We start from the raw sequence: 52,595 nt of genomic DNA on the forward strand, positions 1-52,595 counted from the left end.
GTCAAACCCCAGCCAATCCGGCCTCAAACCCGAGCCGCAAGGCACCCCACATTGGCCTGACCCTCCCTCCTTGCCCCTATAACTTAATAACGCAACGGGCCCCTTGCGGGGGAGATGTCCGGCAGGACAGAGGGGGGTGCCTCGCGCCTACCTCTCTTTAAAAACCCCTGTCATCTTTTGCCCACTTGGCGGTGCTACGCACATCTGCGGCGGGTTTTGTTGGAGGTCGATGTGACGACAAGCCTTGCCGCCCTGAAAAGCCAAAGCAAACGCGCCGTGAAACGGCTCATCGGTTACGATTCCCGCAACTGGCTGCGCATCCGCCAGATCGAGGCGTTCAGCCTCTTTCTCGAAGCGGGAAACCGCAAATCTTCCGACGTGATCGAGATCTCGCCCGGCTGGAACCGCTACTGGCGGACGATGTGCCCCAACTACCGCTCGGTCGATTTCCCCGCCTTCGACATCTGCAGGGACCGCACCGACGAGCAATATTCCATCGTCATCGCCGACCAGGTGCTTGAACATGTGCAGCGGCCGCAGGCGGCGGTGCAAAACATCCACGCCATGACCCGGCCCGGCGGCTGGGCGATGGTGGCGACACCCTTCCTGTTTCGCGTCCACGCCAGGCCGCACGATTACAACAGATGGACCCCCGCCGGCCTCAAGCAGCTGATGGTCGAGGGCGGCTTCGCGGAAGCCAACGTCAAGGTCCATGGCTGGGGCAACAAGGCCTGCGCCAGGGCCCATATCGGCGGCCCCGTGCGCGCCTATGGCCTATGGCGGGATCTCAGCAACGACGAGGAATACCCGCTGATGGTCTGGGCTTTCGCGAAGAAGGCGTGAGGGGCGGTCCGCGTAGCGGACGCAAAGCCAATTGCTTGGCTTTGCGAGCGACGAAGGCCCGAAGCGACAGCGAAGGGCCGGGGCTGAAGCTGCCGATCTCCCCCCGCGTGGGGGAGATGGCCGGCAGGCCAGAGGGGGGCGCTGTCCCGCCAGCGTATCCACGATATCAACTGAACTTCCGATAGGTCTGTGCCTGTTTTTGGAAGGCCAGCAATGCCGCGTTCCTTCGCGCCCCCCTCTGCCCTGCCGGGCATCTCCCCCACGAGGGGGGAGATTGGCTAATCACCGCCTTCTCATCACCCGCGCATGCCTTCGCCATACCCACCAGTCCCACACACGCTTCCTGAAACTGCGCTTCATCGCGGTCATGGTCTAAAGCCCCAGCAGCACGCGGCGCTGGCCGGTGAGGCTCGCCGGCGCGAGGTCGGTCTTGATGGTGCCGGCGGTACCGTTCCGCTGTTCAAGCTCGGCCCGCAGTGCCGCCTCGCGCGCCTGCACGTCCTTGTCCTGCGCCGTCGGTACCGGCGGCAGCGGCTTCAGTTCCGGTGGTTTTTGCAACAGACACATGGTTCCAGCCTTCTCTTGTCCAGTCGTAGAGGAAAAAGTCTTCGCCGTTGCGGCCGTAGCCCGGCAACAGGCAGCGTTGCGTGGCGCCCAGCCGGCCGAGCCAGCGCAGCGCTAGTTCATTGACGGCCAGCGCCCGGGCCTCGACCCGCCAGGCGCCGCGCGTCGCGACTTGAGGCCCCAGCACGGCGTGAAAGAAGTCTGTGATCCCAGGCACGCAGCGCTTCATGCGGCGCGTGCCCCAGCTCCAGGCGATCCACAGCCCGCCGCGCTGTTCGGCAGCGCCAAACCCGGCCTCCGGATTGCCGTCGAGTTCGGCGACATAGGCAAACCCCTGCAGCGCCGTCAGCGCCAGCAGCGCCGGCGACCAATGGTCAAGCTGGCAGTCGATCTCGGCGCGGTCTTCGGGGCGGAGATTGGCGGCGATGTAGGAGAGATCGCGGAGCGTGGCGGGAATGATGCGGAGGGTCATGAGCAACCAGCGCGATAGAGGTGCAGTTCCCGCTTTCGGACGGCGTCTCGGCGGCTTGCGCCCTTGACCGGCCCCGTCGCCAGTGACCTACTTCGGACATCGACGGTTATCCAGGAGACGGGCGCATGGACATTCGAGCGACACTGACGGAGCTATGCGAAGCCTTCAACGCGCACGATCTCGATCGCATCATGGCGTTCTTTGCCGACGACTGCGTCCTGGAGATGCCGCGGGGCGCCGAGCCCTGGGGAACGCGTTGCGAGGGCAAGCGCAACGTACGGGACGCGCTGGCGACACGCTTCGAAGGCCTGCCCGATGTCCACTACGGCAATGGTCAGCACTTTGTGGACGAAGCTGCCGACACCGGCATGTCGAAATGGACCCTCACCGGCACCACCCGCGAGGGTGTGAAAAAGGAAGTTCGAGGCTGCGACTTCTACACGTTTCGCGACGGCAAGGTGATCCGCAAGGATTCTTATTGGAAGATCGTGGAGTAGCTTGCGGCGTCAATACGAATTGCGGTGGTGTGACGGGTAAGAGTGCACTGTCATCGTATTCGCTTACAGACAGGTTCTCGTCCACGCAGCCGAATGATTTTGTGCCGTTCAGACAGGATAGGGTCTATTTGCAATCCCGCTCTCGACTCGTTGCTGACATCCCCGCATACAGCGCTTATCTTCCATGAAACTCCAGCACCAAGCAGTTCAGATAACGCCAGTGATTTCAGACACAAAGATACTAAGCGACACAGTGGCTAGCGGTATCGTCTTCATTGTCCTCGCCTCGGCCACACTCTACTGCGTTCGTGAACTTTTGTCCGCGTGGAGAACAGGCTCCATTCGATCAAAAACAGGGCTCGTTCTCCGAAGCTCAGACGTTCTGACTTTCCGACGCCTGGTTGGCGTTACCACCTTCGCAGTGCTTTACTTATACTTTGCCTTTTTGCTGTCGTGGGAGCGGCACTCGCCGTCTCGACTCTCTTTTTTCTGGTGGCTTTGGCTGCCAAGTTTAGCCGATAAGCTAGAATTACGGTGCCGGTGCTTCAGTCCGGAGGTTCGCTGCGGTCACATGGTGCAACCGATAAAAGTGCACTGTCACCGTAATTCACCGTAATTCGGTGTTGCGGACTACAGGCGCAGGGCCGGCGCGCCCTGTCTCTTCGTCATCCTATGGCGGAGCAAGGAGCGGAGCGACGCGGCGCAGACCATAGGATCCATGCCGTGACCTTGGAGCGCTGCTACGGCGCAGGATTCTGACGTGCCGCGTTCCCCGGCGACCATCACGGCATGGATTCTCGGGTCAAGCCCGAGAATGACGAAGTGTGGGGAGCCTTGCCCCTACCGAAACGCCCCCAGCGGGTCGCTCTGCCCCGCCGGCCTTCTCGCCGACCTGAACTCCGCCGGGTCCACCACCGCCTCGCGCAGCATCATCACGCCATAGCGTGTCGCCGCCATCAAATCATCCCGCAGCTTCACAACCTGGCCATCCCTGCGATGAAACAACCTAAATTCCTCAAACCAGTCGGCGAGCGTGGCAAACACCTTGAAGCGGCCGCTCTGCATGCGGTCGAGCATCTCCATCAGCCCGGCCTCGACCGAGACCGAACCGTCGGGGAATTGCGCGTGGCGGGTCAGCATGTTCAGCCCGTGTGCCGAATACTGCCGGGCGAGCGCCACGCCCGCCCCTTCCAGCGTTTCGCGGCGGCCGTCGCGCGGCCAGGCGAAGGGCAGCCATTCGCCCCATGGTTTGAGCGTCAGCGTCTGCATCGCCGGCGTCTGCTGCGAGGCCCGCGCAGACTTGGTGACATAGACGACATCGGCCTCCGTATCCCAGGCCAACTCGACCGCGGCCGAAGGATGGTCCCAGCCGAAATCGAGCGCGCCGAGCCTTGGCCAGTAGCGCGGCAGCCGGAACGGCGCGCAGGCGATCAGCGCCTCGGCCACCGGAAAGATGCGGCCCGAACCCAGCACCGGAATGCCCCGAGCCCGCGCCTCGCGCTCATGCGCCGGATAGGCCGCGACGATCGCCGCGCGCTCCTGCGGCGTGTAGTGCGCGGCATCGTCGATGGTCATGAAGGTGACGTGTCGAGACATATCAGTCTGCCTAAATTATTTGCCGGGACGAGTAACCGCCATTGATAATACTGTTTATCAATGCAAAGCTGCTGGCCAATTGGGGGAGATACATGATCCGCATAGCAATCGTTGTGGCCATTGCCGCGACCGCGTCGGCATGCCAATCGAACGTTCCGTATGATACGAGTAAGAAAACCTGCAAGATGTACGCCAATTCTTCAGGGTTCCAACGCGAAGTTTGTATCCCGGACACACCAAATAAAGTATGCAATGTCTGGTACAACCAGATTACGGGTGATGAAAGGATATGGTGCCAACCGCTAACCCGGAAAGCAACCGATCCCAAGGCCCGCGCCAGACAGCTTGCGGGCAGCAAATACCCTTGAACGTCTTCATCCGCTGCCTTTGGCCATCCCCTCCACTTGCGACGCCGACAGAAACAACAGCACCACATCCGACATCCCAAGCAGCGGCGTGAACGTCACGATGGTGATGCCGCCCGTCGCATTGGTGCGGGTCAGGCCTTCGGAATAGATGTCGAGCGGCGGTTCCTCGTCGAACCAGACGCCGTGCAAAGTCTCGCCCTGCCATTTCTCGCGGCCCTTCTCGAAACTCTTGAACGACAGCACCGATTCATCGGCCTGCACGTCGCCGCCGCCACCCCAGCGCACCACGACGCTGTCCAGCGCGCCCGGTGCGCCGCGGCCCATGAAGGTCTGCACAATGGCGTCGGCCGGGATCATGCCCGTGCCCCAGGCCGCCTGCTGCTGCGGCGGACCGACCAGCACACGCTGCGGATTGTCACGCGTGCCTTCGCCGGTGACGCCGGCCGCCCACAGCCGAACGGCCGTGTCGAAAACCTTGCCTTGCCACCACTGGGGATAACGGCCGGTCAGGTGCATGGCCCATTCGGCGCCCCCTGCCCTGGTCTTGCCGAGCTGGTTGCCGGCCATGAACAGGCGCTCGCGGTTCTGCGCGCCTGCAGCGTGAAACTCGGCCTGGCGTTCATACGGTCTATAGGCCGCCAATTGATTGGTCCGGCGCCGTCTGTCCAGTTCGGCCAGCAGCGCCAGATATTCCATCTTCACGGACATCACCGGGTTCTTCGAGGAACGGTTTGACGATCGTCTCGAGGGCGCGGATGCGGCTGCGGATTTCGTCATCGCTCAGGCTGTCCATTTGGTTGATCTTGGCATCGAAATCCTTGGGCAGCACCGACAGCACGATCTTCAGATACTCGTCCGGCTTGTCGGCTCGCACCTGGGCGATCACGCCGGCGCCATAGGCGCGGAAATCAGCCCGCACGGCAGCCAGGAAATCGTCGCCCAGTGTCTTCTTGGCGCGCTTGCGGCGCGGCTTTTGCGCGGCCGGTTTGGCGGCGGGTTTGCGCTTTGCCGGCTTGCGGCGCGTTGGCCCGGCGGCGGTCTTGTCAGTCACGGACGTCACCACCCACGGCGTTGGCAGCGGGAATGCCGGCCTTCGGCATCGATCCGGCCCGGCTGGCCGGTTTCTTTGAACGAGCGGATTTCTTCCTGGTGCGCTTCTTGGCTCCCTGGACGCGCTTTGGCTTTGCCGCGTCGGCAGGCTTCGCCGCCGGGGCAGGCCTTGCCAGACCGGCCCGCGCCCTGAGACGCGCCATGACCAGACCGACAAGGTGCCCGGCGATGCCGGCCTGCGAGAACCCGAACTCGCCAGCGTCGTCCCGCACCATGCCGATCTTTATGCCGGGCGCGACCTCCTCGAGACGCCCCAGGCGTGGCTGCGGCGCAATGCCTTCGAATTCGCCGATCGCGCTGACGATTTCCTGGCCGTCAGCATCGGTGATGATGGTGGCGTAGCGGGTCATGGGTGTCTCTCGGATTGCGAAATGAGTCATCGGGCGAAGGATGGCATTCCTTGGCGCCCCCTCTGTCCTGCCGACATGTCTAGCCCAGCAACAAAAAACCCGCCTCAGGGGCGGGTCGTTGGCGCAACTCAGCACCATGGACAAAAATGTAGCATAGCTGCACTCACCCCGTCAACCGTTTTCTGAGAAAAAATTCCTAATTCGGTCAAACCCGCCGGCCGCATCCCGCACCATGCCGATCTTTACGCTGGGCGCGACCTGCTCGACACGCCCCAGGCCTGGCTGCGGCGCAGCACCTTCGAATTCGCCGATGGCGCTGACGATTTCCTGGCCGTCAGCATCGGTGATGATGGTGGCGTAGCGGGTCATGAGTGTCTCTCGGATTGCGAAATGAGTCATCGGGCGAAGGATGGCATTCCTTGGGGCCCCTCTCTGTCCTGCCGACATGTCTAGCCCAGAAACAAAAAACCCGCCTCGGCGGCGGGTCGTCGGCGCAACTCAGCACCATGGACAAAAATGTAGCATAGCTGCACTCACCCCGTCAACCGTTTTCTGAGAAAAAATTCCTAGATCGATCGCAATTCCGGCCTGACCGACGCTGGCAAAGCGCGTAAAACCCTCCTTTTTCCGGCGGCTGGTCACAAGCCGGCAGGTGTGAAATCATTCGTCGAAGCTCATGGAATGATTCCCGTCGCACGGCCTTGTGGGAGAGGACGATGGACAGACCAGCCATGGCATCCGTGTTCAGGATGCGGCATGCACCAGCCATGGTTTCCGGCGTGCGCAGCACCGGCCAGGGTCAGGCGGATCCGGTCATCCGCGTGCGTTCGCTGGGCGAAGCCATCCGTTTCGTCGCCAACGCCTACCCCCAATACGACATCGGCGCCGTCGCCATCAGCTGTGGGGATGTTTCGATCGGCAGCCTCGGCAGCCTGGAGGTCAAGGCGCTGTGGCGCGAATATGGCGAACGGCTGACGCAGGAATAGGCGTTCGCCCGCAGCCTTTCTGGAGCGGAAATGCCGCTCGCGCGTTTCAACCCCAGTCACGGGAGCAATCGCCATGAATGTCGCCAACCTGCAACTCGAAGGCCTGTTGATGGCCGTCGCCTCGATCAACCGCCTCTTGGTTCAAAAGGGGGTGCTGACGGCGGAGGAAATCGACCTGGCCTTGCGCAAGACCGAGGCAGGCGAAACCAACCAGGAGCGGTCCGAAGGCATGTCCGCGTCCAGCCGCGACGCCGTCAACTTTCCGATCCGGCTGCTGGAACTCGCCAACCAGTGCCAGCCGGAGGCGGAGATGCCGTCTTTTTCGAAGCTGGCCCGCATGGTCGGCAAGATAAAGGAACCCTACAACGACCAGCTGTGAGGGGGTGCCAAGGCAGGCCCGGCGCGCGTCCTTCGCGCGGTGCCGGTCGGTCTCGCCTCAAGCCCTGCCCGGCCATCCCAAATTGAGCGAAAGCACCTTGCCCGGTCCATGCACGGCCGCAAACAGCAGTCCGGCCAGGAACGAAAAATGGTCGACGAAGAAGCCGAACTCGGCCTGGTTGCCGGCCCAGTGGCTGGGTCCGTGGAAGGCCAGGGCGAGGAACAGCACATAGGCGGCGGCGACAAGGGCCGCCTGCGAGAAGAAGGCGCCGGTCAGGAAGCACAGCACCAGCGCGACTTCCAGGATCGCCGCGCACCAGGCCAGGAACAGCGGAAACGGAAAGCCGGCGGCGGCGATATAGCCGGCGGTGGCGTCCATGCCCATGAACTTGAAGGTCACGGCCATCAGGAAGACGCCGGCGAAGATCAGCCGGGCGATGAGAAGGGCCGTGGTCTGCCACGGCGATTGAGTGATTTGCGACGACATGCTCGTTCTCCAGCTTTGCAGATTGCTCGCTCCTAGGACGCGCGACGGGCGCCAGGTCCGACACGCCAGGCCAATTTTTCTCGACAGGGCGCTTGCCGCGGTCGAAGGAGGCTTCGAAGCCTCGCACCGCGCCAGCAAAGAGCGATTTTCGGTTTGCCGCCCTGCTCCGCAAGGTCCAGGCCGCCGGCTGGGACCGCGGGCAGGCCGCCTCGGCGCTCATGTATCTCGCCGCGATGCGGCTGAAGCCGGCCTGACGACACGCCGGCCCGAACGGCTTTCCGGCGCATCGCGCGATTGAAACTTGTTGGTAATCACGGAAGTGCTATCGTTAGTCGGGGCTAATGCACCGGCGTGCCGGCGCAGCGATTTTGGGTGGGCTGAAATTTGCGTACAAGCGTCAGGTTTGGGGCAATATCTCATGGCGTGCGGTCGGCGCCGCTGGAGTGCAGCGGCTGCGGTGGCGCTGGCCAGGTCTTCGAATGCCCGCGCTGGACGAGTTCCAACGGCCATTGCTGCCCCGCCGGCACGCACCGGCGCGGCTGCCCCGGCCTCAGCGCTGCATGCTCCGAATGTGACGGCGACCACGCTTCCGGCGCCGACCTCATGCGGCCATCGGCCTGATACAGGCCGGTTGCAGCCTGGCCATGTCGTCTGGTGGAACCGGCGGCGCCAATCTGTGTTATGTCGTGTTGATCGCGGGCGCCGAAGGCTGCGCGTCCCGACAACAGAAAGCGAGGCCTGAGATGGCTGACGACAAGTCGAAGACGAAGCAGGACCGCAAGCAGGTCTCGAGTGAAGAGCCCTACGAGGTTGCCGCCTTTGCCCGCAAATACGGCATTCCGCCAAGCGAGGCACAGACCATCATCAAGCGCTACGGACCCTCGCGCAAGAAGCTCGACGCCCATATGGCGGCCCGCGGCTAGCGCATGTCGCCCACAAGTGGATCTCGGTTTTGGGAGAACGACATGCATGAAGCGGGTCGTCTGAACTCGTTCGGGCGCGGCGCGCTTTAGGCCCGAAACCATTTCGCCTGGACGGCGTTGAAGATGCTGCGGGCCGTGTCAACCGGGCCTGGTGGTACGGTGAACAGGATGTCTTTTTCCCGGTTTCTCATCCTGGCCAACGAAACGGCAGACGAGCATCTGTCCCACCCGGCCCGCAGCGCCACGCATTGAGGGAGGTCGTCATGTCCGACACCATACGCAGGACCGGCAGCTGCCTGTGCGGCGGCGTGCAGTTCGAGGTTCACGGCCCGCCGTTGCGCGTTGGCCTGTGCCACTGCAAGGATTGCCGCAAGGCCGGCGGTTCGGTCTACTCGGCCTTTGCCATCTGGCCGCGCGAGGCCTTCGAGACGACCGGCCTCGTCAGCTCCTATGGCACGCGCAGCTTTTGCCCGACCTGCGGCGGCCGCGTCGCCTGGGTCGACGACAACGAGGCCGAGGTGGCGATCGGCAGCCTCGACATCGCGCCGACCGATCTCGTGCCCGAATATGAACTGTGGACCTCCAGGCGCGAGACCTGGCTGCACGCTCTGTCCGGCACCGAACAGTTCGAGCACGACCGCCCAGCGCAGCACAACGCCGAAGCGCCGACGCCGAGATCGCTGTCGGACATCGACGCTGAGATTTGATCTCCGGGGAAGGGAACCCTGCCCTGCCGCCGACGTTACCGGATGCCTCTCACGCATGTCGCCCCGGCGACTTGCGGCAATCATGGAGACAACCGTTGAACGACAAGATGTTTCCCCGCCCGATCAGGCTGAAATTCGCGCCTGAGCGCGAGCGCATCATCCGCAGCGCCTGGGAAGGCCTGGAATGCCTCGGCGACTGGCCGGCTGGCCAGGGACGGCGCTACCGGGCGGCGTTGCGCAGTTGCCGCGATGCGCTGGATGGCTGGACGCCGGCGGAAAAAGCGATGCGGGCGATGATCGACGCCGCGCGCGAAGCAAAACTCCTCCAGTAGTTGGAACAGGGGCCATGCCTGATCTCATTTTGCCCACACCGATGCGGATCAAGCCGCATGGGTCGGATACGATCCGCGACGTCGCCACGCTCAAGGATGCCAGCGAAATCCTGATCGACTGGCCGCAGGCCAAGCGCGGGCCGTTCTACCAGGCGGCGCGCGAGAAGGTCGAAGCCGCCCTGGAAACCAAGATAGGTGCTGCCGAAGCACAGGAAGCGTTCGCAGCGCTCTGCAGCCACTCCGGCGTTTTGGTGCGATAGCGGTTTCAATAGAAGCAGGGGGGGCATTATTGCCTCGCCTGCTTCGTGCAAATCGGTCCTGATCACTCCGTATCCGAATAATCGATCCGATTATTCCGCCGGAAGCTCGCCCTGTACGATCGGGTGAGAGGTTTCGAAGCCAAAACTCTTTGGCGCCAGCAGAATCAAGGCAATCACGATCGCTATCGAGGCAAGCAACGTGGCAGTGGCTGCAATATCTCTCACGATAATCTCTCCAAATTCCAAGTCGTGAGAAAAACGCTCCCAACATAACGAGGTTCCATTAGCTTGCGCGATAATACCAACGAGCCGGCGTTTATTGTTTCGGCGGCTGGGGCGGCACTTCACCAGGCTTGATTACCGGCGTCTTGCCTTCGTCGGGAGCGGGCGCCGCCATGCCCTGGTCGCCCGTCGGGGGTGGTTTCAGCACGCCGCCGCAGTCGTTGAGCTTGGCGGTCAAATTGCCGTCATCGGCCTGCTGTTCAGGCTGCTGTTTTGCCCCTTGCTCGGTCTGAGCCCTGCATTTGTCGGCCTGCAGCGCCTGGCTGTCGTTCTGCTGCTGGGCCGCGGCCGGCACTGCCAGCGCCAGCATGAGGCCTAGTGGCATGATGGCGAGAGTTCTCATCACTGCCTCCTTCTTTTCTTTCACGGCCGCCCGCGGCGACCTTCCCTTCACAGGGACAACGCCTGTCGAAGAAAAAGGTTGGCCGCCTCGCCGGCGGCATTGCAACCAAACCCGTTTGCCGGCCGTTGCGCGTGCCGGAGGCGGTCATGTTCGAAGGTTTTCAAAGCACGGAAATCGACATTGGCGATGCCGGCATATACTGCCTGCGTGCCGGCGGCGGCCCACCGCTGCTGTTGCTGCACGGCTTTCCGCAAACGCATCTGATGTGGCGCGACATCGCCCCCGCTCTGGCCAGCCGGTTCAGCGTCGTCTGCGCCGACCTGCGCGGCTATGGCCGCAGTTCCTGTCCGACGTCCACTCCGGACCACGCACCCTATGCCAAGCGTGCCATGGCCGCCGATATGAGGAGGCTGATGGAGAAGCTGGGTTTCAGCAGCTTCATGGTCGCCGGTCATGATCGCGGCGGGCGTGTCGCCTACCGCATGGCGCTCGATCATCGGGACAGCATCGACAGGCTCGCCGTTCTCGACATCGTGCCGACCGCCGATGCCTGGGACCGGGCCGACGCCAGGCTGGCGCTGGGCTATTGGCCATGGTCGCTGCTGGCGCAGCCTGAGCCGTTGCCGGAAAAGATCCTGTCCGGCGCCGCCGAGGCGATCGTCGACAATGCGCTCAACGGCTGGGGCTCGCCGCCATCGGCGTTTCCAGCCGAAGTGCGTCAGGCCTATATCGAGGCCTTGCGCGCGCCTGCCCACGCCCATGCCATCTGCGAGGAATATCGGGCGGCAGCCACGCTCGACCGCGAGCACGACCATGCCGACAAGGCAGCCGGCCGGCGCATCCGCTGCCCGCTGCTGGCGCTATGGAGCGGTCAGGGCGCCTTGGCGGATTGGTATGCCGGCGAAGGCGGGCCGCTGGCGCTGTGGCGCGGCTGGGCCGACGATGTGCGTGGCCAGGCGATGCCGGGCGGGCACTTCTTTCCCGAAGAGAATCCGGCGCGCACGGCCGATCTGCTGGCCGGCTTCTTCGGTGAAACCAGTCACGGCATTTCCCGGCGATCGGAATTACCTTCGCTCTTCCTTTGATCGGGCCGAAGCCCCCTCCTTCTCCGCCTTTGCTTGACTGCCTTCATCACCGGCGGCAAGGCCGGGTCCGCGTTCGAACCGGCGCAGAAAGCCGGCAACGACCAGCACGATCAGCGTGCCGAACCCGGCCACTTGCCAAAGACCCAGTCCGCAGGCGACGCCGATCGCGCCCGCCAGCCACATGCCGGCGCCGGTCGTCAGCCCATGCACCTCGCCGCGCGAAAACATGATCGAGCCGGCGGCGAGGAAAGCGACGCCGGCGGTCACCGCCTCGACCACCCGGATCGGATCGACCTTGACCGATTCCCCCGCGAACATCGGCGCGTGCACGATCTCGACCGTCAGGATGCCGAAGGTGGCGGCGGCGACGCAGACGAGAATATGCGTGCGAAGTCCGGCCGGGCGATTGCGCCATTCGCGTTCGAAACCGATGATCGCGCCATAGAGCGTCGCCAGCAACAGCCGCGCCGCGATGACCGGAAACGAGGTGTAGGTGGAATGGCCGAATTCCTCGACGAGTTGTTCCATGATGTCCCCTCCGAAAGCGTGACGCCACAACGCGGCCGCCGGGTCACGGTTCCTGAATCCACCGCCAGGTGCGGCAAGGATGCGGCCGCTTTTGAAAACGCATCTGCCAAAGGGAGGTTGATGGAACCAGACCTCAAGGCTCAGGAAGTCTCGGTTTCGGGCAGGTCGGCGCCGAGCTCCGGAACGATGATCGAGTCCAGGGGCGCCGTCAGGGACCATTTGAGATGGCCCGGGCTGCGATCCAGCACCGCCAAGCCGCCCAGCGATTGCGGCGCGACCCGTTGCAGGACGACGGTGCCGAAACCCTTGCGCGTGCTTTCGTCTTGCCGCCCCCCGGGCCGCTCTCCTTCACGCACCGGCATCGTCTCGTCCCAAACCAGATGGATTTCCCGCTTGTCCGAAACGCCTTCAACGATCCGCCAGGTGATCTCGAGCCGCCCGGCCTCGCTCGCCAGCGCGCCATATTTTGAAGAGTTGGTGCCGAGCTCATGAAATGCCATGCCGAGATTTTGCACGGCATTCGGCTGCAAGGTCAAAAGCGGTCCGGACAGCGATACCCGCGCCTCGTGGCCGAACGGCTTGAGCTGCTCCTGGGCGAGGTCGAAGAGGCTGGCGCCGGCCCATTCCGAGTTCACCAGCAGATCGTGCGACCGCGACAGCGCCATGATGCGGGAGCGGATCAACTCCTCGAACTCGCGCGGATCGGTCGAGCGTTTGCTGGTCTCCCGGATCATCGAGAGGATCACCGCGAACTGGTTCTTGACGCGATGGTTCACCTCGCGGAGCAAAAGCCTGATCCGGCGCTCGCTCTCCTTGCTGGCGGTGATGTCGCGGGCGATCTTCGAGGCGCCGATGATCTCGCCGGACGCGTTCCTGATCGGCGAAATGGTCAGCGACACGGCGATGAGGCCGCCGTCCTTGCGTCGGCGGATCGTCTCATAGCTTGCCAGCAGTTCGCCTTTGCGGACCCGGCTGATGATGTCGGTCTCTTCATCCTTGAGATGATCGGGGATGAGCATGAGCACGGACCGGCCGACGGCCTCTTCGACGGTGTAGCCGAACATGCGTTGCGCCGCCGCGTTCCAACTGGTGATGATGCTGTTCAAATCCTTGCTGACGATGGCGTCGAAGGACGAATCGACAATCGCCGCCAGCCGCGCATCGGCGGTAATGGCGATCAAGGCATCAAAGCCCGCCAAATCTGTCACTGTCGACCCCTTCTCCCTCATGCGCGGATTGCGCGCATGGCCACCAATGCGCCGCGGTGGGTTTTGGTTGCAATCGCCTCCCAACATTCCTCCCAGGAACAGTCCGGGCAGTTCATGACTGGACCTTGCACTGGAACCTTGCGCGCTTGCGCGAGTTGCACCCGACACCCCCATGGATGGCTCAATAAGGAGGCACACGATGAGCGACGGCGATCTCGACCGGGTCTGGAAGCTGATGGACAGGATCGGTTTCTGTATGCTGGCCACCCGCGAAGGCGATGACATCCGCTCGCGACCCATGGCGGCGCATGTGGTGCGCGACGAAAACGCAATCTACTTCCTCACCGATGTCGACAGCCATAAGGACGACGAGATCGAAGCCGAGCCCAATGTCGGTCTCGCCTTCGCCGATTCAGGCGGCCAGAAATATGTTTCCGTCAGCGGTCTGGCGGCGGTTTCGAACGACCGCGCCAAGATCAGGGAGTTGTGGTCGACCCCGGCCAAGGCCTGGTGGGACAGTGCCGATGACCCTTCGATCCGCGTGCTTAAAGTGACGCCGAAAGATGCCCAGTATTGGGACAGTCCCGGCACCGTGGTCAGCTATGTGAAGATGCTGGCGGCAACGGTCAGCGACAGCCGCCCGGAAATCGGTAACACCGGCAAGGTCAGGATGTAGCCGGACGGCGTCGAGGACCTCAGGCAGATGTGCGAATGCCGGTGGGGCGCAGCGAATATCGCCGGTGCGGCACACCGGTGCCGATCAGTCCGGCTTGGGAGGGTCAGGGGCATTCGGTGCTGGATCGGCGTCGGCATCCCTTTGCGGACAGTCCTCGTAGCTGTGGTCGCGGCCGCCGCAAAAAGAACAGCACATGGCCTCGCGATCCCCGTTTCCGGGACGCCATTGCGGGGTTTCGTAGGGCTTCCTGCCATTCATCCCCAGCAATGCACGACGGACCATTTGGTTGCGCCGCCACCGACGGCCGGCCGGCGGTTGCGGAACCACCCGCCGGGATGCGAGTTTCGGCCAATACATCCATTCGAGGGAACAGCCATGCCGATGCGCCGAATTGCCTTGATGACGGCAGCGATCCTGCTGGCCGCGACCGGCCTCGCCGAAGCCAGGCCCGATACCCGCACGATGAGTTGCGACCAACTCCGGCAACTGCTCCAAAGCCATCATGCCGTGGTGCTGACCACCGGCCCCAACACCTATGACCGCTATGTCAGGCAGTTCGGCAACGAATGCGACTGGCCGGAGGTGCCGATGTCGGCCTATGTCCCGACCCGTGACGGCAACTGCCCCGTCTACCGCTGCGAGGAACCTGTCACCAACTTTCCGGACTGAGACCGCGCCTCAAGTCGCTTTGCCGCCGCATTGCGTTGATCCCGGCGCGGGAACCGGCTAGGGGTGGGGGCAACTTGCATTTTCCCGCTTCGTCTAATGGTAGGACAGCGCCCTTTGAAGGCGTGAATCGTGGTTCGAGCCCATGAGCGGGAACCAGCAAGCAACCAAGCGTTCGGCTGGTTCGAAGCTGCGCGCAGACTGGCCAGCCGGCTTCAGCGTATTAGCGCGCGCTTGTATTTCACTCGAAGCAGGATCATCATCCTGGCCGACAGTGGATCGAAGGGGTGCAGCGACATGGAACTGAGTTGCTTTGACGGGGGCGTCCTTGCATCGGCGATGTCCCTGAACATCACGGCGGTTTTCATGATATTGGCCGCATTTGCCGCATTTCGGCTGGTTGCAATATCGCGCGAAGGTTCTGCCGACCAACTCCAGACGGCGTAGCCCGCAGAGAACCTCCTGTGCAGGAGAAGGCATATGGCCGCCAGAAAGGTGATAGCCGTCAAGGACTGGTCTTGCGGCATGAGCGACGAGCTTGGCCGCGTCGTCCTGACCATCAACCCGACCGAGGGTGAGCCCATCCTGGTTTTGATGACAATTTTCCAGGCGGCAAGGATGGCCGGGGAATTGCGGGCGCCGAAACTCGTCTCCATACCTCGGTGAGGCAGCGCCCCCGGGCAAAGCGATCAAGCTCGCCGAGGCAGCCCCAACGCCCTCCCCGGCGAGCCCTGTTGCTCCGTTACGATGAACAATGGAGCAATTACTGCGTTACGGATCCGGGCGCCATTAAGTTGCATCCGGCCTCCTGAAACCATTTCGCGGACCCCGCGTTGACCACCGGGCCGACACAGGAGACATCTCATGACCGTCAACTGCCGCATATCGATCGACAACCGGCCGGAGGCCACGGACGCCGTTTTCCAGGCGGTTCCCCGGATTGGCGAAAGCGTTGCGCTGTCGATCGACGGAACCACGCAGGATCTGCGGGTATCGCGCGTCGTGCACGTCACCAATGGCAGCCTGGAAGGTGCCGCGATCGTCGTCGAAGTGACGACAAACATCCTCTGAATCGAGAGTTATCGTCCGCTACGCCGGCCGGCACCGCGCGGCGACCGCCGACCGTTGCGGGGACCAGGGCGGCCCACGCGCGGTGAACCGCTCTACTCCTTGCCGCCGTCGGAAATGCCATTGCCGTCGGCGGTTGGCAGGATGCCGAAGTCTTGCGACTTCGCCCCTTGCTCCGCCGTCAGGAAGCCATCCGCGGCAAGACCGCGCCGCAGCAATTCCCTGACGGCGGCCGAACGGCTCGGCATGCGCTTGTCGAAGCGCCAGTTTTCCAGCGCCGCCAGTTCGTCTGACGTCAGCATGATCTGCAACCGTTCCGGGCGTTCCAGTTCAGTCATCGCGCTTCCCTCGCTCTGGACCACGTTTACGTCGAATGAGCATTCAACTCATTTACCTCATAATTAGGAAACCGCTCCTAGCGCGTCAAGACCTCGCGATGTGTGAACCGCTTCTCGTGCTCATGATGAGCCTGACGGGTATTCGGCGTAAGGCGCACACTTGCATAACTATGCTAACTGGTTGATTTATTTGGGTATTATTTAATTCGTGACTTGCCAAGGCGAAGTCTTTGCCGCATTGTGCGATCTGAACAGAAAACCGTTCCCTTCGGGAGGTTTCGATGCGGTATAATTACTCGGCGCGACTGCGCGATGACGTCCGTTCAGCGGTCCAGATCGCCTTCAGGAAGACCGGCATCGTCAGCATCACGGCGGTGGCGGAGCATGTAAGGGTCAGGAATCTGGCCGAAAACGTCGCCCTCGAGGACGTCGAATACCTTGTCTTCCAGGCAGCCCAGTTGATTGGCGCCGCAATTGAATTCGACGGGCTCACCAATTTCGACGGCGTAGCTGGTCTGTTCGTGGATGGGCTCGGTGGCGACGGTGGCGAGCACGTGATCGCCCAACTCGACAGGCCTGGTCCGGCAACCCTGCAGTAGGGCAGTTCCGGCTGAACGCGCATTTGTCCCGTGCCAGTCAGGGGGCCTCCTCAAAAGGCCGCCCTGCTGTTTCTGTACCCTGGTGATGATGAGAGCTGTTCCGTCAGGCGGAGCCGGCGATTTGTGAGGCGAAGTCCCGATAGGGACGCAGCGGGCGGCCCAGAAGCGCGGTCAGGCGCTCGACGTCGCCGGCGTCGGGCAGCATGCCGTCGGTCAGGAACCGCTCGCCCATCAAGCGCATGTCGTACGCCATCCAGGCAGGCAGGAACTGCTTGAGATTCTGCTCGAAACCTTCGGTATCGTCGCCGCCGTAGCTGATCGGGCGTGCGAGCACGTCGGACCAGATGGCCGCGATATCCGTCCCGGTCAGTGTCTGCGGACCGACGAGATTGATCCGCTCCAGCGCAAGCGGCTCTGCGGATCGTTCCCGACGCAGCAGCTCGAGAGCGGCGATTTCGGCGATATCACGCACGTCGATCATGGCGAGCCCCTTGGTGCCGATCGGCATTGTGTAGGTGCCGTAGCCGGTGATGACGTCTTCGATCATCAGGTCGTTCTGGATGAAGTAGGCCGGGCGCAGGATCGTAGCCTGGAAGCCCATCTGCTCGATCATTCGCTCGACGCCGAATTTGCCGGCGAAATGCGGCACGTTCACATAGACGTCCGCATGGATCACCGAGAGATAGACGATCCGCTCGATGCCCGCCGATCGGGCGACGTTCAGCGCGACCAAAGCCTGGGTGAATTCGTCCGGCACCACGGCGTTCAAGAGGAACAGGGTGGAAACGCCGGACATGGCTTTGCGCAGCGAATCGACATCGAGAAAGTCGCCGTGCGCGACCGATACGCCCGCCGGGAAGCTGGCTTTCGACGGATCGCGGACGAGAGCACGGACATCGGCGCCGCGCTTGACGAGGTGCTCGACGACTTGGCGGCCAACATTGCCTGTGGCGCCGGTAACGAGGATGGTCATGGAATTTCTCCTGTTGGGTTGCTTGACAGGCCCAATATGTGTGGCTCACAAACAGTCAAACAGGCCGAAATTTTAGACGTACCGTCTCACTGGTGGAACACTCATGGATCTTCTGGCCCTGACCGATTTCAACCTCGTTGCCCGCCATGGGGGTTTCGGCAAAGCGGCAAGGGCCACCTGCCGGCCCAAGGCAACGCTGTCCCGGCGGGTTGGAGACTTGGAGAGCAGCCTTGACCTGCGCCTGTTTGAACGGGGTGCGCGCAACCTGAAGCTCACCGAGGAAGGGCGAGCACTCTTCGAGCGGACGGGGACCTTGCTCGCCGAGCTGGACGAGACGGCCGCCGAGATCGCCTCGGGCGGCCAAAGACCCAAGGGCAGGCTGCGGATCAGCGCACCTCTGCATTTTTCTCAGACCGCGATGGGAAGGATCGCCGCGGGATTTACCCTCAAGCATCCCGAGGTGAGGCTTGAGGTCACGACGGAGGACAGGGCTGTCGACATGATCGAGGAAGGTTACGACCTGGTGATCCGGGTCAACCCGAAACCCGACGAAAGCCTGGTCGGACGGGCGTTTCTCCGCGACCGCCTGGTCGTTGTGGCGAGCCCGGACCTTCCTCGTACGACCGGTGGGCAGGCCGCTCCTGGCGTTGCACGCGGCACAGGCGAACGCCAGACATGGCACGTAAAGGACCATGGTGGCCGCTCGACGATTGCGGTCGAGCCTGTCCTTGCTCTGTCGACGCTGATCATGGTGCGGGATGCGGTGCGGGCCGGCGTCGGTGTTGGACGTCTCCCAATTTCCCTGGTGAGCCACGATTTGGCTGACGGCACCCTGGTGAATTGGGGGGACATCGATGGCCCGGAGATCGCTCTTTGGACGCTCTACCCCTCCCGGCGGCTGCTCAGCGCGCGCGTGTCGGCGTTCCTGGATTTTCTGAAACAGGCCTTCCCGAATGGGACGCCGGACGAACTGGCCGCCTATATCGGCAGGTGATGCCCGGCCGCTTTCGCCGGCAAGAACCTTTATTTTCCGCGGAAAGATTTCCGGCGGAACAAGTTGGGGCGACGAAAATTACCTGTCACCCTTACAAGAGGAGGACGTCGTGAAAGGCTTGCGCAGTCTCCTTGCCGAACTGTCAGCCAGCTGGCTCAAGCGCCGCAAGGCGCAGGCGCCCACTGTCGTGAACACAGTCAAACCCCGCCCCGCCCATCAGGCGCCGCGGCAACGTGCCGCCCACAAACCCAAAACACCGTCCACCCGCGACGTCTCCTCGAACATGTGAGCCGCGCGGACAAGATGGGTCGCCCAATGCCATTGGGAGGTATCGGCAACTCTCACACCGGATTGATTGGCATCGACGAAACCTTTGAGCGGCCATAGGCGTTTATCGCTTCAGCCCTATCGAGGTGGTTCCAATGCAAACGGCATGGTTCTCGAAGCCTGTGGCGGTTTCGGTCGGCGTCACCGGTTCCATCCACCATCTGTCCAACACACAGCAGGCCATTGATTTGCTCACCACACATTGGCGTGACGCAGGCAGCCCGAAGCATCAGTCCGCGCTGCGCGCCTGCCGGCGGGCAACGAGCGGCGATGTCGCCCCCGACGTCGCCAGGGCGGCGCTCGTCGAGGCCGCGCGTGAAGCCCACATCCTGATCGAATAGAGTGTCGATTGATCGGCCAATGTCGATGCGGCTGCTATAGTCGCGGCATCCCCTCCTTGGAGACCCCACCATGACCCTGAACACACGCAAGCTCGGCAGCCAAGGGCTGCAGGTCTCGGCCATCGGCCTCGGCTGCATGGGCATGAGCCAGTCCTACGGCCCGGCCGACGAGGCCGAATCCATCGCCACGCTGCACCGTGCCATCGAACTCGGCTGCACCTTCCTCGACACCGCCGAGGTCTATGGCCCTTACGACAACGAAGCCCTGCTTGGCCGGGCGCTGACGGGCAAGCGCGACCAGGTGACGATCGCCACCAAATTCGGCTTTCGCATCGAAAACGGCAAGCAGGTCGGAACCGACAGCCGGCCCGAGCACATTCGAGAGGTCGTGGAAGCCTCGCTCGGCCGCCTCGGAACCGACCATATCGACCTCCTCTACCAGCACCGCGTCGACCCGGCGGTGCCGATGGAGGATGTCGCGGGCGCCGTCGGCGAGATGATCGCGCAAGGCAAGGTGCGCTTCTTCGGCCTGTCGGAGGCGGGTGCGGCCAACATCCGCCGGGCGCATGCCGTGCATCCGGTGTCGGCCGTGCAGAGCGAGTATTCGCTGTGGGAGCGCAATCTGGAGCCGGAGATCATCCCGCTGCTTGGCGAACTCGGCATCGGCCTGGTGCCGTTCTCGCCGCTCGGCCGAGGTTTTCTCACCGGCCAGGTCAAGCGCGCGGAAGACTATCCCGACGGCGATTATCGCCGCAACGACCCGCGCTACCAGGGCGAAAACTACGACGCCAATGTCGAGGCGGCCGCCAAGGTGAGCGACATTGCCGCTGCCCGCGGCGTCAAGCCCGGCCAGGTCGCGCTGGCCTGGCTGCTGGCGAAGGGCGACGGCTTTGGCATCGACATCGTGCCGATCCCCGGCACCAAGCGCACAAAATACCTGGAAGAGAACGTCGCCGCCGCCGCCATCAAACTCGATGCCGCCGAGATGGCCGCGCTCGACGCAGCGCTTGCGCCGGGAAAAGTCTCCGGCCCGCGCTACACCGAGCGGGGCATGGCGATGGTCGATCGGTAGGGGTGCCTGCTCCAGCGTCCGCGACGGTCTCGCCAAGGTCGTTCCGAATAGACAAGGCTACCGAAAGCCCAGATGCTTCCGATAGCAGTGGGTTTCCACGGTGAACCTGCCGGCGACATCGTCCGGCAGCCAAAGTGCGTCTTCGAAGGTGCGGCTCAAGCGCCACCCTTCGCGGGCATAAAATCTCTGCGCGCGGAGATTTCCCGCCGTGCAGAAAAGCTCGGCCTCCGCCACGCCTTGTTTGGACAAGAGATGCTCGGCGCGTGACAGCAGATCGCGGGCGGTCCCGCTTCCCCGTGCTTGCGGGCTTACGTGGAGTTTCACCAGCTCCGCTCCGTTGATGGAGACGAAGCCAAGCAGTTCATCGGCTGCCGCCACATGGAATGCATCGGCGGATTGCTCCAGCCACAGCGAAAAATGCGCGGGCGTTCGGTACGCCAGGATTTCGGCCGGAACCAGATGCGCATGGGCATCATGCCAGCCCTGGTGCCACAGTTGCACGATCGCTGGCCGGTCGGCTTTTTGGGCTGGGCGAATTTCAAGCATTCCTCACCGCCTGCAAAAGTCTGGGATCTGCGCGCCAGGGTCATTTGCCGCTTCCGGCATTTCCAAGAATTACAATCCGCTGCATCATCCCTGGCTTTGCGAACATCTCAGAGCGTTCGCGCCCCATGCCTGTCCAGCGTGCTCGGGGCGTTGACCGCAAATTGCGCAGCGAAAGCCCTGATGTAAGCGGGCCGAGCTTCACCGCGCGCCACATAGGCAGCAAGGTTTTGATATTCGTCCAAAATGCCCGACATTCTTAGTCGCAGCAGCACCGATACCATCAACAGATCGCCCGCGCTGAATGCATCGTCGAGCCACTCGGCGGCGCTCAGGCGAGCCGAGAGCCTGTCGAGACAGGCGCGAACACGATCCTTCACCAATGGCAAACGCTCCTCGCTCCAGGGCTTGTCAGCTTCGAATATCTTTGCCGTCGTTAATTCGAGGATCGGCGGCTCGACTGTGTTAAGTGCGGCAAACATCCAGGTGATCGCACGCGCGCGGGCATCGCGATCGCCGGGCAGCAGGCCCGCGTGCTGCTCGGCAAGATGAAGGATGATCGAGCCGGTCTCGAACAGTGAGAGAGAACCCTCCTCATAGGTGGGGATCTGGCCAAAGGGCTGGAGTGCCAGATGGCCAGGCGCCTTCATCTCCGCGAAGGAAACAAACCGAACCTCATAAGGCTGCCCTGCTTCTTCGAGCGCCCAGCGAACGCGCGTATCGCGCGCCAGTCCCTTGCCGCGATCGGGCGATCGTTCAAATGCCGTGATGGTGATTGTCATCGCATCGTTCCTGATTGGGTGAATTCTTCGGCTCCTTATCGTCAAGACGAATGGGCCTCCCGGAAATCGACATCGGTCTGAACTATTTTCCGCAATTCGTGCCTGGCTTGTCCCCGACATTGCCGAAGAAGGCGAAGGCAGGGCCTAACCCGCCGCTGCCGCCGTGACCTTCTTGGACGCGGCCCGCTGTCGCCGCATGCGCCGTTTGGCGACAAGCTTGAGCGCGACCGGCGGCTCGTTTGACAGCGCGCCCAGCACGGCGTCGACCATGCCATGCGCCACGAAATCCGCGTTCATGTCACGGGCCAGTTTGTCGGCCGTCTCCTTGTCCTCAGCAGCGGCCTCCGACCAGAACACGATTCCCACCCGAAGTGCGGCCTTCGCGCGCTTCAGCCGGCGAACCAGGAAACGGGCGTGCTTGACGGAATCCCGGTTCAGGAATCCGACCACGACGGTGTCGACGGTTTCGAGCTCAAGGCGGCGAATGCTGGCGGGCTCCATATCCGCAAAGCCGGCTTTCGATACCGTCGCGCCCTGGACCTCCAGCACCTGCGCCAGCATCGCGGCGGCGGCGTCGTCGAGCTCGCCACGCCCACCGGCGCAAAGCACGGACATATCGGTGCCATCGGGCAGGTCGGTCTCGTCCTCCCCGTTGGGATCGCCATCGTCGCTCGCCTCTGCGGCCACGGGCGGCTCCTCCTCCTCGCCTGCCTCCTCCTGCGCGCTGTCGTCGAGATTGGCGACCAGCATCAGGGCACTGGCCGCCACCTGCCGCCTTTGCAAATCGCCCATGACGCCGCGCACACGGTCTTGTTCGCCCAGCAGAAGCGCCGGAATGGCAACCTTGTCGTAGAATTCGACCAGATATTTCTCCTCCAGCATCTCCTCGGCGTGGTCGGTGGCTTCTTCCGGATCACCGGCCAGCAACCGCTGGTACAGGCGCGCATGGGGTTCGAGCACGGGCTCGTTGCCGAACAGAACGTCGAGGAATTCAAACTGCGGCACGTGCCGGCCCAGCACCACCAGGCAGACGGTGAGCGGTGTCGACAGGATCAGCCCGAGCGGCCCCCAAAGCCACGTCCAGAAAATCGCCGCGACGATGATCGCCAGCGGCGACAGTCCTGTCCGCGAACCGTAGAGCCAGGGTTCGATGACATTGCCGGTGATCAGCTCCATCACCACGAACAGGGCGGCCGTCCACAGCACGAGCGACCAGCCCGGCGCAACGGCCAGCGCCAGGAACAGCGGCAAAAGCATGCCTATGATCGGGCCGATATAGGGCACGAAACGCAGCGCCAGCGCCAGCAGCCCCCACAGCAGCGCATTGGGAATACCGAGGACCCAGAGCCCGATCGCGATCGGTACGGCGTAGACGATGTTGACGACCAATTGCATCAAGAGATAGCGGCCCACCCGCTTGGCGGCATCCTGAAGCGCCTCGGTGGTCCGGTGGAGGTCGCCATAGCCGACAAGCCGGATGAAGCGGTCGCGCAGATCCTCCCGCTCGAGCAGCATGAAGATGACGACGACAATGATCAGCCCGGCCGAGCCAAGCGGGCTGATCAGCGGCCCGACGATGTTCTGCAGAACCTGGAGCGGCCTTTCGCGCGCGACGATCTCGACCGGCACCGGCTCGCGCGGCGGCTTTTCCGGGGTGGCAGCCGGCAGCGAGGGGTCCTGCCTGTCGATCTCCTGGCCGACCCGCTCGACCACCTTGCTCAGTCTGGCAAGGATCCCGCCCCCCACCCCGGTTTCCTTGAGCGAGCGGATCTTGGTCAGGATGTTGGTCTGGTAGACCGGGATGTTCTGCGCCAGTTCGCTGACCTGCGTGGCGACGACGAAGGAGAACAGGCCAAGGGCCGCGAAAGCGCCGAGCACGCTGGCAATGACGGCGGCAATCCGGGGGATACCGACCTTTTTAAGAGCTGAGACAAGCGGCGCCAGGGCGAAGGTCAGCAGCAGCGCGATCGCGATCGGCAGGAAAACCTCGCGCCCGAAATACAGTGCCGCCACTGTCGTGACGATGGCCGCCACATTGGGCAATGAGGTTCGCGGATGAAGCGCGGCCGCTGAAAGGGCGTCGCCCGGCCCATCAGCCGGAGACGCCGTGCCGTTTCGACGATTGGCCACGTGATGCCTCCCTGCCAAATGCCATGATCGGGCATATAGAGCCGACGTGCAACTTTAGCCAACGGTGAAATACACCTCACTCAACAGGCAATGATCCGGCCCGCGTCGGCCGCTCTCAACGCGCGGAATGGAAGTCAGGCTCGCTCGTTCGGATCAGCGCGCCGCATGCCTGGCCAGCGCGTGCTCGATCAGCACGTCGATGGTTTGGCTGTAGCCGATGCCTGATGCCGCCAGCGCCTTGGCGTACATCGAGATGTCGGTGAATCCGGGAATGGTGTTGACCTCGTTGACGAGCAGGCTGCCATCGGCGCGCAGGAAGAAATCGACGCGCGCCATGGCTTCGCAGCCAAGCGCCTGGAATGCCCGCCGCGCCATATCCCTGGCCTTCTCGGCCACATCGGCCGGGATATCGGCGGGCACCTTGACCAGCGCGCCGTCGGCATCGAGATATTTGGCCTCATAGGTGTAGAAGCCGTGCTTGCCGGCCGGAATGATCTCGCCGGGCAGCGACACCGTCAGCGACCCGTCGGCGCGCTCCAGCACCGAGAACTCGATCTCGCGGCCCTCGACGAATTCCTCGATCAACACTTTGCCGTCGTAGCGGAAAGCCGTGTCGATGGCCTGCTCGAAGCCGTCCCTGTCATTCACCTTGCTGACCCCGAAGGACGAGCCCTGGCGCGCCGGCTTGGCGAAGAACGGCAGGCCGAGCATCCCGGCAATCTCCTGGAAGGAATGCTTGCCGTTTCGATGCACGGTGACGGAGCGGGCAACCGCCAATCCCGCCTCGCGCATCAGCCGCTTGGCGACATCCTTGTCCATGGCGGCGGCCGAGGCGAGGATGCCGCAGCCGACATAGGCGACATCGGCGACCTCGGCATAGCCCTGCACCGAGCCGTCCTCGCCGAACGGCCCGTGCAGCACCGGGAACACGACGTCGATGGGGGGCAGGTCAGGCCGCGTACCATCCGGCGACACGGCAACCAGCCGGCCCTTGCCACCGGGCAGCAGGGCGACCTCTGCAACATACTCGGATACCGGCGCCCCTGCCCCGCCATCGCCGATCGCGGCGGCGCCATCGAGTTGTTGCAGCAGCCACCCGCCGTCTCGCGAAATGGCGATCGGCACGATGTCGTAGCGCGTCCGGTCGATCGCCTTCAGCACATTGGCGGCCGACAGGCGCGACACGTCATGCTCGGCCGAACGCCCGCCATAGAGGATGGCCACTCTTGTCTTACCGGTCATCGAAATCCCTCGACTGTCAAAAAAATCAAATGGCGACGGCAATGCCGCGATTGGCGAAGAAGCGATCGAAATCGGCCGGCGCCAACACTGCGTCTGCCTGTGTGGCGGGGTCATGGCCGGACGGGTTGTGGAAGCGGAAACCCTGGTTGGACGCCGCCGTGACCAGCACCAGATGACCGCCCTTCGAGGGCGGCTCGCGCTCGGGCCAGCGGATCGAACTGCTGACCGACGCGATGAAGAAGCGCGTCCGCCGCATGATCGCCGGAATCTCCGCTGTCGCGATATTGGTCATCACCTCGGCGCGCAGGCCGAAGGCTTCCTTCACGAAGCTGACGAAGGGCGCGTAGATCAGCCCCTTGATCGATCCCCCGTTGACGACATAGCCGCCATATAAGGTGCAGCGCCTGGCAAGCTCGATCGTCGGCACGATCTCGCCGCGGCTGGCCAGGATCATCTTCAGGCACGCCATGCCGCAGATGTTGGCCGCCCAGACCGCATACTCATCGAGGGTTTCCGCGCCCGACCTCCGCCACAGCGGATCGCGCCTGAGCGCAACATCCGCGCCGTCGGCGAGGACGTCCAGCGTCAGGTCGGGCGTCTCCCACTGGCTGAAAAACGGCACGGTTTCAGGCAGCGGGTTCATGCGGTCTCCTCGGGCGGCTGGCTCCCTCTTGTATACGAGGATACGAGATGGATGAAAAGCCGCTTAGGCCCGTTTGGCGAGCCGTGCGCCGCCGCCTACTCGGCCTTCGCCCAACCGAATACCAGCCATGCATATTTCGATTTTTCGTCGGGTTCGACAGTGTAGGTCATCTGCATGTCGCCGTCCTTGGCGTAGATATCCAGCCTGGGCGCCGTCTCCAGCTTGAGCCACGCCGAACTCTTGCTGAAGGACCAGGTTCCGCACCAGACGCAAGGCCCCGACGTCGGATCACCCGGCTGATGAAAATTGTAGCGGCCGTCCGCCGTGATCTCCAGATAGTCGAACGCCCCGTAAAACGCGGTCACCGTCTGCTGGAATTCATTGGCGGCCGCTTCCTGTTCCGGTGTCGGCGCATCCTTCATATCGCGCGGCGGCCGGATGGCCCCACCGTTCAGTTTCCATTTACCGACAAAATCCTTCTGGGTCGGAAGATATTCCTCCTGCGCCTGCGCCGATGAAACATAAGCAAAAGGTGATATACTTGTGAGGCCACCGGCCCCGATCGCAAATAAAAGCGTGGCGGCACAGATCGCCCTTGTTGGGTTTTGCATAAAAAATATATCTCCACGGGGGTAAGGGGAGTTTTATTGAGGATTTTGCAGCGCGCGTTGCTTCGATACCGATTCCCGCTCGCCATTTGCACGGTTAGCATCGTGGCCACCAATCTGGCAACGCAAAGCAGCCTCTCTCTCCAGCATCGCCCCATGCGCCCGCGATCCCGGCCGGCTGAATATCGGCAGCTTAGAAGGTGATCTTCACCGAAGCGGCGCTGCGACTATGGGGGCCGTGATGGACGGCCTCGATGTTGTTGCCATCGGGATCGAGCAGGAAGGCGGCGTAATAGCCGGGGTGATAGGGCCGTTCGCCCGGTGCGCCATTGTCCGTGCCGCCAGCCGCAAGCCCGGCCTTGTAGAAGACATCGACCATGGCGTGATCCCTTGCCTGGAAAGCCAGGTGATGGCGGCCGGTGAGTTTTCCCTGTGCGGCCGGGCTGTCGGCAGTGGAGACAAACAGCTCGTCGGCCCAGAAAAAGTCGGCGCCGCTGCCGCCAATCGGGACATCGAGCGCCTGCAGGACCGCCTCGTAGAAACGCCGGCTGGCCGCAAGGTCCCCGACCACCAGTTGGATGTGGTCGATGAGCCGGCCGCGATGCAATTCCTGGGTTTCCATGAAAACGCCTCCTCGTGTGGGTTCGAATTTAGGTTCGGACAGGGCGTCGTCAATGCGGATACTCCTTCCGTCCAGCAAACAAAAGGCCCGCTGGGAGGGGATCCAGCGGGCCTTTGGAAAGCATGTCTAGCCTTCAGAGGTCTGAGGGGGGATCAGACCTAGTAAGAACCTTTGTTGGCCGCGGAGGTTCCACCCGAACAAAAAAATTGCCGATGGCCGGTCGAAACCGCGGAATTCGAGCGGTGGAGGCGATTTCTTTCGCGAGACCACTCTCAGTTTGGAACTTTCCGCTCGCAACCGGGTTTGGTGGCGCGGTGGGAGGAATTGCGATTGGATTGTTTTCAGAGGCTCGAAGCGCTTGTCGACAGCGCCGGTGTCGACGATATCGAGGAAGCAACCGCTCTGCTGCGCCGGTTCAAGGGCAGGTCGCGCGAGGTCGCGGCAGCCATAGATGAGTTCATGCTCGATTTCATGACGTTGGTCTTCGTCGTCGAAAACGGCGAAGAAGGTTTCGAAAAGCCGGTCCGCAAGCTCGCTCGCACCAGGCTTTCAAAGCTTGAGCGGCTGGTGACTGTAATGGCGGAGGCAAAGCCGGCTTCCGGCGCCGGCCTATCCCTTCAGGATGGCGGCTAGCCTGGGAATGCCTTCGCTCACCGCGCGCCGGTCGGCGAGCGTGAAGGACAGCCGCAGCGTGTTGCGCCCGGTGCCGTCGGCATAAAACGCGCTGCCCGGCACGAAGGCCACCCGCGCCTCCTTGACCGCCCGCGCCAGAAGCTCGGTGGCGTCGGCCCCTTCCGGCAGCGTCACCCAGACGAACATGCCGCCTTCCGGATGGCTCCAGGTCACGCCTTCCGGCATGTGGGCTTCCAGTGCAGAGAGCAGCCCGTCGCGGCGCTCGCGATAGGCGCCGATGAGTTTTTCTACCTGGCCGTCGAACACGGCTTCGGCGACGCGATGCATCACCACCTGGTTGATCGACGGGCTGTGCAGGTCGGAGGCCTGCTTCATCAGCACCAGCTTCTCGACGATTTGGCGCGGCGCGCACACCCAACCGACCCGCATGCCCGGCGACAGGATCTTCGAGAACGAGCCGCAATAGAGCGTGCGCGCCTTGTCGATACCGCCGGACCTGATGCAGTCGAGCGCCAGGATCGGCGGCTCGCCTTCGCCGTCATAGCGCAGCGCGCGATAGGCGGCATCCTCGATGACGGCGATGTCGAGTTCGCCGGCGAGGTCGAGCACCGCCTCGCGCTGCTCACGGTTCAGCGTGTTGCCGGTCGGGTTGGCGAAATCCGGCACCAGATAGGCGAATTTGGCCTTGCCGCCATTTGCAGCCGCCGCCGCGCGATAAGCATCGGGCGTCATGTTGCCGCCGGCCGGGGTCAGGCGGTCGTAGCGAGGCTCATAGGCGTTGAAAGCCTGCAGCGCGCCCAGATAGGTCGGCCACGTCACCAGCGCGGTATCGCCCGGCGACAGGAACAGTTTGCCGAGATAATCCAGCGCCTGCTGCGAGCCGGAGGTGATGAAGATATTGGCCTCGTCACAGGCGACGCCAAGCTTGCCCATCTGCCCGGCGAGCCAGCGCCGCAACGGCAGATAGCCTTCCGAGACCTGGTACTGCAGCGCCGCACCCGCCTCGGCGCCGCCCAGCACCGAAGCATAGGCGTCGCGGATCGCCTCGGCCGGGAACAGCGCCGGGTCGGGAATGCCGCCAGCAAACGAGATGATGTCGGGCTGGTCGAGCAGCTTCAAGAGTTCGCGGATTTCCGACGCTTTCATGCGCGACGAGCGCGAAGCCAACAGATTCATAAGGGTCACGACACGCCTCCCCAGACGCTGCAATATAGGTCAACTTGGCTGACCTATATCAGTCTTTGCCGGCGCTTTGAATAGGGCTGAAAGCCGTCCGCTATGCGCCAGCCGCTGTCCGGGCGGGACGGGGCGGGAAACTACAAGGTTCTCTTATAGCCGAGATGGCTGCCGGTGAAGCCGAGGCTCTCATAGAAGCGGTGCGCGTCCGCCCGCCCCTTGTCGGTGGTTAACTGGACAAGGCTGCAGCCCCGCGCCCGGCACGCGTCGATCGCCCATTCGATCATCAGCCTGCCGACGCCCCCCGAGCGTCGGTGGCCGGCAACCCGAACCGCCTCGATCTGCCCGCGCCACGCGCCCTTGGGCGACAGGCCCGCAAGGAAAGATATCTGCAAGGTGCCGATCACCTCGCCGCCATCCACGGCCACCACCAGCAACTGATTGGGATCGGCGTTGAAAGCGTCGATATAGCCTTGTGCCAGCGGCAAGGAGGCGTCCTCGCGGCCGGCGCCAAGCGGATCGTCGGCCAGCATCGCGACGATATCAGGCAGGTCGGAGGCCTGCGCACGGCGGAAGGTGATCATTGTGTCGAGATATCGCGAGGCGGCGGCAGCGGCAAGATTTTAATACACTCCCGGCGCTGGCTAAACTTTGCCCTCATACGCTCGCTGCGCCCGCGTCACCGCCTCATCGAGCCTCGCACCCTCGGCATATCTAGCCAGGTTTTGCGGCCGCACCGTCCCAGGCAGCAGCCTCGGACACGGCTCGGCGGCGCCGACCACCATCCGCACCGGGATGACGCCGGCCCACACCGGATGCCCGTAATCCTCCTCGTCGTCGGCGACGCCCTTGGCGCGCACCTTCGACGACGCTTCTTCGATGCGCATGCCGATCACCGTCGTCGCCTTGGCCTCCTGCACCGAGATCGGCCGCAGGGTCTCGCTCCGGCCGGGGTAGAAGCGGTCGACGACGCCGGCCAGCGCCTTCAGTTTCTCTTCAGGCTCATCGATGATCCGCGCCGTGCCGAAACACATCGCCGAGCGGTAATTGGCGGAATGGTTGAAGCCCGAGCGCGCCAGCACCAGCCCGTCGAGATGCGACACCGTCAGACACGCCGGCGTGCCGCCGCGCAGATTGCGCAGCATGCGGCTGGCCGACGAGCCGTGCCAGTAGAGCATGTCGTCCTCGCGCCAGTGGATAGTCGGCGTGCAATAGGGCTGGCTGTCGAACGTATAGGCGACATGGCACAGCAGCCCGGCATCCAGCACCGCGAAGACTGCCGCATGGTCGTAGCTGCCGCGCTCGTGCAGGCGCTTGACGCGGTTGCGGCTGGTGGTCGGAAAGCTGGCTGGCGTGTCGTTCACGGCTTGCATCCTTGGTTGTTGTCTGCCAACCATGCGCCATGACATTGGTTGATAAAAGAACCAATCTGATGAAGAAAAACCAGACCAATTTTCCGGATTGGTCGGCGCTGATCCCGGTCCTGCCGGGCGACGGCCCGCGCAGCCGTGAACTATATGCGGCGCTGCGGCGGCTGATCGAGACCGGCGCGCTGGCCGCCGGGGCGAAACTGCCGACCACCCGGGATCTCGCACAGCGCTTCGGCCTGTCGCGTTCGGCGGCGGTTGCCTGTTTCGAAATCCTGATCTCGGAGGGGTTTGCGGTTGCCAAGGTCGGCGCCGGCACCTTCGTCGCGCCTGACGTGCCGCATCTGCCGACAGCACTGGTCAAGCCGCGTCCGCCGGAGATCGACGCGGCGACCTCGCTGCCTTGCGGCCTTGGCGTGGCGGTGTCGGATCCGCGCACGCTCGATATGTTTCGCATCCTGTTGTCGCGTCACCTCACCCGCCCCGGACCGGAGCATTTTCGCTATGGCGACCCGCGCGGCGGCCTGCCGCTGCGCACGGCAATTGCAACTTATCTCAGGACCGCACGCGGCGTGCGCTGCGACGCCGGCCAGATCGTGCTGACTTCGGGCACGCAGCAGGGGCTGGATCTTCTGGTGCGTGCCGCGCTCAGCCCCAGCGATGCCGTCTGGATCGAAAACCCCTGCTACCCGATGGCGCAGGCCGTGCTGGCCGGCAGCGGCGCCAGGGTTTTTGGGGTACCGGTCGACGCGGAAGGGCTCGATCCCGAGATCGGCGAAAGCCTGTGCTCCAAGGCGCGCGCGGCCTATGTCACGCCCTCGCATCAATATCCGCTCGGCGTGACGATGACGATGCGCCGCCGTCTCGCTTTGCTCGACTGGGCGCGGCGCAACGATGCCTGGATCATCGAGGACGACTACGACAGCGAGTTCCGCTATGCCGGCCCACCGCTGACCTCGCTGCAGGGCATGGACGGTTCAGGCCGTGTCGCCTATCTCGGCACCTTCTCGAAAATCCTCTTCCCCGGCCTGCGCATCGGCTATGTCGTGGTGCCCGAAGCGCTGCTCGATGCCGTGATGGCGGTCAGGGCGCGCTCCGACCGCTTCCCCTCGACGCTGGCCGAAGGCGCGCTGACCGACCTGTTGAACGAAGGCCATTTCGCCGCCCATCTCAGGCGCGTGCGCCGCCGGGTGCAAGCCGCGCGCGACGTGCTGGTCGCCGGCCTCGAGGCGCATTGCGGCGATGCCCTTGAAGTAACCGTGCCCGAACAGGGGTTGCATTTGATGGCGACGCTGAAGCGCGCCGGGCCTGACACCGCGATCGTCGAGGCAGCGAAGGCGGCGGGTGTCGGCGCCAGGGCCTTGTCCTCGATGTTCATCGGCGGGGCGCCCCGGCAAGGTCTGGTGCTGGGTTTTTCGGGATTCTTGGATGAGGAATTGATTGCCGCGACGGCGCGACTGGGTGGGGTGGTTCGGCAGCAAGCCCGGTGAGCCAACGAGAACCGCCTCATTCCTGCGCCGGCATCGAACTGTAGAACCCCTCAATCCCCATCCGCTGGCCCGGCCTTGCCGCACTGCGCCAGCACCTTGCCGATGGCCGCGCTCGACCCCTTCAGTGGAAAGCTGATCTCCCCATATTTGGCCGCACTGACGCTGACATCGCCCTTCCCGCGCAACAGGTCGAGCAGCGGATCGGCTTTCGCCAGGTTGACCACGAAGTAATTGTACATGGCCTCCAGCTGCAGCGTCCTGGTCACCGTCTTGCCGTCGGCCTTGAACGCGAACGAACCGCTGATGCCAGGTTCCAGCTGCTGGCCGGTGGCACCGAGATCGTAGCTCAGCACCGGCGTGTCGAAACAGGTGAGCATCAGATGCGCATCGCCTTTCGGCCCGCCGCAGACCGAAGCCGTCAGCACGCTGCCGCCCTCGTCTTCCTCCATCTTGGCGCTCCAGCCACCGCACGACGCGGCAAACGCCGGCTGCGCGGCCTGCAGGATCGCCAAGGCACCAGCGACGATGAGATGTGCAACTCTCATGACTCCCCCAATTGACTGCCTCCAGGGCATTTGCAGCGCCCGTCGGCAGCATATAGGAAAAGCGATCCGATGGCATTGCCCCTTGCGGCAACCAGTCCTGTTTCGCGGAGAGTTGGATTGAAAGCCTGCGTTCGCCTGTGTCTGTCCTTTGTTGCCCTGCTGGCCTTGCCGCTCATCGCTCATGCCGAGTGGAAGCCGGTCGAGAAGATCGAGCCCTACGCGATCTCGGGCCGGTCCGGCGCCGAACTCTACCGCTCGATCGGCGAGAAAGGGCCAAAGCTCGGCATTGCCCGCGCCATCGCCTACACCAATTTCAAGCTGACCTGGGGGCTAAGGGACTACAAGCCCAGGGGCAAGGACTGCGTGCTGACGGCCGGGCGGCCGAAGCTGATCGTCACCTACACCTTGCCAAAACCCTCCGGCTCCCTGCCGCCCGCCGTCCAGAAGAACTGGGAAACCTTCATCGCCGGCGTCGCCGCCCATGAGAAGGTGCATGGCGCCAGCATGGTCCAGATGGTCCACGATATCCAAGCCGCTACGGACGCCCTGACCGTCGCCGACGATCCCAAATGCAGCAAGACAAGGGCCGAGGTGGTCAAGCGGCTCGACGCGATTTCGAAGGCGCGTGTGCAGGCAAGCCGCGATTTCGACCGCGTCGAATTCGGCGATGGCGGCAATTTGCAGAAACTGGTTTTTTCGCTCGTAACCGGCCCCTGACTGGCGCAGCCTCCAATCCGAAGTTGGCGGCAGTGCTATCTCGACCGCTGGCGCTCGCGCTCTCCGCCGCTTCGCCCCAGCTCACCGCGTTTCCGCACTCGCCCGCAGCTCCGCGCGCTTCTCGTCCGATACCACTGCCAGATCCAGCACCTGCTGCAATTCGGCGGCATGGCGGAAGGACGGTTCGGCTTGCACGCCGGATCGCACTGCGTCAGTGAAACGCTGGTAGTTGGTCGGCACCGTGCCGGCGTCGAGCTCTTCCCATATAGCGTTCTCGACGTTTTCGCCGATGCAGGCCTTGAGCGTCGAACCATCGAGATTGTGCACCACTTCGATGCCCCCCTTCTCGCCATAGATGCGCAGACGCAGCTCGTTGAGATGGCCTGTTGCCCAGCGGCTGGCATGCACCACGCCGAAGGCGCCGTTGGAAAAGTCCAGCGTCATGGCGAAGCTGTCATTGGCGTCGAGCCCGTAGTCGCCGATGCGGTTGCCGGGCGCCTTGTCGAAGGCGCGCAGCCGGCAGAAGACATGGTCGATGTCGACCGCGGCGCCATAGCCGGCGAAATCGAGGATGTGGATGCCGACATCGCCAAGCACGCCATTCGAGCCGTGGCCGCGCGACAGGCGCCACAGCCATTTCGGATCGGTGCGCCAGTCGCCCCAGAATTTCGACACCAGCCAACTTTGCAGATAGGACGCCTCGACATGCCTGACCATGCCGATTTCGCCCGCCAGCACCATCTGGCGAGCCTTCTGCAGCGCGGCGACATTGCGATAGGTCAGGTTCACCATGTTGACGATGCCGGCAGCCTCGGCGGCATCGGCCATCTCGGTCGCCTTGGCGAAGTCTTCGGCCAGCGGCTTCTCGCACAGCACCGGCTTGCCGGCGGCGATCAGCGCCATGGTGGTCGGGTGATGGATGCGGTCTGGCGTGACATTGGCCACGGCGTCGAACTCGCCCCATGCCAGCGCCTCATCCAGCGCGGTAAAGCGGTTGGGAATGTCAAAGCTGTCGGCGAACTCGCCGACCCGTGCCGGATCGACATCGACCGCGCCGACAATGTCGACGCCGTCGATGGCGATGAAGCGCCGCGCATGTTCCTGCGCCATCCAGCCGGTGCCGAGTATCAAAAGCCGCATTCTTTGCTCCTTGGGGTGAGATGCCGGAATCCCCCTCCCGGTCGACGCCCTCAAATAGCGCGGATAATGCCGCCGTCGACCCGGATGTTCTGGCCGGTGATATAGCCGGCGCCTTCCGAAGCCAGGAAGGCGATGGTCGCGGCGATCTCTTCCGAGGTGCCGTAGCGCTGCATCGGCACGCTGTCGCGGCGCTCCTCGGTGGCCGGCAGGCTGTCGATCCAGCCGGGCAGCACATTGTTCATGCGCACATTGTCGGCTGCATAAGTGTTGGCGAAGATCTTGGTGTAGGCGGCAAGCCCGGCGCGGAACACGGCGGACGTCGGGAACATCGGGCTCGGCTCGACCACCCAGGCGGTCGAGATGTTGATGATGGCGCCGCCCTTCTGCTTGACCATCTGCGGCGCCACGATGCGCACCGGACGGATGACGTTCAGCAGATAGACATCCATGCCGGTGTGCCATTGCTCGTCGGTGATTTCGAGGATCGGCGCGCGCGGCCCGTGGCCGCCGCTGTTGACCAGCACGTCTATGCGGCCAAAGCGCTCCAGCGTCAGGTCGACGAGGCGCTGTAAATCTTCATTGGATTGGTTGGAGCCGGTGACGCCGAGCCCGCCCAATTCCCGGGCCAGCGCCTCGCCCTTTCCGGACGACGAAAGAATGGCGACCTTGAAGCCGTCCGCCGCCAGCCGCTTGGCCGCCGCCGCACCCATGCCGCTGCCGCCGGCCACCACCACAGCTACTTTTTCTACACTCATCGGATTTTCCTCTCAGGGTTTGCGGGCACCGCAAGCGGTGTTTTCGGGAGCTGAGCGTCGATATAGCTGGTTTTCCACACCGGTTCGAACCAGAATGCTTGAAATCAACCTGTAGAAAGACTCCTGCATGCCCGAAGCCTTCCTCAGCCTGCCGCCATTGAATGCGCTGCGCGCCTTCGAAGCCTCGGCGCGTCATCTCAACTTCCGCATCGCGGCCGAGGAGCTGAACGTCACTCAAGGGGCGGTCGCCCAGCACATTCGCGGGTTGGAAGCCGATCTCGGCACAAAGCTGTTCGAGCGGCTGCCGCGCGGCCTGGCGCTGACCGATGAGGGCCGCGCCTATGTGCCCAACATCCGCCGCGCCTTCGACCTGATCTCCGAGGCGACGCTGCTGTTGCGTCCCGAGCCGGCGCGGCTGACGGTCAGCGTGACGCCAAGCTTCGCCACCAAATGGCTGATCCCGAGGCTGCACGACTTCGTCGCGCACAACCCGCTTGTCGACCTGCGCGTTCTGGCCAGCGAGAGCCTGTCGAGCTTCCAGGCCGATGGCGTCGACATCGCGGTGCGCCAGGGCCGCCCACCCTTCGGCGCCGGTCTGGTCGTCGACCTGCTGTTTCCCCAGCAGATCATCGCCGTCTGCAGCCCGGCCTTGCTGCCGGAAGATGCTGCTGAAATCGCAGCCTCCGAAATCCAGCACCATGTGCTGCTGCACGATGCCCACAATCTGTGGCCGGAATTCATGGAGAAAGCGGTCGGCTTGAAGATGACAACCGAATTGAAACGGATGCGCTTCAACCAGACGAGCCTCGCCATCGACGCCGCCGTCGCCGGCCAGGGCATTGCGCTGGCCAGCCGCTTCCTCGTCGCCGCTGATCTCGCCACGGGCCGCCTGGTTCAGCCCGTCAGCGGCGAAATGCGCGGCACGCAGGATTTTTATGTCGTGATGCCGAGAAAGCAGCGGCACCCGGAGCCGACGCAAGCGGTGCGGCAATGGCTGCTGGATGCGGGGGAACGGCCGCCGGTCTAGATCGGCAGCAGGGCGTCGGGCTTCACATTGGCGATCGAGGCGTAGGTGTGCGTTTCCCGCACCCCGGGCAGCGGCAGGATGACCCGCTGCAAAAAATCCTGGAACATCGCCATGTCGGCGATGCGCGCCTTGACCAGATAGTCGAAGCCGCCGACCACCATGTGGCATTCGATGATCTCGGGCGCCCGCAGAACCGCCTCGGCGAAGCGGTCGAAGACATGCGGCGCCGTGTGGTCGAGCCGCACCTCGATGAAGACGAGCTGCGCCTGCCCGATCCGAGCAGGATCGAGCACCGCGCGCACGGCGCGGATGAAGCCTTCGGCGAACAGCCGCTTGACGCGCTGCGTCGCCCCGGTCGGCGACAGGCCGACCCGCCGCGCCAGATCGAGCGTCGTGCGGCGGCCGTCCTCCTGCAACAAACGCAGCAGCGAGCGGTCGATACGGTCGAGATCGTCCATTTCAGGATTCACGCTTTGTGAGCCGGGCACGCGTGATAGTCACGCCAAAATAACGAAAACAGCATATTTCATCACGCTGATAGATCGCAATACCGTTGTCGTGCAACCCATAACGAAAGCGGATTCCATGACATCAGCGATATCGACCTCCCGCAGCGCCCAGGCGAAGGGTGACACGCCCGTACTCATCCTGAGCGAGGCCGAGGTGAAAACCTGCATCGACCTGCGCCAGCTTCTCGACGTGCTCGCCGGCGGCTTCAAGGCCTTGTCCGGCGGCAAGGTGGTCAATCCGGCACGGCCGCAGCTCGACATTCCGCAGGTCGGCTATTCGCTGGCGATGTCGGCATGGATGGCAGGCATGCATCTGACGGTGAAGATCGTCAACGTCTTCGAGGGCAACGTCGCCAGAGGCATCCCCAGCCACCTCGCCACCATCCATCTGTTCGATCCGCAGACCGGCATGCCGGTCTGCGTCATGGACGGCACCTACATCACCGCCGTGCGAACCTCCGGCTCCGCCGTGCTCTCGGTGCGTGAACTCGCCCGCCGCGACGCCAAGGTCGCGACGGTGGTCGGCGCCGGTGTGCAGGCCGGCCAGCATCTCAATCTTCTGCCGCTGGTGCGCGACTTCACCGAGATCCGCGTCGTCTCGAAGGAATTCGCCGATGCGCAGGCGCTTGCCGCGCAGCATCCCGGCGTCGTCGCCGTCGCCGATATCGAGGCCGCGGTGCGTTCGTCCGACGTCGTCTGCCTGGCAACGCATTCCTATGCGCCGGTGATCTCGGCCGACTGGGTGCGGCCCGGCACTCACATCTCATCGGTCGGCGTCGCCCCGCCCGGCGGCGAACTGCCGGTCGAGCTTATCGGCAGGGCCAGCCTGTTCGTCGAGACCAGGGAGGCCTTTGCCCCGACGCCGGTCGGCTCCTGCGAACTCGCTGACCTCGATCCGCAAACCGGAACCGAGCTCGGCGACATGCTGCTCGGGCGGCGGCCGGGACGGGTTAGCGCCGATCAGGTCACCGTCTACAAGGCCATGGGCGTTGCTATGGAGGACATGGTGGCGGCCGATCTCGCCTATCGCGAGGCGGTTCGGCGGGGAATGGGGCGTGTGGTTGCGATGTAGTGGGGGCTCAATTGTCGAAGCCAGCGCCGCCCGTCAATAGGATCGTCCTTCTCCCCGTTTACAGCAGGGCTATCGCATATGGATTCTTGCGAGGAAGAACCCCCACCCTAACCCTCCCCACAAGGGGGAGGGAATGCTGCCGCGTGCCTTTAATTCTTGTTGGCGCCGAAAAGACAGGCGATTCTCTTGGGTCAGCGCCAACGGAAGTCTCCCTCCCCCTTGTGGGGAGGGTTAGGGGTGGGGGTCCGTGCCGGGCAGACATCTCAGGAATTCCATATGCGATAGCCCTGCCCTTGCGGGGAGAAGATGGCGGCAGCCAGATGAGGGGCGGCGCAGCCATCGAGAATGTTAGTCCCTACCCCTCCACCGTCTCCAGCACGCTCAGCAGCGTGCCTTCCATATCAGGCTCGTCGCCGGAGCAGACGCACAGCATCTCGGCGTCGCCCTCGCCGACCGAGAGGTAGGCATGACCCATGGTGGAATCGATGTAGACGCTGTCGCCCTGTTTCAGCCGCACCGGCGCGTACTGGTCGGTGTGCAGTTCGATCTCGCCCTTGAGCACGATCAAAAATTCCTCGCCGGCATGCCTGGTCAGCGGGCCGAATTCCTGCGGCGTGCGGGCGCGTGCATAGGCGTGGATCGGCACCATGCGCTTGCGCATCAGATCGGTGGCCAGATAGCGGTAATCGTAGTTGCGGGTCAGCTGGCGCAGCGTGTTGGACTGCGAGGTCACCGAACGCCGGGTGCGCGCGGCCGGCTGCTTGCGGTCGCCGCTGAGCAGCTCGGTGACATGGATGCCCAGCCCCTCGCATATCTGCAGCAGCTTGTCGTAGCTCAGCGACATCTGGTCGTTCTCGACCTTGGACAGCGTCGACACCGCGACGCCGGTCAGCGTGCTGACCTCCTGCAAGGTCCAGCCATGCGTTTTCCTCAAGCCGCGCAGACAATCACCGAGGTTCGGTTGCTCCGACATCGTCAGCTCCGTTGCGCGGCCCATCGAGCCGCCAGTCCACCCTAGGTAGTCCAACTCTCTGCCGCCATCAACAACACCAATAATTTTCTTATACGCTAAATATTGACTGGATACGAAATTATTTCTACCCCTAGGACATGCAGTCCAAGTCTCTCCAAAAAATCGTCGTCATCGGCGGCGGGATTGCCGGCCTTTCACTGGCGGCTGCCGTGCAGCCCTGGGCCGAGGTCACAGTGCTCGAGCGCGAGCCGCATCTCGGCTATCACGCCAGCGGCCGCTCGGCGGCGCTGTTTTCAGAAACCTATGGCAATGCACTGGTGCGGGCGCTGTCGCTGGCCAGCCGGCAGGCGATCATCGATGGCGGCTTCGCCGCCCACCGGCGCGGCGCCTTGCATGTCGGCGGTGTCGAAGACAGTGCAGCCGTCGACCGCATGGCGGCCGAGATGCAGGCGCTGGTGCCAAGCGTGCGCCGCCTGTCAGCAACAGAAGTCACCGCGCTGGTGCCGGTCATCGCCACGGCAACCACCTGCGGCGGCGTGCATGAACCCGGCGCGCTCGATGTCGACACGGGAAAGATGCTTGCTGCTTCAGCCTCCGCGCTCAAGGCCGGCGGCGGCGTGATCCGCACCGGCGAGGAAGTGCTGGAGATTTCCCGCGTCGCAAACGGCTTCAGCGTCACCACCAGTGTCGGCGCCTACCAGGCCGACATCGTCGTCGACGCCGCTGGCGCCTGGGTCGATGTCGTCGCCGGGCTGGCCGGTCTCTCCGGTCTTGGCTTCCGGCCCAAGCGCCGCACCGCCTTCCTGTTCGATCCGCCCGCCGGCACGGACATCAGCGCCTGGCCGCTGGTGGTCGATTTGCATGAACAATTCTACTTCAAGCCCGATGCCGGCAGGCTGATCGGCTCGCTGGCCGACGAGACCGATTCCGAACCCTGCGACGCCTATCCGGAAGACATCGACGTCGCCATCGCCGTCGACCGCATCGAACAGGCGACGTCGCTGCGCATCGGCCGTCCGTCGACGCCCTGGGCGGGCCTGCGCACCTTTTCGCCTGACCGCACGCCGGTCATCGGCTTCGACCCTCGCCTGCCCGGCTTCTTCTGGCTTGGCGGCCAGGGCGGCTACGGTTTCCAGGTGTCGCTGACGCTGGCGCGGCTGGGCTCAGTGCTGCTGCGCGGCCAGCCGCTGCCGGACGATCACACGGCACGCGGTATCACGTCCGCCGCGCTTGCGCCCAACCGTTTCATCACCCCGGCGGCGACGCCATGAACTTCACCGGCCTGCCCTTCCCCCAACCCGTAAAGTGTCATCAGGAGCGTTTGCGATGAAATCCGTTCTGCGCGCAGTCCTTACCTCGTCCTTGCTGACCTCGTCCGTCCTTCTTGGCGGACAGGCCTACGCCAAAACCTTGGTCTATTGCTCGGAAGCCAATCCCGAGACCTTCAACCCGGCGATCGGCACGGCGGACTCCACCATGGATGCCGCCGCCAAGACGATCTTCAACCGGCTGGTCGAGTTCAAGCCTGGCACGACCGAGGTCGGGCCGGCGCTGGCCGAAAGCTGGGAGGTCTCAGCCGAAGGCAAGATCTACACCTTCCACCTACGCCACGGCGTGAAATTCCAGTCGAACGACCACTTTACACCGTCGCGCGAGTTCAATGCCGACGACGTGCTGTACACCTTCAACCGCCAGCGCGACGCCAGCAATCCCTACCACAAGCTCGGCGGCGGCGCTTACGAGTATTTCAACGCACTGGGCATGGGCACGCTGATCGACAAGATCGACAAGGTCGACGACCACACCGTGCGCTTCACGCTGACGGCTGCCAATGTCACCTTCCTGCCCGGCATTGCGCTCGACTATCTCTCCATCCTGTCCCTGGAGCAGACCGAAAAGATGGTCGCCGCCGGCACGCCGGAACTGATCGATAGCGAGCCCGTGGGCACCGGCCCGTTCGTGCTGCAGGCCTATGTCCCCGACAGCCAGATCCGCTACGCCGCCAACAAGGATTATTGGCGCGGCGCGCCGAAGATCGACACTCTGGTCTTCGCCGTTACGCCCGAACCGACCACGCGCGTCGAGCGTCTCAAGGCCAATGAGTGCCAGGTCGCCGCCCCGCCCCCGCCAAGCGCCGTCGCCGATTTGCGCACCGATCCCGACATCACCGTGCTCGACCTCAAGGGCCAGAACATCGGCATTCTCGGCTTCAATGTCGAACATCAGCCGCTCGGCGATGTCCGCGTGCGCATGGCGCTGGCCAAGGCCGTCGACCGCAAGGCGATCGTCGACGCCGTCTATGCCGGCGCCGGCACGGTCGCCGGCAGCGTCGTGCCGCCGGCGCAGATCGGCGCCGTCACCGATGCCGGCATCGACTATGACCCGGATGGCGCGAAGGCGCTGCTGAAGGAAGCCGGCCACGAGAGCGACCTGAAAATCAGCCTGTGGGCGATGCCGGTATCGCGGCCGTACAATCCCAATGCCAAGCGCATGGCCGAGATGATCCAGGCCGACTGGGCGAAAGTCGGCGTCAAGGCCGAGATCGTCAGCTTCGAATGGGGCGAATATCTCAAGCGCACCGCGGCGGGCGAACAGGACGCCTACCTGCTCGGCGGCAGCAGCGACAATGGCGACCCCGACAACATGCTGAGCTACCTGCTTTCCTGCGACGGCGTGAAGGGCGGCTCCAACCGCTCGCGCTGGTGCGATCCGGCCTTCGAGAAGCTGCTGCAGGACGGCCGCGTCGCCGCCGATCCGAAACAGCGCGCCGACATCTATGCCAGGGCGCAAGCGATCCTGAAGGTTGAGGTGCCGGTGGCGCCGATCGCCCATTCGGTGGTGGCGATCCCGATCCGCAAGAGCGTGCTCAACTACGTGCTCGACCTCTTCGGCCGGCAGAACTTTGCCGCCGTCGATATGGCGGAGTGAAGCTTGGCGACCCTGCCCTCGGGCTCGGCCCGAGGACGCACCGACATCTATGAAACCAGCAATTTAGCGGCGAAAGCAGAATCCATGTGTGAAGACCTGAACGCCCTCCTCAAGACCTATCTCACCGATGGCGCAGTAGGCGCATCACTCGCATACTCCATTGGCGCCGCACCAACCGCCCTGACCGCCGGCCTCGCCGACCGGGAGCATGGCATTGCCGTCTCGCCTGAACGCCTGTTCAAGATCGGCAGCTGCACCAAGACCTTCGTTGCCGCGGCCCCGGCCAAGCTCGCCCAGGACGGCAAGCTCGATCTCGGAGCGCCGATCTCCGGCTGGTTTCCCTACCTGCCGGAAGCAAAAGACATTTCGGTGCGCCAGTTGATCAACCACCGCAGCGGCCTGCCGGAGTTCGAATATTACATTCCGATGGATCCGAACCGGCAATGGACGCCGCAACAGCTGGTAGACATCGCCTTCGCTTCCGACAAGCAGAAGGCGCCGGGCGGACCCGCCGTCTACAACAACACCGGCTATGTGCTGGCCGGCATGGTGATCGAGGCGGTGACAGGCCAGTCGCTGGGCGGCTATGTCAGAAATGCAGTGCTGCAGCCGCTCGGCCTCAAGAATACCTGGTCGCCGGCCACCGAGGCCTTTCCGGAAAAGTCAATGGTGCGCGGCTATTACCACCGGCCGCCGCCGGCGGCGAATGCGCCCACCGATATCGCCTCGGGCGGCGAGATGTGGCGCATGGATGGCGTGATGCCTTACTCCGATGCGCTGCAGGATTCCTCCGATTCCTTCCCGTTCGGCGCCGCTTATGGCTGCGGCGACATGGTGTCGACGCCGTCCGACATGGTGAGCTTCATGCGCGGTCTCTTTTCCGGCAGAGTGCTGTCGCCGCCGTTCTTCGCCGAGATGTTCGAACACCGCGTGCCAGCGAGTTTTCCGGGCACCCGCATGCGCGAAACCGGCGCCGGCATGTTCCAGAGCACCTACGCCAACCGCGCCTTTTACGGCCACCAGGGCAGTATCCCCGGCTACGTCGCCGTCATGCTGCATGACCCGATCTCAGAGCTGACCATCGCCATGACCAGCAATGTCGGCTCCGGCAACCGACTGTCCTTCCAGGCTAGCGGCTTGCATCCGGTGGTGGATAAGGCGATCCAGATCATTCTGGAAAACTAGCCGCGAAAGATCGCCACGGCGGCAGCGACGATCGCCGCGTTGTCCTTCGCCACAGTTCCATCGGCGAGCGTCTTGCCGTCTTCCAGCCCGACCCGCGTCGACCACCGCTTGCGATACGCAAGCCTGACGAAGGGCCAGACGGTGGCGCGACGCCGTGCAGCAGGATCGGTCGCCGCACCCCTGCGCGATCGAGCACCGTGGCGATGCCATGCGCTTCGTCGAGTGCAGCGGACAGGTCCTGGATGTCGATCTCGATCAAAATGCGCAGCACCTGGTCGTGGCCGGCAAGCGCTACGAAGCGCTCGGCATCGGCGACGACGGCAAGCCCCGTCTCGATGCCGACTCCACGCTGGCGCAGCAGTTCCATCACGGCGGGCGCATCCGGTTCGGACACGTTGACCGAGGCATAGTCGGGCAGGCCTCGCCAGCCTGCGATCGCCGTGCGGGTCCGCTCGACGTCGTCCTCGATCCAGGCGCCGGTCGACACGCCAACCAGTGTTCCCGGGCAGGTCCGGCGCACCGCCAGCACGGTGGCATCGACGGCTGCCAGGCTTTCGCGCCCGTCAGTGCCGCGCGGATGGATGTGCAGTTCGGCCGCTCCAGCGGCGACGCAGGCTGCCGCATCGCTGGCCATTGCCTCGGCAGTCAGCGGCAGCTTCGGGTGGAAATCGCGCGGACGCGCGCCGTTGATGCAGGCCTGGACGATCATCGGTCTCACCTTGCACAGGAAGTGACAGTCTAATCATGCGGCGGTGAAACCGCCAATCTCCCCCCTCGTGGGGGAGATGCCCGGCAGGGCAGAGGGAGGCGTGACAGATCGCAAGCCTCTCTGATCGTCAATCTCATCAATGCAGGCTGCGAAACAGGTCGAAAATCTGATTGTTCAGGTCGGCGGGACAGCGCCCCCTCTGTCCTGCTGGACATCTCCCCCACACGGGGGATCGGCAGCGCGCCTCCCCGCAACATTCGGCGGCATTTGAATAAAAGCCGCTTGTGGATATTTACCCGGCGTTCCCTCGTCTCCGGCAAGGTCTTCTAGGGCGGGATCATGGAGGGACCATTGACCAGCGATTTTTCAGCCGCCCGCATCCACCTCGAACGCGCCTATCATTATCTGCAAGGCAACGACGAGACGAGTCGCACGGCCTGTGAAGCGCTCGATCTGTTGATCGAAGCGGTGACGGAGGCGCAGCACAGGCGACCCGAGGCTGGAGTGCTGGAGTTTCCGCAATCAACGGCGCGGCGAACCGGATAGACTGTGGCGAGTTTCAGGTCAGTCCGGCCTGGCCTGAAACTCGCCGCACCCGGATCACGATGCCTTGCGGGCCGCCGCTCCCTTGGTCGCACGCACGACAATCCGCTCCAGCGGCTCCGGCCGGTGCAGCAAAAATCCCTGGCCGAAGGCGACGCCCATGTCGCTCAACATGGCCAGCGTTTCCTGCCGTTCGATCTTCTCACCGACCACGTCACAGCCGAGGCTGCGGGCGATGCTGGTGATGGCCAGCACGATCTCGCGGTCGAAACGGCTTTGCGTGATGTGCTCGATGAAGGAACCGTCGATCTTGATCGTGTCGACGGGGAACCGCCGGAGATATTCGAACGAGCTCATACCAGCGCCGAAATCATCGAGGCTGACCCGGCAGCGCCGCTCGCGCGCCTTGCGCACAAACTGTTCGGCGGCGTCGAAATTGGTGACGGCGGCGGTTTCGGTGATCTCGAAGCCGATGCCCGAAAACGGCGCCCCGGTTTCTTCTATGACGTTGTCCACGAAGTCCCAAAGCTGCGGGTCGCTCAGCGTCTGCGCCGACAGATTGAAGCCAAGCGTCAACGCCCCCGAACGCAAGGCGGCACCATGCCGCGACAGCGCGGTGCGGATGATCCAGCGGTCGAGCCGCGACGCGATGCCGAACCGCTCGGCCACCGGAATGAACTCGCCGGGTGGCACCAGCCGGCCGTTGCGGGCGGCGAGCCTGGCCAACACTTCGACATGGCGGCTTTCCAGCCAGGGACGGCCCAGCCGATGGATTTCCTGGCCAAACAGCTTCAGCCTCCCGTCTTCCATGGCATCGACCGTATCGGCGACGACGCGCGCCGCGTTGAGGCCACCCGAACCCGATGCCGTATCGGTGGAGAAGACGGCAAATCGGTTTCGCCCGGCGGCCTTGGCCGCGTAGCAGGCGTCGTCGGCGCAGGCCAGCGCGTCGGCCACCGTCGTGTTGGCGTCATCGACGAAAGCGATGCCGATCGAGGCCGCCAGCTTGCGCGACGTGGCCGTCGATCCTAGTTCGGCATCGCGAACGGCTGCAAGTACCGCGTCGGCCAGCCGCCCGGCCTGCGCCGTATCGCAATTGGGCATCAGCAGCGCGAACTCGTCACCGCCCAGGCGCGCGGCATGCGCCGTCGGGGGAAGGCAGCCCAGAATGCCTTGGGCAACGCTTTTCAGTGCCAGGTCGCCGGCCGCATGGCCGGCAAAATCATTGAGCGCCTTGAAGTAGTCGAGATCGACATAGAACACGGAAAGCGGCAGCAACTGCGCGGCCGCGATGTGATCGGCCAGCAGCCGGTCGAACGCGGCACGGTTCAACAGACCGGTGAGCGCATCGTGGCGGGCCGCATAGGCAAGCTCCTGCTCACGCTGCTTGTCTTCGGTGATGTCGCGCACCGTGCCCAGGATCTGCCCCGCCAGCCGGCGGTCCGGGATTTGCGGGTCGGCGATGAAACGCAGCAGGGATTCTATGTGCCGGACCTCTCCGTCGCGCCGGACGATGCGGTATTGCACCGCGGTGACCTTGTCCGTTTCGAGCGGCACCAGATGTGCGCGCGACGCGGCCTCCTTGTCGTCCGGATGCAGATAGCCGAACCAGTGGTCGCGCTCGACTTCGGCGGTGTCGGAGACAAGTCCGAAAATCTCCCTGGTGCGTTCGTCCCAATAGCTTTTGCCGGTGGCGAGGTCGTGGTGCCAGATGCCGGTACCGCTGGCGGCGAGCGCCAGGCGGAAGCGCACATTGACCTGCTCGAGTTCGGCTTCTGCGGCTTTCTGCTTGGAGATGTCGGTCTGCACACCCATCAGCCTGAGCGGCTTTCCCATCGCGTCGCGCTCGACGACGCCGCCGCGATCGAGCACCCACACCCAGTGTCCCTGCTTGTGCTTCAGCCGCAATTCGGTCTCGATGGCGTCGGTCAGGCCGGCAATGTGGCGGTCGCCGCTGGCCAGCGCCCGCTCGCGGTCGTCAGGATGGGTCAGTTGCAGCCACAGGTCGCTGGTGTCGGCAAGTTCGCTCTCATCGTAGCCCAGCATCCGCGCCCAGGTCGCGGAATAGAAGCAGTCGCCGGTTACAAGATCCCAGTCCCAAACGCCGAGATGGGCGCGCTCCAGGGCCTTGGCCCAGAACGTTCCATTGCGACTTTTCTTGCCCTGACGCGCCATCGTCTGCTTCGCCTGCTCCACCGCGGGGCAATCTGCGGCAAAACCAGAGAAGAAACAGTTACCGCGGCGATGGCGGGCTGCTTTGTTGGCTCCCCGCCTGCCGCCTCTGCTCTTCGATTGGCCGGCAAGAACCGGAGTTTCGCGTCGGCCGGATGTTCCTAGTCATGGCTCCAGGTCATCGGCCAATCCGATGATCCCGGGATCATCGGGGGCGCCGATGATCGCGTTGCAGAGACAAAGAGGACGGCGCAACGCTTTCGTAAACAGACTCTTTGCCAACAAGCATCTATCGGTCTAATATTTAGCGATCTATTTGCCCACAAGTGTAACCTGATGGTAATATATCGCCTGCGAAATAACCCAGTTATTTTTTTTGGACAACTGGCGGGATGTCCTTCGATGAGTGAGCACACAGGTCAGCACGGCAACAATCGCCGCCCAGCTGCCATCCTTGACCTCGACATCGCGACAACCAGGAGCGGCTGGCTGCTGGTTGCCTTGTGTCTGACCTATGCCGTGACCGCTGTTTGCCTGCAGCCGGACCGCTACCTGCATCTGGCGCAATCCTATGCCAAGCCGTTCGCCTTTTTCCTGCCCGCGCTTCTGGCGGCGGGCCTTGGTGTGGCGGGGCTGGCATTTGCCCGGCATGCGCCGACGAGGTTCATCCTCGGCGTACTCAGGCACCGCTGGCTTGCAGCCGCACCCGTCATCTTCTTGTTCTTTCTCGGCGTCACCGCATTCACCACCTTGAAGGTCGCCATCCCGGACATGGTGCCGTTCTACGCCGACCGCTGCCTGGCGGACCTCGATCTTCGGCTGCATGGCGCCGATCCCTGGACATGGGCGCACAGCATCGTTTCCGAACCGGTGTCGGTCGCCATTTTTGCCGGCTATGGATATGGCTGGCTTCTGCAATGGTTCGGCGCCGTGCTCTTCGTCGCCTTCTGGAACAATCCGGTCGGGCGTTTGCGCTACCTATGGGCATTCGCGCTGACCACGATGCTGTGCGGCACCGTTCTTGCGACCCTGCTGTCGTCCGCCGGCCCGATATTCCACGACCAAATCTACGGCGGCGACCGGTTTGTCGCGCTGCAGGCCGCCCTGGCGCAGAAGGGCTACGGCGCGTCGGTCCATCTGTACGCCGATTATCTGTTTACAGCCTACCAGAGTGGCCGCCCGGAACTCGGCGGCGGCATCTCGGCCATGCCCAGCATGCATGTTGCGATCGCCACGCTCAACGCATTCTTCCTGGCCCAATTCGGCCGCGGGTGGGCAATCGCCGGCTGGTCCTTCGCGGCCTTCATCCTGTTCGGTTCGGTTTACACCGGCTGGCACTATGCCGTGGATGGCTATCTCTCGATTCTCGTGGTGTCCCTGCTCTGGTACGTGACGGGACGCTTCGTCTTGCCGCAAGCGAGCCGGGATACCGCCGAGGTGGGATTGGCGATCCCGGATCAAGCGGCATAAAGACCGTACCTGCCTGACGCCGCGAGGAGCGCCAGCGGCACGCACCTCCCCGGCTTTTCCTCGCCGAAAGCGGCCGCTGGGCCGGAGCTGCCAACTGTCACGGAGGGCGACCAGGCGGCATTGACGCCGCCTGGCTTCATTGCTTACTGGCTCGGCGCCATCGTGTGTTCGCATGACACTTTCGGGTTCATGTCGGCGAAAGTGCCGGTCGGGTTGCCCTTCCAGGCCCAGACATGCAGTTCGTAGAATTCGCCCAGGCCATAGCGGTTGGGCGCGCTGTTGAAATTGAACAGCTGTCCGTCCAGCGACGCCGGCCCCTTCGAGGTGATGTATTCGACCGCCACCAGTTGCAGCGTGCCGTCGGCCATCGGCTCGTACATCACGGCCTCAGGCCGGGCGATATCGATCTTGTCGTCCTTCAGATATCCGCCGTTGACATAGTGGATGCCCATGGCGCCGCCGGTGATGCCGCTGGCGCAGGGAATGGGCGCATAGCCCTCTGATGTAGCGGCCTTGACGTCGAGAAACCGGCTGTTGGCAGCCCGCACCTTGTCAGCCAGCGGATTGGGGACGGACGCAAGCGCGGCCGCTTCCTGATGCGCCTGTGCGAAGCTGGTGCAGACGGCCAGCATGGCCCCGGCCATGACAAGTCTGCAGCGAAAATTTGGCCTGTTGAGAAAGTTCGATATCATCTTCATTCCATTCTTCTTGAAAAAGCACAGCTGGCCGCCGAAAATACGGAGGCCCGGCAGGCAAGCGCTGTGACTGTTGTTGCTTGGAGATCCCGAAAACGATGCCAGGAATGGTCATCCCTTCGGCAGGTACGGGATCGTTCCGGCCAGATCGGTGTTGTCGATCATCTGGAAACGGCTGTCGCTGCCGCCCTGACGGGCCGAAACGAAGGGCGCATAGGCCGGATCGTTGGTGAAGGCGCGGGCCGCCGCTTCCGAGGGGAACGCCATCAGGGCGATCAGCGTGGTGTCGAGCGGCTTGCCTTCGAGCGTTTTCACATTGCCGCTGCGCGACAGATATCTGCCGCCATGCTTGTGGACGAGGTCATGCACCGATGCTGCGTAGGCCGGCACCCATTGCGGGTCGTTTATCTTGATGTCTGCGATAACGTATGCGGTCATGGATAGTCTCCTGGTTGCGGCGCAAGGGGTGTCCCGTGCACCGGCCAAAGGGCTCGCATGGCAGGGCCTCGCCAACCAGTCCGCGATCTGTACTGGGGTAGTACAGTTTCCGTACTGGCCGGCTCATTCATGAAGGCCTAATATTCGGCCCTGGTTTCGAGGGAGAGGCGCCAATCATGACCCAGCACGGATACAAGCAATTCTGCCCGCTATCGATGGCAGCCGAGGTGCTCTGCACCCGCTGGACGATGGTGCTGCTGCGCGAGCTGGTGGCGGGCTCGACCCGCTTCAACGACCTGCGCCGCGGCGTGCCGAAAATGTCGCCGACCCTTCTGTCGCAACGGCTGAAGGAGCTCGAACTGGCGGGGATCATCGAGCGCAAGGAAGTGCCGGGCGAGAGAGGCATCTTCGAATATCGGCTGACGGAAGCCGGCCGGGATTTGCGTCCCGTCGTCGAGGCGATGGGCTTCTGGGGACAGAAATGGGTCGAGTCCCGGCTGTCGCTGAAAAACCTCGATCCGTCGTTGCTGATGTGGGACATGCGGCGCAATTTGAATCCCTCGCCGCTGCCCGAGGGCCGCACGGTGATACAATTTCTGTATCAGGACCTACCGGCGTCCAAACGGTCGTGGTGGCTGATCGTCGAGAAGCACGGCGAGGTCGATCTGTGCTGGTACGATCCGGGCTTCGACGTCGACCTTTACGTCTCGACCGATCTGCACACCATGACGGCGATCTGGATGGGACTGCTGACCGTCGAGAAGGCCGGCGCCAAGGTTGCCCTGACCGGCGACCAGGCCATTGGCAGGAAGATGCAGACCTGGCTCGGGCTCAGCCCGTTCGCGGTGGAGCCCAAACGCGCGGCTTAGGAGAGTGGGGCTCTTGGCAGGAAACGGGTGGCGAGGCCGGCTTTTGGCGGCTTCAATGCGGCCATGTTCGTCACCCTGGCCAAGATTCTCAAATCCACGCCGCTGCCGGTTGCCGACGATCCGCGCTGGGCGCGCATCGTCGCGCGCGACAAATCGGCCGACGGCGAGTTCTGGTATTCGGTGGCGACAACCGGTGTCTATTGCCGGCCTTCCTGCCCGTCGCGGCGCGCCAACCCCAGGAATGTGCAGTTGCACGGCACGCTGGATCAGGCCAGGGCGACCGGCTTTCGCCCGTGCCGGCGCTGCAATCCGGATGGCCCATCGCTCGAGGCCGGCAACGCCGCGATGGTCGCCGACGCCTGCCGCAGGATCGAGCAGAGCGAGGAAGAACCGTCGCTCGCTGAATTGGCGGACGCCGCCGGCCTCAGCGCCGGCTATTTCCACCGCATCTTCAAGGCCGTCACCGGGCTGACGCCGAAGGAGTATGCCGCCGCGCACCGCGCCGCCAGGGTCCGCCGTGGCCTGGAAGACGGCGCCAGCGTGACGACAGCGATCTACGATGCCGGCTTCAATTCGAGCGGGCGTTTCTATGAGAAATCGACCGGCATGCTCGGCATGACGCCGACGCGCTATCGGGCCGGCGGCGCCCATGAAGAAATCCGCTTTGCCGTTGGCGAATCCTCGCTCGGTACCATCCTGGTCGCCTCGAGCCAAAAAGGCGTCGCCTCGATCCTGCTCGGCGACGATCCCGACGCGCTGGTGCGTGACCTGCAGGACCGTTTCCCCAACGCGCGGCTGATCGGCGGCGACCGTGACTATGAGGCGCTGGTCGCCCGCGTCGTCGGTTTCGTCGAGGTTCCGGCGCTCGGTCTCGATTTGCCGCTCGACGTGCGCGGCACCGCCTTCCAGCAGCGTGTCTGGCAGGCTTTACAAGACATCCCGGTCGGCCGCACGGTTTCCTATGCCGAGATCGCGCAGCGCATCGGCGCGCCGACGGCAACCCGCGCCATCGCCGCCGCTTGCGCCGCCAACAATCATGCCGTCGCCATCCCCTGCCATCGCGTGATCCGCAAGGATGGCGCCCTGTCCGGCTACGCCTGGGGCGTTGAGCGCAAGCGCGCACTGCTGGAGCGTGAGGCGGCGTCCGACAATGCCAACCGGTCGGTGCGGGCCTGACGAGGACCGGCAATGCGCGCGATGGCAAGGTCTCCCACCACCGATGCGACCGGCCGGACCCAAGCTGCCGACAGCCGGCGCGCCGAAGGCTCGAAGTTACTGGTGATGGCGGCCATTGGCGAGATGGTCGATCACGGCAGAGCCGAATGGAGCCGCACCGCGGCCGGCGAGATCGAGCTGCGGTTGTTGACGGGTGAGGTGTTTTTGCTCGGCGAGGTCGCTGTTACTCGTGTCGCGTAGAACGGTTCACCTACCTTCGAAATTCGAATTTGAAAGCAAGCACCGGAGTGAGCGCGAGAAGCCGTCTCTGTAGGGTTCACGCACAGACAAAGGAGTAAACGCAATGAACCTCACGCAAACCCAAATGGCGCCGCCGGCGAGCGTCCCCAATGCCTTCGACACCATAAGCTATGCCATCGGCGAATCCCCGATCGGCAACATCCTCGCCGCGCGCAGCGATATCGGCGTCTGCGCCATCCTGATCGGCTCGGATGCAGAGGCGCTGGAGCAGGACCTTGGCCATCGCTTCCCGGGCAAGGTACTGGTCGAAGACGAGGCCACCTTGCGCGACGATCTCGCGGCAATCGCGCGCTTCATCGAGACGCCCAGCGTCGGGCTCGACCTGCGCCACGGCACGCCATTCCAGCAACAGGTTTGGGATGTGCTGCGCAGCATCCCGTGCGGCGCCACCATCAGCTACACCGCACTGGCTCGCCGCCTCGGCCAGCCGAATGGCGCCCGCGCCGTGGCGACCGCCTGTGCGGCCAACGCGATCGCGCTGGGCATTCCCTGCCACCGTGTCGTCCGCGCCGACGGCTCACTGGCCGGTTACCGCTGGGGTGTCGAACGCAAACGCGCCCTGCTCGACAAGGAGGCTACGATATGAATGCCCATGCCAAAATTGCCAGATCGGTGATCGAAGCCGCCGGGACGCGCATCGCCGATTACGACTGGCCCGCCCTTGCTGCCGAACTCGACGGCTTCGGCTGCGCGGTGATCGAGAAATTGCTCTCGCCCGAAGAATGCCGGCAGATCGCGGGCCTCTATCCCAACGAAGAGCATTTCCGCAGCCACATTCATATGGCCAGGCATGGCTTCGGCAAGGGCGAGTACCGCTATTTCCGCTATCCCTTGCCCGACCTCCTGGGTGGCCTGCGCAGCGCGCTCTATCCCAGGCTGGCCGAGGTCGCCAATCGGTGGAACGAGCGCATGGGGCAGGCCATGCGTTATCCCGCGACGCATGCCGCGTTTCTCGATCAGTGCCATGCCGCCGGCCAGACACGGCCGACGCCGCTGCTGCTGCAATATGTGCCTGGCGACTTCAACTGCCTGCACCAGGATCTCTATGGCGACCTCGCCTTTCCGCTGCAGGTGGCGATCCTGCTCTCCGAACCGGGCCGGGATTTCAATGGCGGCGAGTTCGCGCTGACCGAGCAGCGCCCGCGCATGCAGAGCCGGGTCGAAGTGGTGCCGCTGCGCCAGGGCGACGCCGTTGTCTTCGCCGTCCACAACCGGCCGGTGCAGGGCACCAAAGGCAACTACCGGGTCAACCTGCGCCATGGCGTCAGCCGGCTGCGCTCAGGCATGCGCCACACGGTCGGGATCATTTTTCACGATGCGAAGTGAGCAGGGAGAAGATGGAGGTCCCCCTCACCCCACCGGGGCATAGCGGTTGACTACCATGCCGCAGTCATAGGCCTTCGAGCCGAGCAGGCGCAGCTTTCTAAAACCGCCCTGGTCGAAAATCCGGCGTCCTGCACCCAGCACCGCTGGATTGATGAACAGTTGGAACTCGTCGACCAGCCCGGCCGCGATCAGCGCCGACGCGAAACCGGCGCCGCCGAACACGGCCATGTCGCCACCCTCGCCCGCCTTCAGCGCATTGACTTCGCGCGGCAGGTCGCCGCTGGCCACCCTCGTGCGCTCCCAAGCCGGCTCCCAGGCCGATTGCTTGAGCTTGTCGCTCAGCACCACCTTGCGGGAGTCGACGATGCGCTGCGCAAAGGCGTAGAACGGATCGCGCGGAAACTTCTTCGCCGCATTGCCCCAATGGGTGAGATAGC

The 52,595-nt window shown here is 63.9% G+C and carries 66 protein-coding genes, 1 tRNA gene and 1 pseudogene (1 of these 68 running past the window's edge); 34 read left to right on the plus strand and 34 right to left on the minus strand.

The features are described from left to right. Positions 1 to 231: 231 nt before the first annotated feature. A complete protein-coding gene (locus NKK51_RS21540; protein WP_352554518.1) occupies positions 232 to 843 on the plus strand; it encodes a class I SAM-dependent methyltransferase in 612 nt (203 codons plus the stop codon). A 460-nt stretch (positions 844 to 1,303) separates the two neighbouring features. On the opposite strand, the gene NKK51_RS21545 is transcribed toward NKK51_RS21540, so the two are convergent. After that, complete coding sequence (locus tag NKK51_RS21545) at positions 1,304 to 1,879, minus strand: hypothetical protein (RefSeq protein WP_023813804.1); 576 nt, start codon at positions 1,877 to 1,879, stop codon at positions 1,304 to 1,306. A gap of 125 nt (positions 1,880 to 2,004) precedes the next feature. On the opposite strand from NKK51_RS21545, the gene NKK51_RS21550 reads away from it, so the two are divergent. Continuing rightward, on the plus strand, positions 2,005 to 2,376 hold the full coding sequence (locus NKK51_RS21550; RefSeq protein ID WP_023813805.1) for a nuclear transport factor 2 family protein: 372 nt from the start codon (positions 2,005 to 2,007) through the stop codon (positions 2,374 to 2,376). Between the two features lie 840 nt (positions 2,377 to 3,216). On the opposite strand, the gene NKK51_RS21555 is transcribed toward NKK51_RS21550, so the two are convergent. The 5 genes from NKK51_RS21555 to NKK51_RS21575 form a co-directional block, all read right to left on the minus strand. Then, positions 3,217 to 3,972, minus strand: a complete 756-nt coding sequence (locus NKK51_RS21555; protein ID WP_023813806.1) for a phage terminase large subunit family protein — start codon at positions 3,970 to 3,972, stop codon at positions 3,217 to 3,219. 374 nt (positions 3,973 to 4,346) lie between these two features. Next, positions 4,347 to 5,048: a terminase large subunit domain-containing protein gene (locus NKK51_RS21560; protein WP_245273300.1), complete on the minus strand. Its 702-nt coding sequence runs from the start codon at positions 5,046 to 5,048 to the stop codon at positions 4,347 to 4,349. Further along, the gene (locus NKK51_RS21565; protein WP_352554519.1) at positions 4,969 to 5,391 is read right to left on the minus strand and encodes a hypothetical protein; all 423 of its coding nucleotides are present in this window, start codon (positions 5,389 to 5,391) and stop codon (positions 4,969 to 4,971) included. The genes NKK51_RS21560 and NKK51_RS21565 overlap by 80 nt, the downstream gene beginning before the upstream one ends. Beyond that, the gene (locus tag NKK51_RS21570) at positions 5,384 to 5,800 is read right to left on the minus strand and encodes a hypothetical protein (RefSeq protein ID WP_023813810.1); all 417 of its coding nucleotides are present in this window, start codon (positions 5,798 to 5,800) and stop codon (positions 5,384 to 5,386) included. The genes NKK51_RS21565 and NKK51_RS21570 overlap by 8 nt, the downstream gene beginning before the upstream one ends. A gap of 171 nt (positions 5,801 to 5,971) precedes the next feature. Then, positions 5,972 to 6,169 carry a hypothetical protein gene (locus NKK51_RS21575; protein ID WP_023813811.1) on the minus strand — a complete coding sequence of 66 codons (198 nt, stop codon included), beginning with the start codon at positions 6,167 to 6,169 and terminating at the stop codon, positions 5,972 to 5,974. Between the two features lie 347 nt (positions 6,170 to 6,516). Here NKK51_RS21575 and NKK51_RS21580 point away from each other — a divergent pair, with 347 nt between their 5' ends. Next, on the plus strand, positions 6,517 to 6,786 hold the full coding sequence (locus NKK51_RS21580; protein WP_023813812.1) for a hypothetical protein: 270 nt from the start codon (positions 6,517 to 6,519) through the stop codon (positions 6,784 to 6,786). 73 nt (positions 6,787 to 6,859) lie between these two features. Continuing rightward, positions 6,860 to 7,165: a hypothetical protein gene (locus NKK51_RS21585; RefSeq protein WP_023813813.1), complete on the plus strand. Its 306-nt coding sequence runs from the start codon at positions 6,860 to 6,862 to the stop codon at positions 7,163 to 7,165. A gap of 57 nt (positions 7,166 to 7,222) precedes the next feature. Here NKK51_RS21585 and NKK51_RS21590 read toward each other — a convergent pair whose 3' ends face one another. Further along, complete coding sequence (locus NKK51_RS21590; RefSeq protein ID WP_023813814.1) at positions 7,223 to 7,651, minus strand: DoxX family protein; 429 nt, start codon at positions 7,649 to 7,651, stop codon at positions 7,223 to 7,225. A gap of 92 nt (positions 7,652 to 7,743) precedes the next feature. On the opposite strand from NKK51_RS21590, the gene NKK51_RS21595 reads away from it, so the two are divergent. The 5 genes from NKK51_RS21595 to NKK51_RS21615 all read left to right on the plus strand — a co-directional run bounded on the left by NKK51_RS21595 (position 7,744) and on the right by NKK51_RS21615 (position 9,873). Then, entirely contained in the window at positions 7,744 to 7,905 is a 162-nt protein-coding gene (locus NKK51_RS21595) for a hypothetical protein (protein WP_023813815.1), read from the plus strand. A gap of 489 nt (positions 7,906 to 8,394) precedes the next feature. Continuing rightward, on the plus strand, positions 8,395 to 8,574 hold the full coding sequence (locus NKK51_RS21600; protein ID WP_023813816.1) for a DUF3606 domain-containing protein: 180 nt from the start codon (positions 8,395 to 8,397) through the stop codon (positions 8,572 to 8,574). A gap of 263 nt (positions 8,575 to 8,837) precedes the next feature. Further along, a complete protein-coding gene (locus tag NKK51_RS21605) occupies positions 8,838 to 9,281 on the plus strand; it encodes a GFA family protein (RefSeq protein WP_023813817.1) in 444 nt (147 codons plus the stop codon). A 95-nt stretch (positions 9,282 to 9,376) separates the two neighbouring features. Continuing rightward, a complete protein-coding gene (locus NKK51_RS21610; protein WP_023813818.1) occupies positions 9,377 to 9,613 on the plus strand; it encodes a DUF982 domain-containing protein in 237 nt (78 codons plus the stop codon). Positions 9,614 to 9,627: 14 nt separating this feature from the next. Further along, entirely contained in the window at positions 9,628 to 9,873 is a 246-nt protein-coding gene (locus NKK51_RS21615; protein ID WP_023813819.1) for a DUF982 domain-containing protein, read from the plus strand. Between the two features lie 90 nt (positions 9,874 to 9,963). Here the strand turns inward: NKK51_RS21615 and NKK51_RS21620 are convergent, their stop codons facing one another. Further along, positions 9,964 to 10,098, minus strand: a complete 135-nt coding sequence (locus NKK51_RS21620; protein ID WP_023813820.1) for a hypothetical protein — start codon at positions 10,096 to 10,098, stop codon at positions 9,964 to 9,966. A gap of 91 nt (positions 10,099 to 10,189) precedes the next feature. Beyond that, complete coding sequence (locus NKK51_RS21625) at positions 10,190 to 10,498, minus strand: hypothetical protein (RefSeq protein WP_023813821.1); 309 nt, start codon at positions 10,496 to 10,498, stop codon at positions 10,190 to 10,192. Positions 10,499 to 10,644: 146 nt separating this feature from the next. On the opposite strand from NKK51_RS21625, the gene NKK51_RS21630 reads away from it, so the two are divergent. Continuing rightward, positions 10,645 to 11,583: an alpha/beta fold hydrolase gene (locus NKK51_RS21630; RefSeq protein WP_023813822.1), complete on the plus strand. Its 939-nt coding sequence runs from the start codon at positions 10,645 to 10,647 to the stop codon at positions 11,581 to 11,583. On the opposite strand, the gene NKK51_RS21635 is transcribed toward NKK51_RS21630, so the two are convergent. Beyond that, a complete protein-coding gene (locus tag NKK51_RS21635) occupies positions 11,563 to 12,111 on the minus strand; it encodes an MgtC/SapB family protein (protein ID WP_352554520.1) in 549 nt (182 codons plus the stop codon). The two genes, NKK51_RS21630 and NKK51_RS21635, sit on opposite strands and share 21 nt — an antisense overlap. Before the next feature lie 140 nt (positions 12,112 to 12,251). After that, positions 12,252 to 13,319 carry a sensor histidine kinase gene (locus tag NKK51_RS21640; RefSeq protein WP_352554521.1) on the minus strand — a complete coding sequence of 356 codons (1,068 nt, stop codon included), beginning with the start codon at positions 13,317 to 13,319 and terminating at the stop codon, positions 12,252 to 12,254. Between the two features lie 199 nt (positions 13,320 to 13,518). Here NKK51_RS21640 and NKK51_RS21645 point away from each other — a divergent pair, with 199 nt between their 5' ends. From NKK51_RS21645 to NKK51_RS21655, 3 genes are all read left to right on the plus strand, one after another. Next, a complete protein-coding gene (locus tag NKK51_RS21645; protein ID WP_023813825.1) occupies positions 13,519 to 13,995 on the plus strand; it encodes a pyridoxamine 5'-phosphate oxidase family protein in 477 nt (158 codons plus the stop codon). A gap of 375 nt (positions 13,996 to 14,370) precedes the next feature. Beyond that, positions 14,371 to 14,664 carry a hypothetical protein gene (locus tag NKK51_RS21650; protein WP_023813826.1) on the plus strand — a complete coding sequence of 98 codons (294 nt, stop codon included), beginning with the start codon at positions 14,371 to 14,373 and terminating at the stop codon, positions 14,662 to 14,664. A gap of 82 nt (positions 14,665 to 14,746) precedes the next feature. Next, positions 14,747 to 14,820, plus strand: a tRNA-Gln gene (locus NKK51_RS21655). Positions 14,821 to 14,876: 56 nt separating this feature from the next. Here the strand turns inward: NKK51_RS21655 and NKK51_RS21660 are convergent. Continuing rightward, positions 14,877 to 15,029: a hypothetical protein gene (locus tag NKK51_RS21660; protein ID WP_155930617.1), complete on the minus strand. Its 153-nt coding sequence runs from the start codon at positions 15,027 to 15,029 to the stop codon at positions 14,877 to 14,879. 112 nt (positions 15,030 to 15,141) lie between these two features. On the opposite strand from NKK51_RS21660, the gene NKK51_RS21665 reads away from it, so the two are divergent. After that, the gene (locus NKK51_RS21665; protein WP_013530769.1) at positions 15,142 to 15,327 is read left to right on the plus strand and encodes a hypothetical protein; all 186 of its coding nucleotides are present in this window, start codon (positions 15,142 to 15,144) and stop codon (positions 15,325 to 15,327) included. Between the two features lie 198 nt (positions 15,328 to 15,525). Further along, positions 15,526 to 15,732, plus strand: a complete 207-nt coding sequence (locus NKK51_RS21670) for a hypothetical protein (RefSeq protein WP_013530768.1) — start codon at positions 15,526 to 15,528, stop codon at positions 15,730 to 15,732. A 92-nt stretch (positions 15,733 to 15,824) separates the two neighbouring features. Here the strand turns inward: NKK51_RS21670 and NKK51_RS21675 are convergent, their stop codons facing one another. Then, positions 15,825 to 16,067 carry a hypothetical protein gene (locus NKK51_RS21675; RefSeq protein WP_023813828.1) on the minus strand — a complete coding sequence of 81 codons (243 nt, stop codon included), beginning with the start codon at positions 16,065 to 16,067 and terminating at the stop codon, positions 15,825 to 15,827. Positions 16,068 to 16,348: 281 nt separating this feature from the next. Here NKK51_RS21675 and NKK51_RS21680 point away from each other — a divergent pair, with 281 nt between their 5' ends. Then, the gene (locus NKK51_RS21680) at positions 16,349 to 16,666 is read left to right on the plus strand and encodes a hypothetical protein (RefSeq protein ID WP_023813830.1); all 318 of its coding nucleotides are present in this window, start codon (positions 16,349 to 16,351) and stop codon (positions 16,664 to 16,666) included. 103 nt (positions 16,667 to 16,769) lie between these two features. Here the strand turns inward: NKK51_RS21680 and NKK51_RS21685 are convergent, their stop codons facing one another. Further along, positions 16,770 to 17,639 (minus strand): SDR family oxidoreductase, encoded by an 870-nt coding sequence (locus NKK51_RS21685; protein ID WP_352554522.1) that lies wholly within the window; start codon positions 17,637 to 17,639, stop codon positions 16,770 to 16,772. Positions 17,640 to 17,742: 103 nt separating this feature from the next. On the opposite strand from NKK51_RS21685, the gene NKK51_RS21690 reads away from it, so the two are divergent. From NKK51_RS21690 to NKK51_RS21700, 3 genes are all read left to right on the plus strand, one after another. Continuing rightward, positions 17,743 to 18,633, plus strand: coding sequence for a LysR family transcriptional regulator (locus NKK51_RS21690; RefSeq protein ID WP_352554523.1), 891 nt, complete (start codon positions 17,743 to 17,745; stop codon positions 18,631 to 18,633). A 422-nt stretch (positions 18,634 to 19,055) separates the two neighbouring features. Beyond that, the gene (locus NKK51_RS21695) at positions 19,056 to 19,301 is read left to right on the plus strand and encodes a DUF982 domain-containing protein (protein ID WP_023813833.1); all 246 of its coding nucleotides are present in this window, start codon (positions 19,056 to 19,058) and stop codon (positions 19,299 to 19,301) included. Positions 19,302 to 19,371: 70 nt separating this feature from the next. Then, on the plus strand, positions 19,372 to 20,373 hold the full coding sequence (locus NKK51_RS21700; RefSeq protein WP_128304600.1) for an aldo/keto reductase: 1,002 nt from the start codon (positions 19,372 to 19,374) through the stop codon (positions 20,371 to 20,373). 57 nt (positions 20,374 to 20,430) lie between these two features. On the opposite strand, the gene NKK51_RS21705 is transcribed toward NKK51_RS21700, so the two are convergent. The 7 genes from NKK51_RS21705 to NKK51_RS21735 form a co-directional block, all read right to left on the minus strand. After that, positions 20,431 to 20,919 (minus strand): GNAT family N-acetyltransferase, encoded by a 489-nt coding sequence (locus tag NKK51_RS21705; RefSeq protein WP_352554524.1) that lies wholly within the window; start codon positions 20,917 to 20,919, stop codon positions 20,431 to 20,433. Between the two features lie 107 nt (positions 20,920 to 21,026). Next, positions 21,027 to 21,698, minus strand: a complete 672-nt coding sequence (locus tag NKK51_RS21710) for a glutathione S-transferase family protein (protein WP_352554525.1) — start codon at positions 21,696 to 21,698, stop codon at positions 21,027 to 21,029. Positions 21,699 to 21,842: 144 nt separating this feature from the next. Next, complete coding sequence (locus tag NKK51_RS21715) at positions 21,843 to 23,828, minus strand: AI-2E family transporter (RefSeq protein ID WP_352554526.1); 1,986 nt, start codon at positions 23,826 to 23,828, stop codon at positions 21,843 to 21,845. Between the two features lie 153 nt (positions 23,829 to 23,981). After that, positions 23,982 to 25,070 (minus strand): D-alanine--D-alanine ligase family protein, encoded by a 1,089-nt coding sequence (locus NKK51_RS21720; RefSeq protein WP_023813839.1) that lies wholly within the window; start codon positions 25,068 to 25,070, stop codon positions 23,982 to 23,984. 25 nt (positions 25,071 to 25,095) lie between these two features. Further along, positions 25,096 to 25,713, minus strand: a complete 618-nt coding sequence (locus tag NKK51_RS21725; protein WP_031213761.1) for a cysteine peptidase family C39 domain-containing protein — start codon at positions 25,711 to 25,713, stop codon at positions 25,096 to 25,098. Positions 25,714 to 25,808: 95 nt separating this feature from the next. Further along, positions 25,809 to 26,324, minus strand: a complete 516-nt coding sequence (locus tag NKK51_RS21730) for a hypothetical protein (protein WP_023813841.1) — start codon at positions 26,322 to 26,324, stop codon at positions 25,809 to 25,811. Positions 26,325 to 26,514: 190 nt separating this feature from the next. Then, entirely contained in the window at positions 26,515 to 26,943 is a 429-nt protein-coding gene (locus NKK51_RS21735) for a VOC family protein (protein ID WP_023813842.1), read from the minus strand. A gap of 330 nt (positions 26,944 to 27,273) precedes the next feature. On the opposite strand from NKK51_RS21735, the gene NKK51_RS21740 reads away from it, so the two are divergent. Continuing rightward, positions 27,274 to 27,576, plus strand: a complete 303-nt coding sequence (locus tag NKK51_RS21740) for a hypothetical protein (protein WP_245273301.1) — start codon at positions 27,274 to 27,276, stop codon at positions 27,574 to 27,576. On the opposite strand, the gene NKK51_RS21745 is transcribed toward NKK51_RS21740, so the two are convergent. The 3 genes from NKK51_RS21745 to NKK51_RS21755 all read right to left on the minus strand — a co-directional run bounded on the left by NKK51_RS21745 (position 27,553) and on the right by NKK51_RS21755 (position 30,149). Beyond that, complete coding sequence (locus NKK51_RS21745; protein ID WP_031213765.1) at positions 27,553 to 28,752, minus strand: aminotransferase-like domain-containing protein; 1,200 nt, start codon at positions 28,750 to 28,752, stop codon at positions 27,553 to 27,555. The two genes, NKK51_RS21740 and NKK51_RS21745, sit on opposite strands and share 24 nt — an antisense overlap. Positions 28,753 to 28,892: 140 nt before the next feature. Further along, positions 28,893 to 29,336, minus strand: a complete 444-nt coding sequence (locus NKK51_RS21750) for a GNAT family N-acetyltransferase (RefSeq protein ID WP_352554527.1) — start codon at positions 29,334 to 29,336, stop codon at positions 28,893 to 28,895. 60 nt (positions 29,337 to 29,396) lie between these two features. Next, entirely contained in the window at positions 29,397 to 30,149 is a 753-nt protein-coding gene (locus tag NKK51_RS21755) for a pyridoxamine 5'-phosphate oxidase family protein (RefSeq protein WP_352554528.1), read from the minus strand. Between the two features lie 35 nt (positions 30,150 to 30,184). Here NKK51_RS21755 and pdxR point away from each other — a divergent pair, with 35 nt between their 5' ends. After that, on the plus strand, positions 30,185 to 31,609 hold the full coding sequence (pdxR, locus tag NKK51_RS21760; protein WP_352554529.1) for a MocR-like pyridoxine biosynthesis transcription factor PdxR: 1,425 nt from the start codon (positions 30,185 to 30,187) through the stop codon (positions 31,607 to 31,609). 50 nt (positions 31,610 to 31,659) lie between these two features. On the opposite strand, the gene NKK51_RS21765 is transcribed toward pdxR, so the two are convergent. After that, positions 31,660 to 32,154: a hypothetical protein gene (locus NKK51_RS21765; protein WP_352554530.1), complete on the minus strand. Its 495-nt coding sequence runs from the start codon at positions 32,152 to 32,154 to the stop codon at positions 31,660 to 31,662. A gap of 117 nt (positions 32,155 to 32,271) precedes the next feature. Between NKK51_RS21765 and NKK51_RS21770 the strand changes: the two genes are divergently transcribed. Further along, on the plus strand, positions 32,272 to 32,871 hold the full coding sequence (locus NKK51_RS21770; RefSeq protein ID WP_352554531.1) for a DUF922 domain-containing Zn-dependent protease: 600 nt from the start codon (positions 32,272 to 32,274) through the stop codon (positions 32,869 to 32,871). An 81-nt stretch (positions 32,872 to 32,952) separates the two neighbouring features. Here the strand turns inward: NKK51_RS21770 and NKK51_RS21775 are convergent, their stop codons facing one another. Both NKK51_RS21775 and NKK51_RS21780 read right to left on the minus strand, forming a co-directional pair. Continuing rightward, a complete protein-coding gene (locus NKK51_RS21775) occupies positions 32,953 to 34,011 on the minus strand; it encodes a Gfo/Idh/MocA family protein (protein WP_352554532.1) in 1,059 nt (352 codons plus the stop codon). Positions 34,012 to 34,061: 50 nt separating this feature from the next. After that, positions 34,062 to 34,766 carry an SDR family oxidoreductase gene (locus tag NKK51_RS21780; protein WP_352554533.1) on the minus strand — a complete coding sequence of 235 codons (705 nt, stop codon included), beginning with the start codon at positions 34,764 to 34,766 and terminating at the stop codon, positions 34,062 to 34,064. A 127-nt stretch (positions 34,767 to 34,893) separates the two neighbouring features. Between NKK51_RS21780 and gcvA the strand changes: the two genes are divergently transcribed. Next, positions 34,894 to 35,793 (plus strand): transcriptional regulator GcvA, encoded by a 900-nt coding sequence (gene gcvA / locus NKK51_RS21785; protein WP_352554534.1) that lies wholly within the window; start codon positions 34,894 to 34,896, stop codon positions 35,791 to 35,793. On the opposite strand, the gene NKK51_RS21790 is transcribed toward gcvA, so the two are convergent. Next, the gene (locus NKK51_RS21790; protein ID WP_023813853.1) at positions 35,790 to 36,251 is read right to left on the minus strand and encodes an Lrp/AsnC ligand binding domain-containing protein; all 462 of its coding nucleotides are present in this window, start codon (positions 36,249 to 36,251) and stop codon (positions 35,790 to 35,792) included. The genes gcvA and NKK51_RS21790 overlap by 4 nt on opposite strands. A gap of 127 nt (positions 36,252 to 36,378) precedes the next feature. Between NKK51_RS21790 and NKK51_RS21795 the strand changes: the two genes are divergently transcribed. After that, on the plus strand, positions 36,379 to 37,374 hold the full coding sequence (locus NKK51_RS21795; protein WP_023813854.1) for an ornithine cyclodeaminase family protein: 996 nt from the start codon (positions 36,379 to 36,381) through the stop codon (positions 37,372 to 37,374). 355 nt (positions 37,375 to 37,729) lie between these two features. Here the strand turns inward: NKK51_RS21795 and NKK51_RS21800 are convergent, their stop codons facing one another. Continuing rightward, on the minus strand, positions 37,730 to 38,347 hold the full coding sequence (locus tag NKK51_RS21800; RefSeq protein ID WP_352554535.1) for a helix-turn-helix domain-containing protein: 618 nt from the start codon (positions 38,345 to 38,347) through the stop codon (positions 37,730 to 37,732). 137 nt (positions 38,348 to 38,484) lie between these two features. Between NKK51_RS21800 and NKK51_RS21805 the strand changes: the two genes are divergently transcribed. The 3 genes from NKK51_RS21805 (at position 38,485) to NKK51_RS21815 (ending at position 42,460) form a co-directional block, all read left to right on the plus strand. Then, the gene (locus NKK51_RS21805) at positions 38,485 to 39,618 is read left to right on the plus strand and encodes an NAD(P)/FAD-dependent oxidoreductase (protein ID WP_352554536.1); all 1,134 of its coding nucleotides are present in this window, start codon (positions 38,485 to 38,487) and stop codon (positions 39,616 to 39,618) included. A gap of 55 nt (positions 39,619 to 39,673) precedes the next feature. Then, on the plus strand, positions 39,674 to 41,275 hold the full coding sequence (locus NKK51_RS21810) for an ABC transporter substrate-binding protein (protein WP_352554537.1): 1,602 nt from the start codon (positions 39,674 to 39,676) through the stop codon (positions 41,273 to 41,275). Positions 41,276 to 41,359: 84 nt separating this feature from the next. Beyond that, the gene (locus NKK51_RS21815) at positions 41,360 to 42,460 is read left to right on the plus strand and encodes a serine hydrolase domain-containing protein (protein ID WP_352554538.1); all 1,101 of its coding nucleotides are present in this window, start codon (positions 41,360 to 41,362) and stop codon (positions 42,458 to 42,460) included. On the opposite strand, the pseudogene NKK51_RS21820 reads toward NKK51_RS21815, so the two are convergent. Then, positions 42,457 to 43,169 (minus strand): annotated as a pseudogene (locus tag NKK51_RS21820) (3-keto-5-aminohexanoate cleavage protein). The gene NKK51_RS21815 and the pseudogene NKK51_RS21820 sit on opposite strands and share 4 nt — an antisense overlap. A 351-nt stretch (positions 43,170 to 43,520) precedes the next feature. Here NKK51_RS21820 and NKK51_RS21825 point away from each other — a divergent pair. Next, the gene (locus tag NKK51_RS21825) at positions 43,521 to 43,715 is read left to right on the plus strand and encodes a hypothetical protein (RefSeq protein ID WP_023813860.1); all 195 of its coding nucleotides are present in this window, start codon (positions 43,521 to 43,523) and stop codon (positions 43,713 to 43,715) included. Positions 43,716 to 43,769: 54 nt separating this feature from the next. On the opposite strand, the gene NKK51_RS21830 is transcribed toward NKK51_RS21825, so the two are convergent. Further along, a complete protein-coding gene (locus tag NKK51_RS21830; protein ID WP_352554539.1) occupies positions 43,770 to 45,887 on the minus strand; it encodes an EAL domain-containing protein in 2,118 nt (705 codons plus the stop codon). 399 nt (positions 45,888 to 46,286) lie between these two features. Here NKK51_RS21830 and NKK51_RS21835 point away from each other — a divergent pair, with 399 nt between their 5' ends. Then, positions 46,287 to 47,354: a phosphatase PAP2 family protein gene (locus tag NKK51_RS21835; RefSeq protein ID WP_352554540.1), complete on the plus strand. Its 1,068-nt coding sequence runs from the start codon at positions 46,287 to 46,289 to the stop codon at positions 47,352 to 47,354. A gap of 143 nt (positions 47,355 to 47,497) precedes the next feature. Here the strand turns inward: NKK51_RS21835 and NKK51_RS21840 are convergent, their stop codons facing one another. Together NKK51_RS21840 and NKK51_RS21845 are read right to left on the minus strand one after the other, a co-directional pair. Then, the gene (locus NKK51_RS21840) at positions 47,498 to 47,998 is read right to left on the minus strand and encodes a hypothetical protein (RefSeq protein ID WP_128306024.1); all 501 of its coding nucleotides are present in this window, start codon (positions 47,996 to 47,998) and stop codon (positions 47,498 to 47,500) included. A 162-nt stretch (positions 47,999 to 48,160) separates the two neighbouring features. Beyond that, complete coding sequence (locus tag NKK51_RS21845) at positions 48,161 to 48,487, minus strand: DUF1330 domain-containing protein (RefSeq protein ID WP_023813864.1); 327 nt, start codon at positions 48,485 to 48,487, stop codon at positions 48,161 to 48,163. A 176-nt stretch (positions 48,488 to 48,663) separates the two neighbouring features. Here NKK51_RS21845 and NKK51_RS21850 point away from each other — a divergent pair, with 176 nt between their 5' ends. The 5 genes from NKK51_RS21850 to NKK51_RS21870 all read left to right on the plus strand — a co-directional run bounded on the left by NKK51_RS21850 (position 48,664) and on the right by NKK51_RS21870 (position 52,158). Then, complete coding sequence (locus NKK51_RS21850; RefSeq protein WP_352554541.1) at positions 48,664 to 49,356, plus strand: winged helix-turn-helix transcriptional regulator; 693 nt, start codon at positions 48,664 to 48,666, stop codon at positions 49,354 to 49,356. Positions 49,357 to 49,419: 63 nt separating this feature from the next. Further along, on the plus strand, positions 49,420 to 50,532 hold the full coding sequence (gene ada, locus NKK51_RS21855; RefSeq protein WP_352554589.1) for a bifunctional DNA-binding transcriptional regulator/O6-methylguanine-DNA methyltransferase Ada: 1,113 nt from the start codon (positions 49,420 to 49,422) through the stop codon (positions 50,530 to 50,532). Positions 50,533 to 50,544: 12 nt separating this feature from the next. Further along, a complete protein-coding gene (locus NKK51_RS21860) occupies positions 50,545 to 50,772 on the plus strand; it encodes a hypothetical protein (protein WP_128306026.1) in 228 nt (75 codons plus the stop codon). A gap of 103 nt (positions 50,773 to 50,875) precedes the next feature. After that, positions 50,876 to 51,418 carry a methylated-DNA--[protein]-cysteine S-methyltransferase gene (locus tag NKK51_RS21865; RefSeq protein WP_352554542.1) on the plus strand — a complete coding sequence of 181 codons (543 nt, stop codon included), beginning with the start codon at positions 50,876 to 50,878 and terminating at the stop codon, positions 51,416 to 51,418. After that, complete coding sequence (locus NKK51_RS21870) at positions 51,415 to 52,158, plus strand: 2OG-Fe(II) oxygenase (RefSeq protein WP_352554543.1); 744 nt, start codon at positions 51,415 to 51,417, stop codon at positions 52,156 to 52,158. The genes NKK51_RS21865 and NKK51_RS21870 overlap by 4 nt, the downstream gene beginning before the upstream one ends. A gap of 24 nt (positions 52,159 to 52,182) precedes the next feature. Here the strand turns inward: NKK51_RS21870 and NKK51_RS21875 are convergent, their stop codons facing one another. After that, on the minus strand, positions 52,183 to 52,595 hold the 3' portion of the coding sequence (locus NKK51_RS21875) for a dihydrofolate reductase family protein (protein ID WP_352554544.1). Its footprint extends 187 nt past the window's final position; 413 of the gene's 600 nt are visible here — the last part of the coding sequence; the start codon falls outside the window, past its right edge; its stop codon occupies positions 52,183 to 52,185.

Source organism: Mesorhizobium sp. M0011 (genome assembly GCF_040324155.1).
In the GTDB taxonomy this organism is placed as follows: domain Bacteria; phylum Pseudomonadota; class Alphaproteobacteria; order Rhizobiales; family Rhizobiaceae; genus Mesorhizobium.

Coding starts and splice junctions, on each gene's coding strand:
- NKK51_RS21830 (WP_352554539.1), bottom strand. CDS start 45,887: ATGGCGCGTCAGGGCAAGAAAAGTCGCAATGGAACGTTCTGGGCCAAG.
- NKK51_RS21765 (WP_352554530.1), bottom strand. CDS start 32,154: ATGAGAGTTGCACATCTCATCGTCGCTGGTGCCTTGGCGATCCTGCAG.
- NKK51_RS21800 (WP_352554535.1), bottom strand. CDS start 38,347: ATGTCGGAGCAACCGAACCTCGGTGATTGTCTGCGCGGCTTGAGGAAA.
- NKK51_RS21845 (WP_023813864.1), bottom strand. CDS start 48,487: ATGACCGCATACGTTATCGCAGACATCAAGATAAACGACCCGCAATGG.
- NKK51_RS21840 (WP_128306024.1), bottom strand. CDS start 47,998: ATGGCCGGGGCCATGCTGGCCGTCTGCACCAGCTTCGCACAGGCGCAT.
- NKK51_RS21815 (WP_352554538.1), top strand. CDS start 41,360: ATGTGTGAAGACCTGAACGCCCTCCTCAAGACCTATCTCACCGATGGC.
- NKK51_RS21810 (WP_352554537.1), top strand. CDS start 39,674: ATGAAATCCGTTCTGCGCGCAGTCCTTACCTCGTCCTTGCTGACCTCG.
- NKK51_RS21775 (WP_352554532.1), bottom strand. CDS start 34,011: ATGCGGCTTTTGATACTCGGCACCGGCTGGATGGCGCAGGAACATGCG.
- NKK51_RS21730 (WP_023813841.1), bottom strand. CDS start 26,324: ATGCAAAACCCAACAAGGGCGATCTGTGCCGCCACGCTTTTATTTGCG.
- NKK51_RS21795 (WP_023813854.1), top strand. CDS start 36,379: ATGACATCAGCGATATCGACCTCCCGCAGCGCCCAGGCGAAGGGTGAC.
- NKK51_RS21555 (WP_023813806.1), bottom strand. CDS start 3,972: ATGTCTCGACACGTCACCTTCATGACCATCGACGATGCCGCGCACTAC.
- NKK51_RS21560 (WP_245273300.1), bottom strand. CDS start 5,048: ATGTCCGTGAAGATGGAATATCTGGCGCTGCTGGCCGAACTGGACAGA.
- NKK51_RS21635 (WP_352554520.1), bottom strand. CDS start 12,111: ATGGAACAACTCGTCGAGGAATTCGGCCATTCCACCTACACCTCGTTT.
- gcvA (WP_352554534.1), top strand. CDS start 34,894: ATGCCCGAAGCCTTCCTCAGCCTGCCGCCATTGAATGCGCTGCGCGCC.
- NKK51_RS21720 (WP_023813839.1), bottom strand. CDS start 25,070: ATGACCGGTAAGACAAGAGTGGCCATCCTCTATGGCGGGCGTTCGGCC.
- NKK51_RS21750 (WP_352554527.1), bottom strand. CDS start 29,336: ATGATCACCTTCCGCCGTGCGCAGGCCTCCGACCTGCCTGATATCGTC.
- NKK51_RS21590 (WP_023813814.1), bottom strand. CDS start 7,651: ATGTCGTCGCAAATCACTCAATCGCCGTGGCAGACCACGGCCCTTCTC.
- NKK51_RS21660 (WP_155930617.1), bottom strand. CDS start 15,029: ATGAAAACCGCCGTGATGTTCAGGGACATCGCCGATGCAAGGACGCCC.
- NKK51_RS21805 (WP_352554536.1), top strand. CDS start 38,485: ATGCAGTCCAAGTCTCTCCAAAAAATCGTCGTCATCGGCGGCGGGATT.
- NKK51_RS21615 (WP_023813819.1), top strand. CDS start 9,628: ATGCCTGATCTCATTTTGCCCACACCGATGCGGATCAAGCCGCATGGG.
- NKK51_RS21865 (WP_352554542.1), top strand. CDS start 50,876: ATGAACCTCACGCAAACCCAAATGGCGCCGCCGGCGAGCGTCCCCAAT.
- NKK51_RS21835 (WP_352554540.1), top strand. CDS start 46,287: ATGAGTGAGCACACAGGTCAGCACGGCAACAATCGCCGCCCAGCTGCC.
- NKK51_RS21600 (WP_023813816.1), top strand. CDS start 8,395: ATGGCTGACGACAAGTCGAAGACGAAGCAGGACCGCAAGCAGGTCTCG.
- NKK51_RS21630 (WP_023813822.1), top strand. CDS start 10,645: ATGTTCGAAGGTTTTCAAAGCACGGAAATCGACATTGGCGATGCCGGC.
- pdxR (WP_352554529.1), top strand. CDS start 30,185: ATGAAGAAAAACCAGACCAATTTTCCGGATTGGTCGGCGCTGATCCCG.
- NKK51_RS21705 (WP_352554524.1), bottom strand. CDS start 20,919: ATGCTTGAAATTCGCCCAGCCCAAAAAGCCGACCGGCCAGCGATCGTG.
- NKK51_RS21710 (WP_352554525.1), bottom strand. CDS start 21,698: ATGACAATCACCATCACGGCATTTGAACGATCGCCCGATCGCGGCAAG.
- NKK51_RS21790 (WP_023813853.1), bottom strand. CDS start 36,251: ATGGACGATCTCGACCGTATCGACCGCTCGCTGCTGCGTTTGTTGCAG.
- NKK51_RS21645 (WP_023813825.1), top strand. CDS start 13,519: ATGAGCGACGGCGATCTCGACCGGGTCTGGAAGCTGATGGACAGGATC.
- NKK51_RS21745 (WP_031213765.1), bottom strand. CDS start 28,752: ATGAATCTGTTGGCTTCGCGCTCGTCGCGCATGAAAGCGTCGGAAATC.
- NKK51_RS21585 (WP_023813813.1), top strand. CDS start 6,860: ATGAATGTCGCCAACCTGCAACTCGAAGGCCTGTTGATGGCCGTCGCC.
- NKK51_RS21550 (WP_023813805.1), top strand. CDS start 2,005: ATGGACATTCGAGCGACACTGACGGAGCTATGCGAAGCCTTCAACGCG.
- NKK51_RS21850 (WP_352554541.1), top strand. CDS start 48,664: ATGACCCAGCACGGATACAAGCAATTCTGCCCGCTATCGATGGCAGCC.
- NKK51_RS21695 (WP_023813833.1), top strand. CDS start 19,056: ATGCAAACGGCATGGTTCTCGAAGCCTGTGGCGGTTTCGGTCGGCGTC.
- NKK51_RS21870 (WP_352554543.1), top strand. CDS start 51,415: ATGAATGCCCATGCCAAAATTGCCAGATCGGTGATCGAAGCCGCCGGG.
- NKK51_RS21860 (WP_128306026.1), top strand. CDS start 50,545: ATGCGCGCGATGGCAAGGTCTCCCACCACCGATGCGACCGGCCGGACC.
- ada (WP_352554589.1), top strand. CDS start 49,420: ATGTTCGTCACCCTGGCCAAGATTCTCAAATCCACGCCGCTGCCGGTT.
- NKK51_RS21780 (WP_352554533.1), bottom strand. CDS start 34,766: ATGAGTGTAGAAAAAGTAGCTGTGGTGGTGGCCGGCGGCAGCGGCATG.
- NKK51_RS21580 (WP_023813812.1), top strand. CDS start 6,517: ATGGACAGACCAGCCATGGCATCCGTGTTCAGGATGCGGCATGCACCA.
- NKK51_RS21700 (WP_128304600.1), top strand. CDS start 19,372: ATGACCCTGAACACACGCAAGCTCGGCAGCCAAGGGCTGCAGGTCTCG.
- NKK51_RS21570 (WP_023813810.1), bottom strand. CDS start 5,800: ATGACCCGCTACGCCACCATCATCACCGATGCTGACGGCCAGGAAATC.
- NKK51_RS21650 (WP_023813826.1), top strand. CDS start 14,371: ATGCCGATGCGCCGAATTGCCTTGATGACGGCAGCGATCCTGCTGGCC.
- NKK51_RS21670 (WP_013530768.1), top strand. CDS start 15,526: ATGACCGTCAACTGCCGCATATCGATCGACAACCGGCCGGAGGCCACG.
- NKK51_RS21675 (WP_023813828.1), bottom strand. CDS start 16,067: ATGACTGAACTGGAACGCCCGGAACGGTTGCAGATCATGCTGACGTCA.
- NKK51_RS21545 (WP_023813804.1), bottom strand. CDS start 1,879: ATGACCCTCCGCATCATTCCCGCCACGCTCCGCGATCTCTCCTACATC.
- NKK51_RS21725 (WP_031213761.1), bottom strand. CDS start 25,713: ATGAACCCGCTGCCTGAAACCGTGCCGTTTTTCAGCCAGTGGGAGACG.
- NKK51_RS21755 (WP_352554528.1), bottom strand. CDS start 30,149: ATGGTTGGCAGACAACAACCAAGGATGCAAGCCGTGAACGACACGCCA.
- NKK51_RS21680 (WP_023813830.1), top strand. CDS start 16,349: ATGCGGTATAATTACTCGGCGCGACTGCGCGATGACGTCCGTTCAGCG.
- NKK51_RS21605 (WP_023813817.1), top strand. CDS start 8,838: ATGTCCGACACCATACGCAGGACCGGCAGCTGCCTGTGCGGCGGCGTG.
- NKK51_RS21575 (WP_023813811.1), bottom strand. CDS start 6,169: ATGACCCGCTACGCCACCATCATCACCGATGCTGACGGCCAGGAAATC.
- NKK51_RS21690 (WP_352554523.1), top strand. CDS start 17,743: ATGGATCTTCTGGCCCTGACCGATTTCAACCTCGTTGCCCGCCATGGG.
- NKK51_RS21625 (WP_023813821.1), bottom strand. CDS start 10,498: ATGAGAACTCTCGCCATCATGCCACTAGGCCTCATGCTGGCGCTGGCA.
- NKK51_RS21685 (WP_352554522.1), bottom strand. CDS start 17,639: ATGACCATCCTCGTTACCGGCGCCACAGGCAATGTTGGCCGCCAAGTC.
- NKK51_RS21735 (WP_023813842.1), bottom strand. CDS start 26,943: ATGGAAACCCAGGAATTGCATCGCGGCCGGCTCATCGACCACATCCAA.
- NKK51_RS21665 (WP_013530769.1), top strand. CDS start 15,142: ATGGCCGCCAGAAAGGTGATAGCCGTCAAGGACTGGTCTTGCGGCATG.